At 62.3% G+C, this 56809-nt stretch carries 49 protein-coding genes and 1 pseudogene (2 of these 50 running past the window's edge); 30 read left to right on the forward strand and 20 right to left on the reverse strand.

Features of this window, described 5'->3' with window-relative positions:
• From glcF to ACQZ2L_RS11415, 3 genes are all read left to right on the forward strand, one after another.
• On the forward strand, positions 1–96 hold the 3' portion of the coding sequence (gene glcF / locus ACQZ2L_RS11405) for a glycolate oxidase subunit GlcF (RefSeq protein ID WP_430326114.1). The gene continues 1131 nt to the left of window position 1, outside the view; the window shows 96 of its 1227 coding nt (coding positions 1132–1227); its start codon lies beyond the left edge, outside the window; the stop codon is at positions 94–96.
• A gap of 241 nt (positions 97–337) precedes the next feature.
• Complete coding sequence (locus ACQZ2L_RS11410) at positions 338–1120, forward strand: EAL domain-containing protein (protein ID WP_430326115.1); 783 nt, start codon at positions 338–340, stop codon at positions 1118–1120.
• A gap of 41 nt (positions 1121–1161) precedes the next feature.
• Positions 1162–2595 (forward strand): PLP-dependent aminotransferase family protein, encoded by a 1434-nt coding sequence (locus ACQZ2L_RS11415; RefSeq protein ID WP_430326116.1) that lies wholly within the window; start codon positions 1162–1164, stop codon positions 2593–2595.
• Here ACQZ2L_RS11415 and ACQZ2L_RS11420 read toward each other — a convergent pair.
• Positions 2588–3783 (reverse strand): annotated as a pseudogene (locus tag ACQZ2L_RS11420) (CynX/NimT family MFS transporter). The gene ACQZ2L_RS11415 and the pseudogene ACQZ2L_RS11420 sit on opposite strands and share 8 nt — an antisense overlap.
• Positions 3780–4238 (reverse strand): nucleoside deaminase, encoded by a 459-nt coding sequence (locus tag ACQZ2L_RS11425; protein ID WP_430326117.1) that lies wholly within the window; start codon positions 4236–4238, stop codon positions 3780–3782. Before ACQZ2L_RS11425 ends, ACQZ2L_RS11420 begins: the two are co-directional and overlap by 4 nt.
• Positions 4239–4451: 213 nt before the next feature.
• Here ACQZ2L_RS11425 and ACQZ2L_RS11430 point away from each other — a divergent pair, with 213 nt between their 5' ends.
• A complete protein-coding gene (locus ACQZ2L_RS11430) occupies positions 4452–4889 on the forward strand; it encodes a carboxymuconolactone decarboxylase family protein (protein WP_430326118.1) in 438 nt (145 codons plus the stop codon).
• Here the strand turns inward: ACQZ2L_RS11430 and ACQZ2L_RS11435 are convergent.
• Entirely contained in the window at positions 4886–5896 is a 1011-nt protein-coding gene (locus ACQZ2L_RS11435) for an AraC family transcriptional regulator ligand-binding domain-containing protein (protein WP_430326119.1), read from the reverse strand. The two genes, ACQZ2L_RS11430 and ACQZ2L_RS11435, sit on opposite strands and share 4 nt — an antisense overlap.
• A gap of 169 nt (positions 5897–6065) precedes the next feature.
• Here ACQZ2L_RS11435 and ACQZ2L_RS11440 point away from each other — a divergent pair, with 169 nt between their 5' ends.
• From ACQZ2L_RS11440 to ACQZ2L_RS11465, 6 genes are all read left to right on the forward strand, one after another.
• On the forward strand, positions 6066–7250 hold the full coding sequence (locus ACQZ2L_RS11440; RefSeq protein ID WP_430326120.1) for an acetyl-CoA C-acyltransferase family protein: 1185 nt from the start codon (positions 6066–6068) through the stop codon (positions 7248–7250).
• An 11-nt stretch (positions 7251–7261) separates the two neighbouring features.
• Complete coding sequence (locus ACQZ2L_RS11445) at positions 7262–8110, forward strand: 3-hydroxybutyryl-CoA dehydrogenase (RefSeq protein ID WP_430326121.1); 849 nt, start codon at positions 7262–7264, stop codon at positions 8108–8110.
• Positions 8111–8122: 12 nt separating this feature from the next.
• Positions 8123–8719, forward strand: a complete 597-nt coding sequence (locus ACQZ2L_RS11450; protein WP_430326122.1) for a TetR/AcrR family transcriptional regulator — start codon at positions 8123–8125, stop codon at positions 8717–8719.
• Between the two features lie 92 nt (positions 8720–8811).
• A complete protein-coding gene (locus ACQZ2L_RS11455; protein ID WP_430326123.1) occupies positions 8812–10206 on the forward strand; it encodes an LLM class flavin-dependent oxidoreductase in 1395 nt (464 codons plus the stop codon).
• A 400-nt stretch (positions 10207–10606) separates the two neighbouring features.
• The gene (locus ACQZ2L_RS11460; protein ID WP_430326124.1) at positions 10607–10786 is read left to right on the forward strand and encodes a hypothetical protein; all 180 of its coding nucleotides are present in this window, start codon (positions 10607–10609) and stop codon (positions 10784–10786) included.
• A gap of 75 nt (positions 10787–10861) precedes the next feature.
• Positions 10862–11656 carry an OBAP family protein gene (locus ACQZ2L_RS11465; RefSeq protein WP_430326125.1) on the forward strand — a complete coding sequence of 265 codons (795 nt, stop codon included), beginning with the start codon at positions 10862–10864 and terminating at the stop codon, positions 11654–11656.
• Between the two features lie 51 nt (positions 11657–11707).
• On the opposite strand, the gene ACQZ2L_RS11470 is transcribed toward ACQZ2L_RS11465, so the two are convergent.
• Entirely contained in the window at positions 11708–12100 is a 393-nt protein-coding gene (locus tag ACQZ2L_RS11470; RefSeq protein WP_430326126.1) for a response regulator, read from the reverse strand.
• Positions 12097–12384, reverse strand: coding sequence for a DUF6555 family protein (locus ACQZ2L_RS11475; protein WP_430326127.1), 288 nt, complete (start codon positions 12382–12384; stop codon positions 12097–12099). Before ACQZ2L_RS11475 ends, ACQZ2L_RS11470 begins: the two co-directional genes overlap by 4 nt.
• Before the next feature lie 229 nt (positions 12385–12613).
• On the opposite strand from ACQZ2L_RS11475, the gene ACQZ2L_RS11480 reads away from it, so the two are divergent.
• Positions 12614–13306 (forward strand): DUF421 domain-containing protein, encoded by a 693-nt coding sequence (locus tag ACQZ2L_RS11480; RefSeq protein ID WP_430326128.1) that lies wholly within the window; start codon positions 12614–12616, stop codon positions 13304–13306.
• Here ACQZ2L_RS11480 and ACQZ2L_RS11485 read toward each other — a convergent pair.
• Entirely contained in the window at positions 13287–14723 is a 1437-nt protein-coding gene (locus ACQZ2L_RS11485) for an ATP-binding protein (protein WP_430326129.1), read from the reverse strand. The genes ACQZ2L_RS11480 and ACQZ2L_RS11485 overlap by 20 nt on opposite strands.
• Positions 14710–15480 (reverse strand): response regulator, encoded by a 771-nt coding sequence (locus ACQZ2L_RS11490; RefSeq protein WP_430326130.1) that lies wholly within the window; start codon positions 15478–15480, stop codon positions 14710–14712. The genes ACQZ2L_RS11485 and ACQZ2L_RS11490 overlap by 14 nt, the downstream gene beginning before the upstream one ends.
• Before the next feature lie 106 nt (positions 15481–15586).
• Here ACQZ2L_RS11490 and ACQZ2L_RS11495 point away from each other — a divergent pair, with 106 nt between their 5' ends.
• Positions 15587–17893, forward strand: a complete 2307-nt coding sequence (locus ACQZ2L_RS11495; protein WP_430326131.1) for a TonB-dependent siderophore receptor — start codon at positions 15587–15589, stop codon at positions 17891–17893.
• A gap of 70 nt (positions 17894–17963) precedes the next feature.
• Here ACQZ2L_RS11495 and ACQZ2L_RS11500 read toward each other — a convergent pair whose 3' ends face one another.
• Both ACQZ2L_RS11500 and ACQZ2L_RS11505 read right to left on the reverse strand, forming a co-directional pair.
• Positions 17964–18284, reverse strand: a complete 321-nt coding sequence (locus ACQZ2L_RS11500; RefSeq protein ID WP_430326132.1) for a hypothetical protein — start codon at positions 18282–18284, stop codon at positions 17964–17966.
• Positions 18285–18441: 157 nt separating this feature from the next.
• Entirely contained in the window at positions 18442–18858 is a 417-nt protein-coding gene (locus ACQZ2L_RS11505) for a DNA methylase (RefSeq protein WP_430326133.1), read from the reverse strand.
• A 304-nt stretch (positions 18859–19162) separates the two neighbouring features.
• On the opposite strand from ACQZ2L_RS11505, the gene ACQZ2L_RS11510 reads away from it, so the two are divergent.
• Positions 19163–21163: a PAS domain-containing protein gene (locus ACQZ2L_RS11510; protein WP_430326134.1), complete on the forward strand. Its 2001-nt coding sequence runs from the start codon at positions 19163–19165 to the stop codon at positions 21161–21163.
• Between the two features lie 282 nt (positions 21164–21445).
• Positions 21446–25282: a molybdopterin-dependent oxidoreductase gene (locus tag ACQZ2L_RS11515; RefSeq protein WP_430326135.1), complete on the forward strand. Its 3837-nt coding sequence runs from the start codon at positions 21446–21448 to the stop codon at positions 25280–25282.
• Here the strand turns inward: ACQZ2L_RS11515 and ACQZ2L_RS11520 are convergent.
• Positions 25276–26193 (reverse strand): LysR substrate-binding domain-containing protein, encoded by a 918-nt coding sequence (locus tag ACQZ2L_RS11520; protein WP_430326136.1) that lies wholly within the window; start codon positions 26191–26193, stop codon positions 25276–25278. The genes ACQZ2L_RS11515 and ACQZ2L_RS11520 overlap by 7 nt on opposite strands.
• Before the next feature lie 115 nt (positions 26194–26308).
• On the opposite strand from ACQZ2L_RS11520, the gene ACQZ2L_RS11525 reads away from it, so the two are divergent.
• The 3 genes from ACQZ2L_RS11525 (at position 26309) to ACQZ2L_RS11535 (ending at position 29718) form a co-directional block, all read left to right on the forward strand.
• On the forward strand, positions 26309–27370 hold the full coding sequence (locus ACQZ2L_RS11525) for a YeiH family protein (RefSeq protein ID WP_430326181.1): 1062 nt from the start codon (positions 26309–26311) through the stop codon (positions 27368–27370).
• A 100-nt stretch (positions 27371–27470) separates the two neighbouring features.
• Positions 27471–28844, forward strand: a complete 1374-nt coding sequence (ppnN, locus tag ACQZ2L_RS11530) for a nucleotide 5'-monophosphate nucleosidase PpnN (protein ID WP_430326137.1) — start codon at positions 27471–27473, stop codon at positions 28842–28844.
• A gap of 223 nt (positions 28845–29067) precedes the next feature.
• Positions 29068–29718 carry a TIGR04211 family SH3 domain-containing protein gene (locus tag ACQZ2L_RS11535; protein ID WP_103437129.1) on the forward strand — a complete coding sequence of 217 codons (651 nt, stop codon included), beginning with the start codon at positions 29068–29070 and terminating at the stop codon, positions 29716–29718.
• A 3-nt stretch (positions 29719–29721) separates the two neighbouring features.
• Here the strand turns inward: ACQZ2L_RS11535 and ACQZ2L_RS11540 are convergent, their stop codons facing one another.
• Positions 29722–30657 (reverse strand): 5'-nucleotidase, encoded by a 936-nt coding sequence (locus tag ACQZ2L_RS11540; protein ID WP_150569433.1) that lies wholly within the window; start codon positions 30655–30657, stop codon positions 29722–29724.
• 177 nt (positions 30658–30834) lie between these two features.
• On the opposite strand from ACQZ2L_RS11540, the gene ACQZ2L_RS11545 reads away from it, so the two are divergent.
• From ACQZ2L_RS11545 to ACQZ2L_RS11555, 3 genes are read left to right on the forward strand one after another with little or no spacing between them, the layout of a single operon-like run.
• On the forward strand, positions 30835–31521 hold the full coding sequence (locus tag ACQZ2L_RS11545) for a histidine phosphatase family protein (protein WP_430326138.1): 687 nt from the start codon (positions 30835–30837) through the stop codon (positions 31519–31521).
• A gap of 3 nt (positions 31522–31524) precedes the next feature.
• Positions 31525–32406, forward strand: coding sequence for a phosphatase PAP2 family protein (locus tag ACQZ2L_RS11550; RefSeq protein ID WP_430326139.1), 882 nt, complete (start codon positions 31525–31527; stop codon positions 32404–32406).
• Entirely contained in the window at positions 32403–33077 is a 675-nt protein-coding gene (locus ACQZ2L_RS11555; protein WP_430326140.1) for a response regulator transcription factor, read from the forward strand. Before ACQZ2L_RS11550 ends, ACQZ2L_RS11555 begins: the two co-directional genes overlap by 4 nt.
• A gap of 226 nt (positions 33078–33303) precedes the next feature.
• On the opposite strand, the gene ACQZ2L_RS11560 is transcribed toward ACQZ2L_RS11555, so the two are convergent.
• The 4 genes from ACQZ2L_RS11560 to ACQZ2L_RS11575 all read right to left on the reverse strand — a co-directional run bounded on the left by ACQZ2L_RS11560 (position 33304) and on the right by ACQZ2L_RS11575 (position 37151).
• Positions 33304–33717, reverse strand: coding sequence for a hypothetical protein (locus tag ACQZ2L_RS11560; protein ID WP_430326141.1), 414 nt, complete (start codon positions 33715–33717; stop codon positions 33304–33306).
• Positions 33702–35069, reverse strand: a complete 1368-nt coding sequence (locus ACQZ2L_RS11565; protein WP_430326142.1) for a PAAR domain-containing protein — start codon at positions 35067–35069, stop codon at positions 33702–33704. The genes ACQZ2L_RS11560 and ACQZ2L_RS11565 overlap by 16 nt, the downstream gene beginning before the upstream one ends.
• Positions 35070–35332: 263 nt before the next feature.
• Positions 35333–36484: an acetylornithine deacetylase gene (argE, locus tag ACQZ2L_RS11570; RefSeq protein ID WP_430326143.1), complete on the reverse strand. Its 1152-nt coding sequence runs from the start codon at positions 36482–36484 to the stop codon at positions 35333–35335.
• Positions 36477–37151 carry a DUF1028 domain-containing protein gene (locus ACQZ2L_RS11575; protein WP_430326144.1) on the reverse strand — a complete coding sequence of 225 codons (675 nt, stop codon included), beginning with the start codon at positions 37149–37151 and terminating at the stop codon, positions 36477–36479. Before ACQZ2L_RS11575 ends, argE begins: the two co-directional genes overlap by 8 nt.
• 322 nt (positions 37152–37473) lie before the next feature.
• Between ACQZ2L_RS11575 and ACQZ2L_RS11580 the strand changes: the two genes are divergently transcribed.
• Together ACQZ2L_RS11580 and ACQZ2L_RS11585 are read left to right on the forward strand one after the other, a co-directional pair.
• On the forward strand, positions 37474–38784 hold the full coding sequence (locus tag ACQZ2L_RS11580) for a flavin-containing monooxygenase (protein WP_430326145.1): 1311 nt from the start codon (positions 37474–37476) through the stop codon (positions 38782–38784).
• Positions 38784–39194, forward strand: a complete 411-nt coding sequence (locus ACQZ2L_RS11585) for a RidA family protein (protein ID WP_101318737.1) — start codon at positions 38784–38786, stop codon at positions 39192–39194. Before ACQZ2L_RS11580 ends, ACQZ2L_RS11585 begins: the two co-directional genes overlap by 1 nt.
• Positions 39195–39460: 266 nt before the next feature.
• Here ACQZ2L_RS11585 and ACQZ2L_RS11590 read toward each other — a convergent pair whose 3' ends face one another.
• Positions 39461–40366 carry a LysR family transcriptional regulator gene (locus ACQZ2L_RS11590; protein ID WP_101318735.1) on the reverse strand — a complete coding sequence of 302 codons (906 nt, stop codon included), beginning with the start codon at positions 40364–40366 and terminating at the stop codon, positions 39461–39463.
• A gap of 281 nt (positions 40367–40647) precedes the next feature.
• Between ACQZ2L_RS11590 and mexE the strand changes: the two genes are divergently transcribed.
• Genes mexE through ACQZ2L_RS11605 form a run of 3 tightly spaced genes read left to right on the forward strand, consistent with a single transcriptional unit; the run spans position 40648 to position 46493 of the window.
• Positions 40648–41889: a multidrug efflux RND transporter periplasmic adaptor subunit MexE gene (gene mexE / locus ACQZ2L_RS11595; protein ID WP_430326146.1), complete on the forward strand. Its 1242-nt coding sequence runs from the start codon at positions 40648–40650 to the stop codon at positions 41887–41889.
• Positions 41890–41901: 12 nt separating this feature from the next.
• Positions 41902–45081, forward strand: a complete 3180-nt coding sequence (locus ACQZ2L_RS11600) for an efflux RND transporter permease subunit (RefSeq protein ID WP_430326147.1) — start codon at positions 41902–41904, stop codon at positions 45079–45081.
• Complete coding sequence (locus ACQZ2L_RS11605; RefSeq protein WP_430326148.1) at positions 45078–46493, forward strand: efflux transporter outer membrane subunit; 1416 nt, start codon at positions 45078–45080, stop codon at positions 46491–46493. The genes ACQZ2L_RS11600 and ACQZ2L_RS11605 overlap by 4 nt, the downstream gene beginning before the upstream one ends.
• Before the next feature lie 260 nt (positions 46494–46753).
• Here ACQZ2L_RS11605 and ACQZ2L_RS11610 read toward each other — a convergent pair whose 3' ends face one another.
• The gene (locus ACQZ2L_RS11610; RefSeq protein ID WP_430326149.1) at positions 46754–48730 is read right to left on the reverse strand and encodes a BCCT family transporter; all 1977 of its coding nucleotides are present in this window, start codon (positions 48728–48730) and stop codon (positions 46754–46756) included.
• A 232-nt stretch (positions 48731–48962) separates the two neighbouring features.
• On the opposite strand from ACQZ2L_RS11610, the gene ACQZ2L_RS11615 reads away from it, so the two are divergent.
• The 3 genes from ACQZ2L_RS11615 to ACQZ2L_RS11625 all read left to right on the forward strand — a co-directional run bounded on the left by ACQZ2L_RS11615 (position 48963) and on the right by ACQZ2L_RS11625 (position 52370).
• Positions 48963–50666 (forward strand): amidase, encoded by a 1704-nt coding sequence (locus ACQZ2L_RS11615; protein WP_430326150.1) that lies wholly within the window; start codon positions 48963–48965, stop codon positions 50664–50666.
• Between the two features lie 74 nt (positions 50667–50740).
• Positions 50741–51445 carry a helix-turn-helix transcriptional regulator gene (locus ACQZ2L_RS11620; RefSeq protein ID WP_430326151.1) on the forward strand — a complete coding sequence of 235 codons (705 nt, stop codon included), beginning with the start codon at positions 50741–50743 and terminating at the stop codon, positions 51443–51445.
• A gap of 16 nt (positions 51446–51461) precedes the next feature.
• The gene (locus ACQZ2L_RS11625) at positions 51462–52370 is read left to right on the forward strand and encodes a pyridoxal-phosphate dependent enzyme (protein ID WP_430326152.1); all 909 of its coding nucleotides are present in this window, start codon (positions 51462–51464) and stop codon (positions 52368–52370) included.
• Between the two features lie 208 nt (positions 52371–52578).
• Here the strand turns inward: ACQZ2L_RS11625 and ACQZ2L_RS11630 are convergent, their stop codons facing one another.
• Together ACQZ2L_RS11630 and ACQZ2L_RS11635 are read right to left on the reverse strand one after the other, a co-directional pair.
• Positions 52579–52851, reverse strand: a complete 273-nt coding sequence (locus tag ACQZ2L_RS11630; RefSeq protein ID WP_430326153.1) for a PepSY domain-containing protein — start codon at positions 52849–52851, stop codon at positions 52579–52581.
• A gap of 58 nt (positions 52852–52909) precedes the next feature.
• Positions 52910–53119 (reverse strand): DUF2945 domain-containing protein, encoded by a 210-nt coding sequence (locus tag ACQZ2L_RS11635; protein ID WP_314872482.1) that lies wholly within the window; start codon positions 53117–53119, stop codon positions 52910–52912.
• A gap of 207 nt (positions 53120–53326) precedes the next feature.
• On the opposite strand from ACQZ2L_RS11635, the gene ACQZ2L_RS11640 reads away from it, so the two are divergent.
• Entirely contained in the window at positions 53327–54424 is a 1098-nt protein-coding gene (locus tag ACQZ2L_RS11640) for a carboxynorspermidine decarboxylase (protein ID WP_101318716.1), read from the forward strand.
• Positions 54425–54455: 31 nt separating this feature from the next.
• Positions 54456–55700 (forward strand): saccharopine dehydrogenase family protein, encoded by a 1245-nt coding sequence (locus ACQZ2L_RS11645; protein WP_314872479.1) that lies wholly within the window; start codon positions 54456–54458, stop codon positions 55698–55700.
• 56 nt (positions 55701–55756) lie between these two features.
• Here ACQZ2L_RS11645 and mqo read toward each other — a convergent pair whose 3' ends face one another.
• Positions 55757–56809, reverse strand: partial view of a malate dehydrogenase (quinone) gene (mqo, locus tag ACQZ2L_RS11650; RefSeq protein ID WP_430326154.1) — the 3' portion only. 600 nt of this gene lie beyond the right edge of the window; the window shows 1053 of its 1653 coding nt (coding positions 601–1653); its start codon lies off the right edge, out of view; its stop codon occupies positions 55757–55759.

Below are 56809 nucleotides of genomic sequence, written 5' to 3' on the forward strand. Positions count from 1 at the left end.
AACATTGGCTGTCAGACCCATCTCGATGGCGCAGGCCGCACCCCTGTGCGGCACTGGATCGAAATCGTCGAGCAGGCGTTGATCACGCAGGGTTGATCAGCTCGCTTGATCGATTTTCAATGGTGGCGTGAAAACGCTCTGAAACGTACCCTGCAGGCGTAGTACCAAAATGCCACACGTCGGTATTCGCCCCGCTCCCGCTGTTTTTGCATACCATGCGCACATTAATGCAGTCATACCGTATACCGGAGTTGTCTACCTCAGGAAGAGGCCCGCACGTTCAAGCCATTTCCGCCTCTGGCGAGATGTTGATATCAGCCATCAAGAGGCACCCGCAATGAACATTTCCAGCACCGGCGAAACCCCTCCCCCGGGGTGCCGCCACTGTCGTGACAGTGAGCCGCTGCCGTTTGCAATCAGCATGGCCTTCCAGCCGATCATCGACGCATCGACTTCGACCGTGTTCGCCTACGAGTCGTTGGTGCGCGGCACCGACGGCAGCGGTGCCAAGAGCGTCCTCGATCAGGTCACCCAGGCCAACCGCTACAAGTTCGACCAGACCTGCCGGGTCAAGGCTGTTGAGTTGGCTGCCAAGCTTGCGCTGCCGACCTACCTGAGCATCAACTTCCTGCCCAACGCGGTGTATCAGCCAGCCGCGTGTATCCGCGCCACCCTCGACGCCGCTCAGCGCTTCAACTTCCCGACCAATCGGATCATCTTCGAATTCACTGAAAACGAAAGCATGGTCGACAAGCAGCACCTGCGCGGCATCGTGCTCGAGTACCAGAAGCTTGGTTTCAAGACCGCGATCGATGACTTCGGTGCAGGTTATTCGGGGCTGGGTCTACTGGCAGAGTTTCAGCCAGACATCATCAAGATCGACATGGAGCTGGTCCGCGATATTCACCAGAGCCGCGCACGCTGCGCAATTGTCGAAGGCATCGTCGGCATCTGCCGCAAGCTTGACATCACGGTGATCGCCGAAGGTATCGAGCGCGTCGAGGAGTACCTGACACTGCGCAGCCTGGGCGTCAATCTGTTCCAGGGTTATCTGTTCGCCCGCCCTGGCTTCGAGACGCTGCCGGACGTGCACTGGCCTGTACGCGAAACTGTCTGCTAGAGCAGGTATCCTGAGCATTCAGACGCGCTTGAGAATGCTCCATGGAACTGCACATTCGCCTCGAAGGCGGCAAAGGCCTTGCCGATCAGCTCTATCAGCAGCTGCGCACCGGTATCGACAGCGGTCACCTCGCGGCGGGTAGCCAGTTGCCGCCAACGCGCCTGCTGGCCGAGCAATTGGGCGTGTCGCGCAAGACCGTTGCCGAGGCGTATTCGCGCCTGACCTACGACAACCTGCTCAGCGCCGTGGTCGGCCGCGGTACGTTCATCAGCCAGCGGCGCGCGCCTCAGTCAACCCCCACGGCGGTAGTTGAACTGGCGGCAAGTGCCTCGCTGCAGCGCTGGCAGCAACGGGCGACCGTGCTCGCCCGGCCCGGTTTGGACAGCCCGTCACGCTATGACTTCATCGGCGGGGCTTCGACCAAGACGCAGTTCCCGTTCGACCAATGGCGCAGTTGCATGCAGTACGCTCTGCGCCGCAGCCAGCGCCACCCCGAACGGCAATTCCATGCTCAGGGCCTGGCGGAGCTGCGCGAAGCCATTGCCCATCACATTGCCTACGCCCGCGGCGTGCATTGCAGCGCGGCGGACATCCTGGTCTGCAACGGCGCCCAGCAAGCGCTGGACCTGATCGCCCGGGTGCTGATCGAGCCCGGCAGTCGAGTAGCCATGGAAGACCCCGGCTACTCACCGGCGCGCCAGCTGTTTCTCGCCCTTGGCGCACAACTGCAATCGGTGCCGGTGGATGAGCAAGGCCTGTGCGTCGAGCAGATCGAGGCCGGCACGCGGCTGATCTACGTGACGCCGTCGCATCAATTTCCACTGGGCATGCCGATGAGCGAAGCACGCCGCCAGGCCCTGCTGGACAAGGCCGCAGAGCTGGGCGCACTGATCATCGAAGACGACTATGACTGTGAGTTCCGCTATCAGGGACCAACCAGCGACGCCCTGCAGCGGCTCGACCGCCACGGCCTGGTGGCGTATGTCGGGACTTTTTCCAAGACCTTGCTGCCGGAATTGCGACTCGGCTATGCGGTGCTGCCGCCCGCGGTACTGCGCGCTGCCTGCGTGGCCAAGCACCTGAGCGATCTGCACAGCCCGGCCTTGCAGCAATGGGCGTTGGCGCGGTTTATCAGCGAGGGCTACCTGAGCAAGCACATCCGCCGTTGCCACGAGATCTACAGCGCCCGCCGCGGGCGCATCCTGCAGCGTTTGCAGGGGGACCTGGCGCCATGGTTCAGCGCGGTGCCAGCCAATGCTGGCTTCCACATGAGCGCGCTGGCCAGCCCCACTGTCGATGTCGAGCTGCTGATCAAGCTGGTGCGCAAGGTCGAGGTCGGCCTGTATTCGCTGGCGCCGTTTTTCAGCGAGGTGCCCGTACGCCCGGGCCTGCTGCTGGGCTTTGGCGCCATCGAGCTACTGGATATCGACCCGGCGCTGGACCGGGTCGCCGATACCCTGCGCCAGATCAGCTGAGCGGCTGCACTTCGCCGCCACGCGCTGGCCTGGCCATCGCGCCAGCGTAGCCCTGCGGCACGAACCGAGCGGTGACCAGCAACATGGCTACTACCGTCAGCGTGAGCAAGGTCCAGGAAGCCTGGAAGTCGCCGCTGACATCACGCAGCCAGCCGGTGATGTAGGGCACGATGCCGGTAATGATAAAGCCGATACCTTGCACGAAGGCCGCCAGGCTACCCGCCTCTGCCGGGGTTTTAAGATGTTCCAGCGTCAAGGTCAGGCTCAGGCTGAAACATGAGCCCAGACCAAAACCGATCAAGCCGACCCACAACCCCATCGCGCTGTTGGGTGCCAGCAGGAGCCCGCTGAAGCCGCACAGTTGCACCAGCAACGCCAGCCACAGGCCCGGCCGGCGATCAACCAGATGGCGCAACAACCACGGCATCCCCAGCGCGCCGATGACCTGGAACACGGTCATCAGACCGACCAGATCACCTCCGCCTTGAGCAGTGCCGCCGTGTTCCAGGTGGTAGGCCGGCAGCCACGCCACCATGCTCGTGTAACCGCCGTTGATCAGGCCAAAATAAAGCGCCAACAGCCAGGCCCGGCGATTGCCGAACCAGTGCCCGCGCGCGGCGCCTGGTGCATGTGCAGGCGCCTGCCGTGGGCGCAACACAACCCAGGCAAGCATCGCCAGCAGCGCCGGCACTGCCCAGATGCCAAGGCCGACCTGCCAGCGCTGAAAGTACTCGCTGATATGCGGGCCAAGCACCGCCGCCAGGCCGCCGCCGGTCATCAACGCCGCTGAATAAAGGCCCATGCTGTTGCCAGCCGCTGCGGGAACCAGCGGTTGACCAACCCCGGCATCATGCCTTGCACCAGCGCCACGCCGATACCGGCAAGCAAGGCACTGACGATCAGCGCCCAGGCGCTGGCCACCTGCAAACGCCACAGGCATGCCGCAGCAATGGCGCCCAAGCCGAACAGCATGCCGCCATGCTCGCTCAACCAGCGCCGCAGCCAGGGCTGGGTCAAGGGCACCAGGCCCATGCACAGCACCGGCAATGCGGTCAGCAACGCTGCTTGCTGATAGCCAAGCCCGGTGCTGGCGCGCATCGCTTCCAGCAACGGTCCGATGCTGGTCAGGATCGGCCGCAGATTGAGCGCCAGGAGCATGATCAGCAGCAGGTTCAATGCGCCTCTCATGCTTGCTGGGCCTGCTGCCATTGCTCATACAGGCCAGCCTCGCCCTGGGGTTTGAGTGGCCGCAAAGGCAGGCTTTGCTGTTGAGCCGGCTTGGCCATTTCGGCGTATATGGCAGCGGTCGACAGGCCGTAGGCAGCACCCTCGTCGTTGTCGTAGGCAAACCATGCGCGCTCGATGCCGCACAGGTGCATGGCCGCCAGACACATCGGGCACGGGTGACCGCTGGCGTAGATCTCGGCGCCGTCCAGGCGCGCCGTGCCGAGCACCTGCGACGCCTGGCGGATGGCCTGCATTTCGGCATGGGCAGTTGGGTCCTGGCTGCTGTGGATCTCATTGACGGCACGCGCCACTACCCGACCTTGATAGACCAGCACAGCCCCGAACGGACGGCCGCCGGCCTGAATATTCTCTCGGGCCAGACCCAGCGCTGCGCGCATATGGCTTGAGTTGGACATGAATGAATCTCCGATAAGCGATGCGCTGATTATCCCGACTCCAGGGTCAAGGCTGAAATGAAGAGATTGGATGCCTGTCAGTGGCCACCTGAATAGCGCCATTGGCCTCCTGGCAAAGCCGAGGATTGGCTATCGGGCGCCACGCGGCCTGGCGCTAAGCTTTGCGCAACAGCCCGCCAGCCGGCGGCCTCTAGCAACCTACCGGAGCCAACCATGCACAGTCGCCTTGAATGGGCCAAACACGCGCCCGAAGCCTACAAAGCCATGCTCAGCCTGGAGCAGGCGCTGGCCAACAGCGGCCTGGAAACCTCGCTGCTCGAGCTGATTCGCCTGCGCGCCTCGCAGATCAACGGCTGCGCCTACTGCGTCAACCTGCACAGCAATGATGCGCGCAAGGCCGGCGAAACCGAGGCCCGCCTGCAAACCTTGCTGGTCTGGCAGGAAACCAACTACTTCACCCCTCGCGAGCGGGCGGCGTTGGCCTGGGTCGAGAGCCTGACCAAGTTGCCTGAACACGGTGCGCCGCAAGACCAGTATCAAGCGCTGCAGGAGTATTTCGAGCCCGCCGAAGTGGTCAACCTGACGCTGGCGATTGCCACCATCAACGCCTGGAACCGTTTCGGCGTTGGGTTCGCAATGATCCCGGCCTAACGTTCGATCAGCCGCGAGCGGTAGCTGCCAGGACTGTGCCCGGTCCATTTCTTGAACGCCCGGTGAAACGCGCTGGGCTCCTGGAAACCGGTCTGCTCGGCGATTTCGGCAATGCTCAAGCGGCCTTCGCGCAGGCGTTCGAAGGCCATCGCTCGACGTACTTCGTCCTTGATCTGCTGGTATGAGCGCCCTTCGCGCTGCAACTGCCGGCGAAAGCTGCTGGCGCTCAAGCCCTGCTGCTCTGCCAGGCCGACCAGCGTCGGCCACTCGCCATAACCGCGGGCCTTGAGGTGGCGATAAACCTTTGCCACAAGGCCGTTCTGATTGCGAAAGCGAATGACCAGCCCTTGCGGCGCAGTGCGCAAAAAAGTCTTCAGGGCGGCCAGATCCTGCACTACGGGCAGGCGCAGGTCGGCACTGTTGAACTCCACCTCGGTATGGCCACTGCCCAGGCGCAGGTCAGCGCCCCACAGCAGCGTATCGTCTTCCAGTGGCAGGCGTGCAATGGCCAGCTCGGTGCGTTCGATCTGCAACCGGCGCCCGCCCAGCCAGCACAGCAGACCGACCACCAGCACCAGATAGGTTTCCTCGGCATACCCCCGGGTCAGCGGATCGGCAATGCTCGACTGCACACTGATCACTGTGCGCGAGCCACGCACGCTGATCGAGCCACGCAGGTCGCGCAGAAACAGGCCGAAATTGCCCAGGCACTGACGCAGCGCCTTGTCCAGGCTGGGCTCCTGGATCAATCCGCGGCAGATCAAGGCAAAGCTGCCCAGCGGCATGCCATGGCTGTCGAGGCGGAAAAATTCGTCGTCCAGCACCTGAATCAAGCTTAACCAGAGCTGGGCAAAGGCCTTGGCCGGCACCCGTGCCTCTGGGTCTTGCAGCAGCTCAGGGGCAATGCCGACGGCGCGCAACTGTGCATCACGCAACTGCGGCTGATCAGCCAGGGCATGCAGCATGGCCTGGAGAAAATACACCGCGACCGAATCGCTATCGCGCATGGCTGGGGTTCGCTTGTCTATGCTGAGTGGCAAAAAACGCCAGATTGAATGAGCAGATCCGACATAGGCCGCGAGGCAGGCATTGCCTAGACTCGGGCCATCCACAGATGGCGGCCATTCTCGCAGAGCCTGGCCCTGTCCCGCTACGCCTTCGCCATTGGAGCCCGCCATGAGCAGTACAGAAATCTACGTCGTCAGTGCCGTCCGTTCCGCCATTGGCGGCTTTGGCGGTGCCCTCAAGGACCTGCCGCTGGCCGACCTCGCCACGGCGCTGGCGCGTGCCGCCATCGAGCGTTCCGGCGTGGCTGCCGAGCAGATTGGTCATGTAGTGATGGGCAACGTCATCCCTACCGAAGCCCGCGATGCCTACCTGGGCCGGGTGGCAGCGATGAATGCCGGCGTCCCCAAGGAAACCCCAGCCTTCAACGTCAATCGCCTGTGCGGCTCGGGCCTGCAGGCGATCGTCTCGGCTGCGCAAAGCTTGCTGCTGGGCGACACCGATATTGCCCTGGCGGCCGGCGCCGAGTCGATGAGCCGCGCGCCGTACCTGCTGCCACAGGCGCGCTGGGGCGCACGCATGGGTGATCTGCAAGGCATCGATTATCTGGTCGGTGTACTGCAGGACCCTTTCGAGCACTTTCACATGGGCATCACCGCCGAGAACGTCGCGGCCAAGCACGGCATTACCCGGCAGATGCAGGACGAACTGGCGCTGACCAGCCAGCAACGCGCCGCCCGCGCCATCGCCGAAGGCCGTTTTGACAGTCAGATCGTGCCGCTGGAACTGAAAACCCGCAAAGGCCCGGTGCAGTTCGCCGTCGACGAGCATGTACGCAGCGATGTCAGCGCCGAGCAACTGGCTGCGATGAAAACCGTGTTCAAGAAGGACGGTACGGTCACCGCGGGCAATGCCAGCGGTATCAACGACGGCGCCGCTGGCCTGGTACTGGCCACCGGTGAAGCAGTCCGCCGACTGGGCCTGAAGCCGCTGGCGCGGTTGGTAGCCTACGCACATGTCGGCGTCGAGCCGGCACTGATGGGTCTGGGGCCGATTCCGGCCACGCAGAAGGCGCTGCAAAAGGCCGGTCTGACCGTCAACGACCTGGATGTGATCGAATCCAACGAGGCGTTTGCCGCGCAAGCCTGCGCAGTTGCCCGCGCACTGGACTTCGACCCGGAGAAGGTCAACCCGAACGGCTCGGGCATCTCGCTCGGTCACCCGGTCGGCGCCACCGGCGCAATCATTGCTACCAAGGCCATCCATGAATTGCAGCGGGTGCAGGGCCGCTATGCCCTGGCGACCATGTGCATCGGTGGCGGCCAAGGCATCGCTGTCGTCTTTGAACGCGTATAAGGAGCGGCCTTGTGAGCATTGAAAAGATTGCAGTGATTGGCGCCGGGACCATGGGTAACGGCATTGCCCAGGTGTGCGCAGTGGCGGGCTATCAGGTGCTGCTGATCGACGTCAGTGATGCTGCACTGGAGCGCGGTGTGGCGACCTTGAGCAAAAACCTCGAACGCCAGGTCAGCAAGGGCACGCTGGAGGCTGACAAGGCTGCTGCGGCGAGAGGCCGGATTCGCACCAGCACCGATTATGCAGACTTGCGCGAGGTGCAGCTGTTGATCGAGGCAGCGACCGAAAACCTCGAGTTGAAGCAGCGCATCCTGCAGCAGGCCGCGGCCAACGTCAGCAGCGATTGCCTGATCGCGACCAACACCTCATCGCTGTCGGTAACCCAGCTGGCCTCCAGCATCGAGCACCCCGAGCGCTTTATCGGCGTGCACTTCTTCAACCCAGTGCCAATGATGGCGCTGGTGGAAATCATCCGCGGCTTGCAGACCAGCGACAGCACGTACGCCCAGGCGCTGGTGGTGACCGAGAAACTCGGCAAGACGCCGATCACGGCTGGCAACCGTCCGGGCTTTGTGGTCAACCGTATCCTGGTACCGATGATCAACGAAGCCATCTTCGTGCGCCAGGAAGGCCTGGCCAGCGCTGAAGACATCGACACCGGCATGCGCCTGGGCTGCAACCAGCCGATCGGCCCGCTGGCGCTGGCGGACCTGATCGGCCTGGACACGCTGTTGGCGATCATGGAGGCGTTCGTTGACGGCTACAACGACAGCAAGTACCGCCCTGCTCCGCTGCTGCGGGAAATGGTCGCGGCCGGTTACCTTGGCCGCAAAAGCGGTCGCGGCTTCTTCACCTACTGAGGAGCGCCTGCCATGTCGGCCAATGCCGCCCTGCGCTGCAGCAATTTTGACGAGCGTCGCGACAAGGCCATGGCACTGTTCGCAGCCAAGGGCTTTGGCCAGGTCAGCATGCGTGAGCTGGCAGCGCATGTCGGCCTGACGGCAGGCTCGCTGTATCACCATTTTTCGAGCAAGCAGGATTTGCTCTATGACCTGATCGAAGAATTGTACGAGGAGTTGCAGGCGACCCTCGACCAAGGCCGCAAGGCCCTGGCCAGAGGTAAGCCGGCGCTGCCTGCGGTGATCGTAGCGCACTGGCAACTGCACGCCGAGCGAGCCTTGCAGTTTCGCCTGGCCGAACGCGACCTGTGCTGCCTGAGCGATGAGCAGCAGGCGCGGCTGGCGCAGATTCGCCTGCGGTACCAGGCGGGCCTGCTGAAACTTGTGGCGCCGCAGACGCGCCTTAGCGGCCCGGCTTTGGCAGCCACCGGGCAAGCGCTCGCTACCCTGCTCAACCAGCTGCCTGGCTGGCTACAGGGCCGCGGGTTGGCCGAGGATGAGGGCATGCGCCTGATGCAAAGCCTGCTGCTGGGCGGTATCGAGCGCACCCTCAAAGATGCGGTCATATAGCCGCAACCAAGTCTCATATATCTAATAAGTCGTTTATTTAGATTTTTTAGTGCGCTTCAATCTAACGAATTCTGTTCGACTGGAGCCGCAACTTGAGCACATCGCCGCACCCGGGAGCTGATCCCAAACCTTTGCTGTTTGCCCTGTATGAACAAGCCAGTGTCGGCTGTGGCGGTGCGCCGAGCCTGTGGACTCACCCGGCCGACGAACGCCTGAGCATCAACTCCCTGAGCTACTGGTCGAACCTGGCGCGGATCGCCGATCAGGCCAACCTCGACATGCTGTTCTTTGCCGATGTGCTGGGCTTCTACGATGGCTATGGCGGCACCGCCGACGCTGCCCTCAAGTGGGCCGTCGAAGCGCCCGCCAATGATCCGCTAATGATCATCCCAGCGTTGGCTGCGGTGACTGAAAACCTCGCCTTCGGCGTCACCGTCAGCACCAGCTACGAACATCCTTTCACCCATGCGCGGCGCTTCAGCACGCTGGATCACCTGAGCAATGGCCGGGTCGGCTGGAACATCGTCACCTCCTACCTGAACAGCGCCGCGCGCAACTTCGGCCTGGAACAGATGATCAAGCACAATGATCGGTACGAGCGTGCCGAAGAATTCCTCGATGTGGTCTACAAGCTCTGGGAAGGCAGCTGGGCGCAGGACGCCGTGGTTGCCGACAAGTCCCGCCAACTCTATGCCCAGGGTGAACGCGTGCGGCCGATCAACCACGTCGGTGAACACTACCGCGTCGCCGGCCCGCACCTGAGCTCACCGTCACCGCAGCGCACGCCGCTGCTGATTCAGGCGGGCTGGTCCGGGCGCGGGCGCGAGTTTGCCGCCAAACACGCCGAGCTGATCTTCATCGCCAAGTCCAACCCGCTGGAGATCCGTCAGGGTCTGGATGAAATATGGGCGCAGGCGCAGGCCCGTGGTCGTCAGGCCGAGGATGTAAAGTCGCTGACAGTGCTGCGCATCGTCACCGCCAAAACCGAAATCGAGGCGCAGCACAAATACGAGCAACTGCAGAGCAACTACCACCTGCAGGCGCAACTGGTCAGCTATGCCGGCGACACCGGCATCGACATCAGCCGCTATGCCGACAACGAACCCCTGGCGACCCACACCGAAGGGCTGACCTCGTACATGATGCGCCCTGACGGCAGCGGCAAGCCGCTGACCGCTGGCGATGTCAAACAGCGCTTTGCCAGCGTCACCCGCGGCACCGATTTGATCCTGGTCGGCACGCCTGAGCAAGTAGCGCAGCGCATCGAGGAGCACGCAGCAATCTCCGGCACCAGTGGCTACATGATCAACCCACTGATCAGCCCGGGCAGCCTGGAAGACTTCGTCGAACTGGTGATCCCGGCCTTGCAGAAACGTGGCCTGTACCGCACCCAGCCTCAAAGCGGCACCTTGCGATCACGCCTGCGCAATGACGGCTCCAGCTACCTGCCGGCTTCGGCCCATGGTGCATCGTTCCGTTTTGCCTGAAGACGCAGCGATCTCCAGCCGGTACACGGTCGATGTAGGAGCGGCCTCGCCGGAGCGCCGGACCGGTCGGAAAGGGCTGCGTAGCGGCCCCAGGATTTTCGCAGGGCCGCAGTTCGTCGGGCCCGCTGCGCGCGCCTTTCGCGACACAAGGCCGCTCCTACATCGACCGCGTATATCCCGGGCTATTGATTCAACGACCCGCCATCTCACGGCTATGCGCACGCCACCAACGGCTTGCACAGTTCCTGTAGGAGCGGCCTTGTGTCGCGAAAGGCGCGCGCAGCGGGCCCGACGATCTGCGGCGTTGTGAAAATCCTGGGGCCGCTCCTACAGCCGTGGGTGCCGTGGCGGGCACATCGCTGTAGGATGGCGGCTCGTTGAATCATCTGTGGTCTTTGCAATGAACAAATTGATCCTGCCTGTCGCCATCTTTCTCAGCGTCATTCTCGCCGGCAAAGTGGCCGAACACTACGCCGTCGAGGGCAGCTGGCGCATCGGCTTGCTGTGCCTGGTGGCCGCAGTCGTGCAAATCGTGGTCAGCCGCATACAGCGGGCCCGTCGCGAGAACGCCGAGTCGTAATGCCATTGGTCAGTGGCACTGTCGCATTGAAGGCTTTGGGCTGTCCCTTGAGGACATTCTGCACAGGGCTTTAACATGCGCCAGCCACTCCAACTGATATCGCTCTCCATCGCCTGCGGCGCCCTTTGGGCCTGCTCGGCAGCCGACACCCATTCGCCGGTGGACGCGCCAGGCCGGCCTGAGTCGGCGAAAACCCAGCTGCTCGAAGCAGGTGCGGCGACGCTGCAGGCCAAGCCGCCAATCGAAGCCATCAACGCCTACCTGGATGGCTTTCACTTCTACAACGGCCACCCCGATGTGCAAATGGAGGCCCACCATTACTGCTCCATCCTCAACGAGGACGTGATCCAGTGCGTGATCTTCGACGGCAATACCAAGCAGGCGAAGATCATGGGCGTCGAGTACATCATCGATGAAAAGCTGTTCGCCGGTTTGCCAGCCAAAGAGAAAGCCATGTGGCACAGCCACGGCTTTGAGGTTTCATCCGGCCAGTTGCTTGCCCCGGGCGTACCGCAGGTAGCAGAACATGCGCTGATGCAGCGGCTCGCTCATACCTACGGGAAGACCTGGCACACCTGGCATACCGACCAGGACAAGGCCCTGCCGGTTGGCGTGCCGCAACTGATGATGGGCTTTACCGCAGACGGCCAGGCTGACCCGAAGATGGTCGAACAGCGCAATCAACGCCTGGGAGTCGACAGCGCGAAGACCCGTGCGCAGCGCGCCGACATCAAGATACCGCCGGCTGATCCAGCAGCGGATGGCTGGCAGCATGGCAAGGTGATTCAGCTCGAAGACCCAACCGGGGCGCATCTGCATCACCCCGCCAAAGCGACGCCGCCCGCCAGCAACAGCCGCTCGTCACAGTAGCGCCTCAAGCGCTTGCATGGGCGGGCCGAGGTCCGCCTGCCTGAGGCCTGGCTAATCGCCGTCGAGCGCGGCGAACACCGCTGCGGTCAACTGTTGGACTGACCACGGTTTCATCAGAAAACGCTGATCGGCGCCCAGATCGCTACTCCGAAGGGCATGCCCTGAGGTAACCAGAACAGGCGTAGCGGGCCAGCGCTGGCGCACCATCGCCGCCAGTTCCAGGCCCTTGATGTCGCCCGGCAAGGAGTGATCGACAATCACCAGCGAGTATTGCTCCTGGCGCTTGAGCAACGCCATCAGGCCATCCTCGGCGTTGGCGAACGCCAAACACTGCGCTCCCAGTTCGCTGAGGATTGCGCACATCAACTCCTGCAACAGAGGCTCATCCTCGATCACCAGTATCGACTTGCCGGCCAGCACCGCACCTTCGGACGTGAATTTCACTGGGGTTCCTCGACCTCGCTGCTCGCTGCCGGTTGTTCGACAGCAGTTGCCGGGCCTGCCCCTGCGAGGCGCCAGCGCACGTTCTCCAGCCCGTAGCGTTCAGCCATGGGCCGGCTGACGTGTTTTATATTGTGCTGACCGAAGCGCGGGATGACCGCAATACCGGCATCACAGCCCGCCCAGTGCCACGCCAGGGCATTGTCCATCCGCTCCAGTCGGATAACGAAGTTGCGCTCGGCGCCGCGAAGTGTGTATTCAATAATGTATAACTTTTGACCCAACATTGTGCAGTCCTCCCCTAAGTATTTAGGACTGCCGAGCAATTCTGAAAATTCACTAATTTACAGTTTCATTTACATTCTCCAGCGCGCGCGGAGTTTTCTTGTACACAACAAATATATTGTACAAATAACGAGCTCAATTCGTTTCATAAGGGCAGCCCTGGCGCTTGATGAACTGCGCCAGGCCAGTCGCGGTCAATCCTAGCGAAGCCAATCGAAATCGAGGTCATGGATGGAGTCGTTCGAGTTGCAACGCATGCTGCTGGGCGACCTGCCCTGGACGTTTCTGCTGGAGGTCGCCTGCCGCGTACTGGCCGCGTTTCTAGCGGTGTTCTTCTTCCTCAAGTTCAGCGGCCGACGTGGAATAAAGCAGCTCTCGCGTTTTGAGTTGGTGGTGATTCTGACCTTGGGTTCCGCTGCCGGTGATGTCACTTTTTATGAAGATGTGCCACTACTGCCGGTTGCGCTGGTATTTGTGACACTGTTACTGCTCTATCGCGTAACCATCTACATCATGACGCGCAGTAAGACCTGTGAAGCCTGGATCGACGGTGTGCCCATTACCGTGGTGAAAGACGGCATCTATGAAATCCACTCACTGCGCAGCTTGAATATTTCGTCCAAAGAATTGTTCATGGAGTTGCGCCAGCAAGGCGTCGAACATCTGGGCCAGGTCAGGCTTGGACTTCTGGAAACCGACGGCGATGTCAGCCTGTATTACTACACCGCTGAAGACACGCGGCCCGGCCTGTCGGTACTGCCTGATGAGCATCGCCCGGAGTACAGGGTACCACCCGGCCCTGGGTTGTACTGCTGTGTAAGCTGTGGCCTGGGCGTCTTCCACGACAGCGCCGAGCAGCGCACATGTGCGCGCTGCGGGCATGGCGTGTGGTCACCCGCCCTGACTACCGTGCGCAGCCGTTGATGGGCGCGGTGTCGGCCTTGCGCTGGGCGATGAAAATACGCACGCAAAGCCCGCCGCCCTGGCGGTTGCTCAACAGCAGGCTGCCCTGATGATTTTCTGCAATGCGCTTGGCGATGCTCAGCCCCAGCCCGTAACCGCCGGACTGCGAATTACGCGAGTGATCGCCGCGCACGAAGGGCTGGGTGATGGCCTGTAGCTGGCTGTCGGCAATGCCCGGGCCGCGGTCGTCGACCTGGATCAGCACGCCCTGCTCGGTCCGTTGCAGGCGTACCTCGACCTGCTGCGCATAACGGAGGGCATTGACCAGCACGTTCTGGATACAGCGCAGCAACAGCACTTCATTGGCATACACCGCGCCGGCATGGCCGCTGATGGGCAGACGCTCTTCTGCGCTGCACAGCTCGGCGCACGCGCTGCGTACCAGCCGATCGACGTCGATGATCTGGCAAGCGTGCTGCTTGGCGCTTTCCAGGTAGTCCAGCACCTGGGCGATCATCTGGTCCATCTGCTGGATGTTGAGTTTGAGGCGCTGGCTGTCCGGGCTGTCGCCCATACGTTCGACGCGCAGGCGCATACGGGTCAACGGCGTGCGCAAGTCGTGGGAAACCGCCGCCAGGAAAAAGCTCTGGTCATCGACCATGGCGGTGATCCGCTGCTGCATGGCGTTGAACGTGTAGGCCGCCTGGCGCACCTCTGCCGGCCCCTCAACCCGAAGTGGCGGCTGCTCCAGGCTCTCGCCCAGCGCTCGCGCAGCGTCGCTCATCCTGCGCAGCGGTTGCAGACACAGCCGCACCGCCAGCCAACAGACAGCGAGTACAGCAAGGATGCGCAGGACATACACCCTGAGCACGTAATCGGCTATCAGCGCCCAGGCTGACTCACCACTCCAGCCCTGCAACTCCTTGCCGCTGACCTGCAGCCAGTGGCCGTCAGCCAAGGCCACGGCGAAGCGCACATGGGCCATCGCCGTCTGCAAACCGAACAGGCTCGGCCAGGTGACCGGCTGCCCTTGCGGGTCGGTGAGCTCGACACCCAGCACCCGCACCCTCTGCTCGCGGCCAAGCTCGTAAGCCAGGGCCTGCTCGAGCAGCAGACCGGTTCGGCGCAGGCCTTTGTGCCGCTCAGGTGTGCTGGGGGACTGCACACAGCTGGCCTGATAGTGCGCCGGTGCCTGAATGGTCACCACCGGGTCACAGCCGGCCGTGTCCAGCAGCGGCGCAGTGCGGCTGGCGATCAGCCGCACTGGCGCCTCGAGCACTTGGGCAAAGCGCACGTCAAACCAGATGCTGCTCGACAGCAGCTGAATCGCCACCGTGCCGCTGACCATGATCAGCGTCAGCTGGCCAAACAGCGATTTCGGCCAAAGCCGCTGAAGTGATCTGCGCAGGCGTGTGCGCGGATGCTCAGTGCCGCGCATCGACCGCGCCGAGGCTCAACAGATAGCCCTCGTTACGTACAGTCAGTATCTGCACTTCGCCCTGGGGTGCGGCTTTGAGCAGTTGGCGAAGACGGCTGATGCACATGTCGATGGAGCGATCGTCTGCGGTGTAATCGCGGCCCATCGCGCTGCGCGTCAGATGCTCGCGGGTCAGTACCTGGTCGGGCGCAGCCAGCAGTTCGCGCAGGACCCTGAAGTCCGAGCGCGGCAAGGTGCACGCCGTGCCATCGGCAGCCGTGAGCATCCGTTTGACCGGATCGAGGCGATAGCCGGCGAAGGTCTGCGGCAGTTTCGGTCGCGGTTCGGCTACGGCGTCGGCGCGCGCTGAACGGCGCAACACGGCCTTGATCCGGGCGAGCAATTCACGCGGTTCGAACGGCTTGGCCAGGTAATCGTCAGCGCCTACCTCAAGGCCAATGATGCGGTCGAACGCCGTGCCCTTGGCCGACAGCATGATCACGCTCAAGCCAGGTTTGGCCTGGAGTTGCCGGCACAGGCTCAAGCCATCTTCGCCAGGCAGCATGACGTCGAGCACCACCAGGTCCACTGGTTCCCGTGCCAACTGCTGCCACATCTCGCTGCCACTGGCGGCGGCCAGTACCCGGTCGCCGTTTTCGCTCAAATAATCGCAGAGCAGTTCGCGGATCTCGTCATCGTCATCGACCACCAGAAACGTTCTCGCCGACGCAAGCCCGGCGACCTCGGCGCGGTCGATAAAACCTTCATTACATTCCATTACATACCCATACAAGCCGCTGATAGAGCGCGCAGAAGCGATGCATAGAATGCTAGCAAAAATCATCTGCGAATACGATGAATTACCAATTGCACAGCAGGGCATCATGACCAGTCATTCCGCGCATACACCGCTTGCGATCGCCACCAAACATCCACGTCTGAACTGCCGCCGCTCGGCATTGCCCTTGGCCATCGGCCTGGCGCTGGGCAGCATCAGCCTGCACGCCAGCGCCGAGAAGGTCGTCGAACTGGATGCGGTCAACGTCGATGGCCAGATGCCAGTTGAGAACACCACCGAACAGCTGGGCTATACCGTCAACAGCACCACCAGCTCAACCGGGTTGAAGCTCAAACCCCGCGAGACGCCGCAGTCAGTCACGACAATCACCCAGGCACAAATGGCGGATCGACAGATCACCAACATCGAGCAGGCGCTGGATACCACGCCCGGCGTCAGCATGAGCAAAATGGAAGTTGGCGGCCGTACCGAGTATCGCGCGCGTGGTTACCCGATCACCAACTGGAAGGCAGACGGCTTGCAGTTCCCCGGCGGCTCGGACTTCAGCGGGGCAGGTACGGCGCTGAACATGGACATGTATGAGCGCATCGATATCGTCCGTGGCGCTAACGGCCTGCTGGGCGGCACCGGCGACCCATCGGCCACCGTCAACCTGATTCGCAAGCGTCCCGGCAAGGAATTCGGCGGCAGTGCCTATATCACTTACGGCAGCTGGGACAAACGCCGCTTGGGCGCCGACCTGAACCTGCCGCTGGCCGACGACGGCAGGCTGCGTTCGCGGCTGGTAATGACCCAGCAGGATGCCAACTCGTTCCGCGACAACCAGTCCGAGCGTTCGCGCGCGGCGCTGGCCAGCTTCGAGTTCGACCTGAGTGATGCCACCACCCTGGGCGCCGGTTACCAGTACGAGTACAGCAAGATCGTTGGCGGCGGCTGGGGCGCGAACATCCCGATCTGGTACGGCGACGGCAGCAAGACCAGACTGCCGCGCAGCAGCAACCTGGTGCCCAGCTGGAGCTTTGGCGAGTACGAAACGCGCACCACCTTCGGCTCGCTGGAGCATCACTTTGACAACGATTGGAGCCTGAACCTCAAGGCGGCGCAGAGCACCACCGACGCGCTCAATCACCGCGGCCTGGCCAAGGTCAACTCGGTGGGCCGCGGCGTGTATGGCGGCTACTGGAACCAGGACGGCAGCGGCGCGGTGCTCAACGGCCTGCACAGCTCGACCGACACCACCCAGCAATCGGCGCAGATCGACCTCAGCGGCCCGTTCGAAATGCTCGGCCGCAGCCATCAAGCCATGTTCGGCTACAGCGACAGCCGCACGGTGGCCTGGTCGCCGCAGTACACCTGCAACATGGTCAGCGCCGACCGCACCAGCGCCAACACGCTCGGCTGCCAGTTCCGCGCCAACAATGGCTTCCCGATCAGCAACTGGCATAATGGCGTGGACGACGATTACGCGATCAATGCCTACAAGACCGGCCTGCACAGCAAGACCACCACCCGCCTGCAGGGCATGTACGCCGCGACCCGCCTGAGCATTACCGACCCGCTGTCGGTGATCGTCGGCGCCCGCGTCAGCAACTACAGCAGCACCACCCGCAGTACCGCAGGCGTGCGCAGCAACCAGGAAGAAAACGGCATCGTCACGCCGTACCTGGGCGCGGTATATGACCTCAACGACAATTACTCGCTGTACGCCAGCTACACCGATATCTTCACCCCGCAGAGCGAAGAAAGCGTCAGCGGCAGCAAGATCGAACCGATTCGCGGCCAAAGCTATGAAAGCGGCATCAAGGGCGAATGGCTGGGCGGCCTGGTCAACGCCCAGGCGGCGTACTTCCTGACCCGTCAGGAGAACAAGGCCGTCACCGACAGCGACAACCTGACGCCAACCGGCGGCCAGGCCTACAAGGCCGGTTCAGGGGTGGAAACCGACGGTATCGATCTGGAAGTGTCGGGTGCCCTGACCTCGGACTGGAACGTGTATGCCGGCTACACCTACCTGCATTTTCGCAGGCTCGATGCGGACGGTCGCAGCGACCCATCGCACCTGTTCAAGGCCTCGACCACCTATCGCCTGTCTGGCCCGCTCGAACGTTTGACCGTCGGCACCGGCGTTACCGCGCAGACCAACATCCGCGCCAACTCGACCCCCGCTGGCCAGCCCAGCAATGGCGTAAGCCGCGCTGCCACTGACGTCAATTGGTCGGGTTATGCAATCTGGAGTGCGATGGCCAAGTACGACATCAATGACGATGTTTCACTGACGCTCAATGCCAACAACCTGTTCGACAAGCATTACTACACCCGCTATGGGTTCTATGCCGGGGCTATCTATGGTGATCCGCGCAGCCTGTCGTTGACATTGAAGACCGCGTTCTGACGCGCCTATAGAGGCGCTCTGGAGGGCCATTGGCAAGTCTCGGGCAGCGACAGCAGCCAGAGGCGACATTTCACGAAACAGTACTGGTGCGCCCCAAGCGCTTAGGCCATTCGCCTGTGCCTGGGCGCATCTCCTTGGCCAGATGCCGCGCGCGCCCTACCCCCCAGGCCAATGCGCGCGTCATCGATTCACCAGGTCGCGAATCGTAAGCTTCCTCAAGCAGCGCCATTCCACTCGCGGCATAGATCCCAATGAACAATTGCGTCTGGCCAGTGCGTGCCAGGCGCACCTGAACGTCGAGCATGACGCCACTCTCGAGCTTCTCGTCATGACTTCGATGGTGCAGCGCAGGGTCGGCCCAACTCCAGAACACATCACCGCGAATTCGCATGGCATCCTCCTGCGACTTTGGTCTTATCGTTAGCCCAACATAGCCCCTCAGGGTTTCGAATCAACTACATCAGTGCAAACAGGATGAAGTTCTGATAAACGGCAAAAAACTTATACAAAACGAAGAGTTATGTATAACGCCGGAATATGTAATTGATTCACCGTTGCGCGCAATGCAACTCCCGCATGAATATTTCCAGCGTTTTGGGACCGATACCGTCGAAGCCAAGTAACCAGTGACTCAGGCGAGCTGTATCTACGTTGACGTCAGGGTTCAAATAGTCAGCCATTTCACTTTGCAGACGGCAGCCAAGTGCATGCAGGCGCCTGGCGGTGGATTCATCGTAGCGAGCGTAACCAGCACTGCCGAGCTGCCTCACCAAAGTACGGTGAGGGCAACTCGCCAGTTTTGCCGGAGTGTCCAGACCAATGCCGATGACCAGCGCGTGATACGCCGCAAGTGCCACCGACGAACGAATCCGTTTACCTACGAGAAAGCTCGCCAGCAGCCACTTGTACCAGCCGGCAGGGTCGTGGTTCACATCGATGCCCAGGCTTTCGGCGCTGACTTCCATCACTCCTCGCTGCGCCGCGGATCGGCTGAACGCAGGTAGGTGCGCTCTTCTGCCACCCGTGTGCCGGGCAATCCGCTGACAGCCCTTTGAACCGGCCGAATTTGCCATCGTTCAGTTCCGTTGCCCGGCTGGCTCAGCGACACAACAATCGCGGTACAGGGCGCGAATCCCTCAGCCTAGGTGCGTGCCGCATATCGCACCATGGCCATTCGCACTGAACTCCACGAGCAAGCAAGCCCTCTCCTGCGTAATTACGCGTGATCCGACCGGGTCTGCATGGCAACTTTCAGCTCAGGGACAGCTCATGGAACATCGACCAACACTTCGAACTGAACGCGCCGGGCCGCCGCTGTCCGCAACAGGTAGCAGCAGCGTGCATGACAGCGAGTTGCGCTTCCGCGCACTGGTCAGGGCCACCAGTACCACCATCTACCGCATGAGCCCCGACTGGACTCAGATGCATGAGTTGACCGGCCAGGGCTTTCTCGAAGAGACCGCTGAGCCATGCCGGAGCTGGATCGAGAAATACATTCCAGACGGAGACCGCACCCAGGTGTTGGCGGCGGTCGAGCAAGCGATCCGCACTCAATCCGTGTTTGAACTGGAGCATCGAGTGTTACTCGCCGACGGCAGTTTTGGCTGGACCCATTCCAGAGCGGTGCCTATTTTTGACCAGTCCGGCGAGCTCATCGAGTGGTTTGGTGCAGCCAGCGACCTGACCGAGCGCCACCGCACCCAGGCACGGCTCGATGAGAGCGAAGCGGCCTTCGAGATTCTCGCCAACACCATGCCGCAGCTGGCGTGGGTATGCGATGCACAAGGCAGCGTGGTGTTCGTCAACAACCGCTGGCGGGAATATTTCGGCGAGGTTGTCGACGTGGCGGGTAGCGGGCTGATGACGCATGCGGGTGTTCACCCTGAAGATGTTGGCAAAACAGTGCAAGATTTCGCACTGGCCCGGGCGAGCGGGCAGGACTTCAGGAGCGAACATCGCCTCTGCGGGCAAAACGGTACCTACCGCTGGTTCATGGTCCGCGCTACGCCCTATCGAGAGCCGCATTCAGGGCAGATCCTGCGCTGGTACGGCACTTCCATCGACGTGAATGACCGGCATGACGCAGAAGACCAGCTGCGTAACTTCAACGAACAGCTGGAAGTTGAGGTGCAAGCGCGCTCACGCGACCTGCTCGCCGCCGAGGCGCAACTGCGGCAGATGCAGAAGCTCGAAGCCATCGGCCAGCTCACCGGCGGCGTGGCCCATGACTTCAACAACATTCTCACCATCATCCGCAACGCGGCAGAGTTGCTGCGGCGCAATCCCGGCGCGGGCGACAAGCAGCACCGTTTCATCGACCTGATCCTGGAAACCGCAGACCGAGCCACCAAACTCACCGGGCAATTGCTGGCCTTCGCCCGCCGCCAGACCTTGAAGCCCGAGACTTTTCTGGCTGCGCAGCGCGTGCAGCAAATCGCTGAAATGCTGCGCAGCATGGTCGGGGCCAACATCCGTATCGAGCTGTCACTTCCAGAGCAAGACCATTACGTCAACACCGACCCAAATCAATTCGAAACCGCTCTGGTCAATCTGGTGATCAACGCCCGCGATGCAATGCAGGGCGCGGGCGACATAACCCTGGCAGTGAGTACCGCACCTGCACTTTCTTCGCCAGCCAGTGCGCCGAATGTGATCATCAGCGTTACCGACCAAGGGCATGGCATCGATGCGGCCAACCTTGAACGGGTGTTCGAACCCTTCTTCACCACCAAAGCCGTCGGCAAAGGCACTGGCCTGGGGCTGTCCCAGGTGTATGGTTTCGTCAATCAGTCCGGTGGCCAGGTCAGCGTCGAGAGCCAGCTGGGGGTGGGCACGACGATGAGGATCGCACTGCCCGCTGCAACCCCGCCTCCCCCTTCGCAACAAGAGGTCGCGGTGCCATTGGCGGTAAACAGCGCCCAGGTATTGTTGGTGGAAGACAACGCACAGGTTGGCGAAATTACCGACAGCCTGCTGCAGGAACTGGGCTACAAGACCCAGTTGGTGACCAGTGCAGCCGCCGCTATCGAGCTGCTGCAAGAGCGGCGCCCGTCAATTGACGTGGTGCTCTCTGACGTAGTGATGCCGGGCATGACCGGCCTGGAGCTGGCTGATGTCATCAGCGAGCAATGGCCTGGGCTGCCGGTGGTGCTTGCCAGTGGTTACAGCAGCGCCCTATCCCAAGTTTCCCGCCGCCACCCTCAGCTACTGAAAAAACCCTACGCGATCGACGACCTGCTCAAGGCCCTGAACCGCGCGATGCAACGCTGAACGAGCCCTGCCAGCGCCGCGCACTGAACTGGTGCACCCTGGCCTCCCGTGCAAATTCTGAGTGCAACGTAAGTGAACAGCGTCCAATAGAGTAACTCGCCAGCGCGAGTCGGGCGGGTGCTGGGCGAGTTATGGCCCGCTGCTTGCTAGTTCACCTGGGCAATCAACGAAGATTGCACCTAATACGACAAAGGCGCCGTGTAGACCCCGTTTCGACGGAAGGTCTCATGGCGCCTTTTTTGTTTCTGGGCCGCTGCGGCGGGCAGAGATCAAGGGGCGAAGATGGCAAACAAAACTGTACGCAGCGTGTGTCCCTACTGTGGCGTTGGCTGCGGCATCGTCATGCAGGTCGAGCACAACCGGGTGGTCAAGGTCAGTGGCGACAAGGCGCACCCTAGCAACTTCGGCAGGCTCTGCACCAAGGGCACCACCTGTGGCCAGGCCATCGCTGATTCTGGCCGGATGGAAAACGCCTACCTGCGCCAGCAGCGCAATCAGGACCCGGTGCGGATCGCCATGGACACCGCCATCAGCGAGACCGCTCGGCGCTTGCGCGCCATCCTTGAACAGCACGGCCCCGATGCACTGGCGTTCTACGTCTCCGGGCAAATGTCGCTGGAGGCGCAGTATCTGGTCAACAAACTGGCCAAGGGCTTTGTCCGCACCAGCAACCTGGAGTCCAACTCGCGGCTGTGCATGGCCAGCGCCGGCAGCGGCTACAAGTTGTCGCTGGGCGCGGACGGGCCGCCGGGCTCGTATCAGGACTTCGACAAGGCCGAGCTGTTTTTCGTGATCGGCGCCAACATGGCTGACTGCCATCCGATTTTGTTCCTGCGCATGATGGATCGGGTCAAGGCCGGAGCCAGGCTGATCGTCGTCGACCCGCGGCGCACTGCCACGGCAGACAAAGCCGGGTTGTTTTTACAGATCAAGCCCGGCACCGACCTGGCCCTGCTCAACGGCCTGCTGCACCTGCTGGTGAAGAACGGCCACACCGACCCTGCGTTCATCGCCGCTTACACTCAGGGCTGGGAGGCCATGCCGGCGTTCCTTGAAGAGTACCCGCCGGACGAGGTCGCACGCATCACGGGCATCCCCGAGGCCGACCTGCGTCAGGCAGCAGCCTGGATCGGTGAGGCCGGCGAATGGATGAGCTGCTGGACCATGGGCCTGAACCAGAGCACCCACGGCACCTGGAACACCAACGCGCTGTGCAACCTGCACCTGGCCACCGGCGCCATCTGCCGCTCGGGCAGCGGGCCGTTCTCCCTGACCGGGCAACCGAATGCCATGGGGGGACGCGAGATGGGCTACATGGGCCCCGGCCTGCCCGGCCAACGCTCGGTACTGGTCGAGGCCGATCGGCAGTTCATCGAAGACCTGTGGGCGATCCCGCGCGGCAGCCTGCGGCAGAACGTGGGCGGCGGCACTGTGGCGATGTTCGAGCAGATGCGCAGCGGCCAGATCAAGGCTTGCTGGATCATCTGCACCAACCCGGTGGCATCGGCGCCCAATCGCCAGCAGGTCATCGACGGCTTGCAACAGGCTGAGCTGGTAATCACTCAGGACGCCTTCCTCGACACCGAGACCAATCGCTACGCCGATATCCTTCTTCCCGGCGCGCTATGGGCCGAGGCTGAAGGGGTAATGATCAACTCCGAACGCAACCTGACCTTGATGCAGCAAGCCGTGCAGGCACCCGGTGAAACCCTGCCCGACTGGCAGATCATTGCCAGGGTGGCTTGTGAGATGGGTTTTGCCGACGCCTTCAGCTACAGCAACGCAGCCGAGGTGTTTGACGAGATCAAGCTCGCCTGGAATCCCAAAACCGGCTATGACATTCGCGGAGCGAGCTACCCCCGCCTACGCGAACAGCCGCTGCAGTGGCCGTGCGCTCCGGACGAAGGCGAGACGCGCAACCCAATCCGCTACCTCAACAATGGCATCAGCCAGACGCTTGCGCAGGCCGAGGACGGCAGCCAACCTGCCCTCGTCTTCCCGACCGAGCATGGCAAGGGCGTATTTCTGCCGCGCCCGCACCTGCCACCCGCTGAAATGCCCGACCAGCACTTCCCATTGCTGCTCAACACCGGACGCGTCCAGCACCAATGGCACACCCTGACCAAGACCGGCAAGGTGGCCACGTTGAACAAGCTCAATCCTGGGCCGTTTATCGAGATCCACCCACAAGATGCAGCCATGCTTGGCATCAAGGCCAAAGACGCCGTAGAAGTACGCTCGCGACGCGGTCGCGCGGTATTGCCAGCGGTGATCACCGAACGGGTCCTGCCGGGCAACTGCTTTGCGCCCTTTCACTGGAACGATGTGTTTGGCGAAAGCCTGGCGATCAATGCCGTGACCAACGACGCCGTCGACCCGATTTCGCTGCAACCCGAATTCAAGTGCTGTGCGGTTGCGCTGCAACGGGTCGAGCTGATCGACCACCAATGGCTGGATACGGCGAGCGCTCCTGCACTCATCGCCAGCCCTGCTCACGACGACCTCGCGATGTGGGCCGAGGAAGACGCGGCCTCGTCAGGCCGCGTGACGCTGCTGTGGGCTTCGCAGACCGGCAACGCCGAAGCCCTGGCCGAGCGCTGTGCCAAGCGTTTGCGCGACGCTGGTGCCAACGTGCAGCTGTGTGCGATGGCGGACTTTCCCGCGAGCAAGCTGGCCAGCACGCAGACCCTGGCCGTGATCAGCAGCACCTTTGGTGACGGCGACCCGCCCGACAACGGCGAGCGCTTCTGGAGCGCATTGAATGCGCAGCAGATGCAGCTTGAGTCACTGCGCTATGCCGTGCTGGCGCTGGGTGACGCCAGTTACGACCAATTCTGCAATCACGGCAAGCAGCTCGATCATCGCCTGCATGCCTTGGGTGCGACCCGCCTGATTGAGCGAGTCGACTGCGATAGCGACTACGAAGCCCTGGCCGAGAACTGGTTGTCGCAGTTGCAGCAGGCACTCGATCTTGCGCCGACAGCGCTGATTGAGGACCCAGCCGCCAGCACGACGCCGAGCAAGACCAAGCCTTATGCCTCACGCCTGCTGAGCAATGTTCGCTTGAATCAATCCGGTGCGAGCAAGGACACCCGCTTGTTTTCCTTCGCCCTGGAAGATTCAGGTCTGGCCTATGAAGCGGGAGACGCATTGGGCGTGTGGCCACGCAATTGCCCGGCGCTTGTCAGCGAAGTGCTCGAGCTGACCGGGCTGGCTGCGGATACGCCGGTCACCCTCGAAAAGCTTGGTGACGTTCCTTTAGGACAGGCACTGAGCGAACACTTCGAAATCGCCCGCCCCAGCCGAGAGGCGCTGGCATTGATCGCCGAACGCAGCAGTAACCCGGAACTCAAGCAGTTGCTCAGCAGCGAGCGCAAAGCGGAGCTGAATGAGTGGCTGTGGGGCCGCCAGCTGGCAGACGTGCTCCATGCCTATCCGATCGACTGCAGCGCAAACGAGTTGCTCGGCACCTTCAAACGCCTGCAACCGCGCCTGTACTCGATCGCGTCCAGCCCCAAGGTCAATCCCCATGCAGTCGATCTCACGGTTGCAGCCGTGCGCTACGGCAAGCGCAAGGGCGTGTCCTCGACCTTTCTTGCCGACCGCGCAGAACACGCCGAGGTGCCGGTGTTCCTCCAGCAATCGAAGCATTTTCGCCCACCTGTCGAGGGCTCGGTGCCGATGATCATGATTGGCCCCGGCACTGGCGTGGCGCCATTCCGGGGCTTTTTGCAGGAGCGTCAGGCGCGGGGTGACACAGGCCGCAACTGGTTGTTCTTCGGCGAGCAGCATGCCGCCAGCGACTTCTATTACCGAGAAGAGCTGCAAGCCCTGCAGCGCGATGGCCTGCTCACCCATTTGAGCCTGGCATTCTCCCGCGACCAGGCGCAGAAAATCTATGTTCAGGACCGCATTCTGGAACAAGGTGCCGAGCTCTGGCGCTGGCTGCAAGAAGGCGCGCAGCTGTATATCTGTGGCGATGCCAGCCGCATGGCCAAAGACGTCGATTACGCCCTGCGTCAGGTTGCGCAATGTCATGGTGGCCTGGAATCCGATGCTGCCGCTGATTACTGGCGCCAGTTGAGCGAGCAGAAACGCTACCTGCGCGATGTCTACTGATTCGACGGGCCAACGCCCTGCCCCGCCTCGCAAGCGGGCGCCGTGCACAGCTCAAGAAACCGCGCCGCCACCCGCGAAGGCGTGTCGGCATGCGGCATCAGGATCGAGAAGCGCCGCGTCAGCGCCTCTGGGGTAACCCGCAGGCGGCGCAGCGCTGCGTCTTCGTGGCGCATCGACATGGACGAGACAAAGCCGATGCCCATCCCTGCCCGCACTGCTTCCTTGACCCCTTCCACACCGGCAATCTCCAGGCCCACCCGCATAGCCACGCCGCTGCGGGCAAACGCGCGCTCGACCAACTGGCGTACGCCCGAACCGCTTTCCCGCAGCACCAGTGGATAGGCGCCCAACGCTTGCAGGGTATGCCCGTGTTCAACTGCGGCGAGCGGGTGTTGGCTGGGCACGACGGCGACGATTTCGTCCTCGCGCCATGGTGTAACCCCTGTGCCTGCCGGTAAGTCGGGACCGGGTGGGCCTTCGATCAGGGCGATATCCAACGAACCCAAGGCGGCGACAATGTCGGCCGTATTGCCGTTGATAGTGGTCACCAGCACCTGGGGATAGCGCTGGCGAAATTCGGCAATCAGGTACGGCAGCAGGTAACTGGCTGGCGTCGTGCTGGCGCCGATCCGCAGGGTGCCGCGCTCCAGCCCGCGCAGTGCGTCTTTCAACGCCTTGGCCTGGATGAAGGTATCGCGCAGGCGTTTCGCGTGGCCGAGCAATTGCTCACCCGCTGCAGTCAGGCGCACGCCACGGCCAGCACGCAGATAGAGCGGCTCACCGAATTCTTCCTGCAGCAACTTCAACTGCCCGGATACCGCAGGCTGCGATAGATGCAGGGCCAGCGCCGCGTGGCTGATGTTGCCGTGTTCGGCAACGGCAGCGAAGGTTATAAGCTGTTCTGGGGTCATACCCCCAAAATATCAGCTCGGCGGATATTTGCCATCCTGAATCACGATTTTTTATAAGCTTATAACTGAATTAACGTAGACCTATCGAAACGCTACCTCGACCGGAGGATGCATGATGGCTACGGCTCCCGTTACACACCCGCATACGCCTACCCACGACACCCGTGGGCGGCTCAACGGTATCTTATTTGTCGCCCTGTTCGCCCTGGCAGTGACACAACTGGCAGCACTGCCTGCTTTTGCCAGCCTGGGCATCAGCCCGCTGATTGTCGGCATCCTTGCTGGCGCGCTGTACGGCAACCTGCTGCGCCAAGGCATACCCGCCGGCTGGGCCAGCGGCGTCAACTTCAGCGCGCGCAATCTGCTGCGCATCGCCGTGGCCTTGTTCGGCTTGCGGGTCAGCCTGCAGGAAATCGCTCAGGTCGGTTGGTCTGGCTTGACGGTGTCGCTGGCAATCGTGGTGAGCACCTTGCTGCTAGGGCTGTGGGTCGGCATCAAGCTATTCAAGCTGGACCGCGACACCGCCCTGCTGACCGCCGCCGGCAGCGCCATCTGTGGTGCAGCCGCAGTGCTGGCGTTTGAATCGGCCTTGCGTTCGCAGCCGCACAAGAGCGCCATGGCGGTTGGCAGCGTGGTGCTGTTCGGCACGCTGTCGATGCTGCTCTACCCAGTGCTGGTCAACAGCGGCTGGCTGGGCCTGGACACGCTCGGCGTTGGCCTGTTTTTCGGCGGCACCCTGCATGAGGTCGCCCAGGTGGTCGGCGCGGCGAGCAACGTCAGCCCTGAGGCCACGCATATCGCCACCATCGTCAAGATGACCCGGGTCATGTTGCTGGTGCCGGTGTTGCTGGTGGTGGGCCTGTGGATCAACCGCTCGCGCCAGGCTGGCCAGGCGCAGGGCAACGGCAAGATCAACGTGCCATGGTTCGCCTTTGGCTTCCTCGCACTGGTGCTGGTCAACTCGTTGCAGGTGCTGCCCGCCAGCGTGGTGAGCGCAGTCAATCAGTTCGATACCTTCGCCTTGACCATGGCCATGACCGCGTTGGGCATGGAGACCAAATTCAGCCAGATTCGCCAGGCCGGTCCGCGGGCACTGGCGACTGGGGCAATGCTCAATCTGTGGCTGGTATTCGGCGGGCTGGGCATCACCTTGGCCGTGCAACGGCTGTTCGGCTGAGCAGCGAGCGAGGGATTTTCACCAGCCCTCTCGTTGCGGCGCACATTTGTCGGTATGGTGGTGTCCAAGTAGGAGTTTTACATGCACAGGAAAGACTTAGATGCCCCAACGCAATGTAATCAATGCATCCGTCAGCCCCAAAGGCAGCCTCGAAACGCTGTCGCAACGTGAAGTTCAGCAACTGAGCGAAGCCGGTAGCGGCAGCCTTTACACCCTGTTCCGTCAATGCGCGCTGGCGATCCTCAACACCGGCGCCCATGTCGACAACGCCAAGACCATTCTCGAAGCCTACAAGGACTTCGAAGTACGCATCCATCAGCAGGACCGCGGCGTACGCCTCGAACTGCTGAACGCCCCGGCTGATGCCTTCGTCGATGGCGAGATGATCGCCAGCACCCGCGAGATGCTGTTCAGCGCCCTGCGTGACATCGTCTACACCGAGAGCGAACTGGCCAGCCAGCGCATCGACCTGGAAAGCTCCCAGGGCATCACCGACTACGTCTTCCACCTGCTGCGCAACGCGCGCACCCTGCGCCCGGGCGTCGAGCCGAAGATGGTCGTGTGCTGGGGTGGTCACTCGATCAGCAGCGAGGAATACCAGTACACCAAAAAGGTCGGCCACGAGCTGGGCCTGCGCAAACTGGATATCTGCACCGGCTGCGGCCCGGGCGTGATGAAGGGGCCGATGAAAGGCGCCACCATCGCCCACGCCAAGCAGCGCATGCACGGCAGCCGTTACCTGGGCCTGACCGAACCGGGCATCATCGCCGCCGAGGCGCCCAACCCGATCGTCAACGAGCTGGTGATCCTGCCCGACATCGAGAAGCGCCTGGAAGCCTTTGTCCGGGTTGGTCACGGCATCATCATCTTCCCAGGTGGCGCTGGCACGGCCGAAGAGTTCCTGTACCTGCTGGGCATCCTGATGCATCCGGACAACGAAGGCCTGCCGTTCCCGGTGGTGCTGACCGGTCCGCGCAGCGCCGAAGCCTACCTGCAGCAGCTGCATGCGTTTGTCGGCGCCACCCTGGGTGACGCGGCGCAAGCGCATTACCAGATCATCATCGATGATCCGGCTGAGGTTGCCCGGCAGATGGTCGAAGGGCTCAAGGCGGTCAAGCAGTTCCGCCGCGAACGCAACGACGCCTTCCACTTCAACTGGCTGCTGAAGATTGAAGAGGGCTTCCAGCGTCCGTTCGACCCGACCCATGCCAACATGGCCAACCTTGAACTGCGCCGCGATCTGCCGCCGCACGAACTGGCGGCCAACCTGCGCCGGGCGTTTTCCGGGATTGTCGCGGGCAACGTCAAGGACAATGGCATCCGCCTGATCGAGCAACACGGGCCGTATCAGATTCGCGGTGACAGCGCCGTGCTCGACCCGCTGGGGCGCCTGCTACAGGCCTTCGTCGACCAGCACCGGATGAAACTGCCGGGCGGCGCAGCCTATGTGCCGTGCTATCAGGTAGTGACCTGACAGCGCGATAAAACGGGCTGGCCTGATGGCATTTTTATGCAATCAGGCCAGTACGTTTGCCATCATCTTCGCTGAACAATTCCGCAACACTTCGCTGACATTTCCCACGCCAGGTGGTGAACCTGCTGACAAAAAAACGGTCTTTGGCTGACGGTCAAGTCACCGACCCGTTCATCGGCCCAGTCACCGGGCCTACTTTTGTCCAGTAGCAGCGAAGATCATCATGCCCGATTCCCGCCCCGCCCTACCCGTCCGCCCTGCCCTGCGTGGCAGCCTGCTCGCTTGCCTGATCGCCCTCGCCGCGCCGGTTCAGGCCGAACAGCCGAGTAGCGATGCGCGCTGGGTCAGTGACAGTTTGAGCACCTACGTGCGCAGCGGCCCGACCAATGGCCACCGCATCGTCGGCAGCCTCAAGGCTGGCGAGAAGGTCAGCCTGGTCGACACCCAGGGCAACTACAGCCAGATCCGCGGCCAGAACGGCGACCTGGTGTGGATCCTCAACAGCGACCTGCAGGCAGTGCCGGGTCAGGCCGAGCGCTTGCCAGAGCTGGACGGTAAGGTCACGCAACTGTCCGAGCAGCTGAAAACCATCGACGACAGCTGGAAGGCCCGCGTACAGGGCATGCAGGAGACCCTCGACTCGCGCAAGACCCTGGCTGACGAACTGGAAGTGCGCAACAAAGACCTGACCCAGCAACTCGACCAGGCCCAGTCCGCCCTTCGCGATGCCCAGGCGCAACTGGGGGACGAGAACAAGCAGGTGATGATGCGCTACATGGTTTACGGCGGCAGCATTGCCGGCGCCGGCCTGCTATTGGGGCTGATCCTGCCGGCACTGACCCGCGGTCGCAAACGCAACGACCGCTGGTTCTGAGGTTCACAGCGGCTGGTTGGTAATGCCAAACGGTACGTGCACTGACGGCGCGACAGTGCGCGTACTGTTGAGGTGGCCAGACTGGTCATCGAAGAAGATGTGCGGCTTGAGCACCTGCAACACCCGGCGCTTCTCGATACCGCCAAGAAAGAACGCGTCGTTGGCCATCACGCCCCAGCTCTTCAGGGTATTCAGCGCGCGCTCATGGGAAGGCGCATTGCGCGCCGTGACAATCGACACGCGCAGGCGGTTTTCGTAACCGGGATGGGCCAGTTTGTAGCGCTCTTCGGCGGCCTGGATGCTGGCAATACGCACGAAGAACTCCTTCAACGGCCCAGGGTTGTGCGGCTGGGTCACGTTGCTCACCTCGTGGGCATGAAAGCCGGTCAAGCCATCGCGCTGCATCACCGTCTCCGATTCGTCGCCTGCCAGCACCCCATCGAAGTCGAACGCTATGCGCAGGCCATCATCGTCCTCGTCATCGTCGAACTGGGAGTCGAGCACCTGCCCGGCCGGATAACCCGCCTTGATCGCCGCATCAACATGGGCCTTGTCGGCCGACAGAAACAGGGCGATGTTCAGCGCCGGGATGTACTCATAGGGCGAGCGCCCCTGCATGAAGATCGCCCGGGTCATGTTCAGGCCGTAGTGCTCGATGGTCTTCATCACGCGCAGGCCGGTATCCGGATCGTTCTGTGACAGCAAGACTACTTCGACCAACGGATCCTGCGGGTCATCACACAGGTCATTGAGTGCCAGCAAGCGCTTGATGAACGGGTAGGCAATCCCCCGCGCCAGCGGCACGTGCAGGTGCTGCTGCTGATATTCGCGGTACTGCGCCTCGCCTTCGCGGCGAAATACCGCGTCTGATTCACTCAGGTCAAACACCGCGCTCGATGCCACGCCAATGACCAGGCGGTCGTCCACTTCATAAGCCATTGCCGATCTTTTCCCCGCTCTACGCCTAGTGAAAGCCTGACGGTGGCGTTGCCCACGCTGCTTTGCAAGAGATTTCGGCAGCGCCGCCAGTTGAAGGTATTTTTCACATTTGCTTCACCCGACCCCAACAGCCCGACACCTAAATTGCCACCATTGAAAATGTCGGGAGCATCGAACGTGCAACAAGCGGTCTTCAAACAGTACTCCGGTTCAGCCGGTTTCACCCGGCGCCTGCCGCGCCTTGCCTCGGTTGTCGGCGTTGTCGCAGGCATTGGCCTGGCCTTCGGTGCGCTCGGTTGGTTTGCGCTGAGCAATCACGTACCCACTATCAGCAGCGAGCAGCAGATGCGCAGCAGCGGCTTGTCTGCGGCCTGGGCCGAGGGCTCGGTGCTGGTCCTTATCCGCCACGCCGAGCGCTGTGACCGCTCCAGCAATGTCTGTTTGAACGACCCCACAGGCATCACCGTTGCCGGCAGCCAGGCAGCTGGCGGCGTTGGTGAAGGCCTGCAGAGGCTGGGCTTGGTCAACACCGCGTTGCTCAGCAGCCCGGAGCTGCGCACGCGGCAAACAGCGCAGTTCATCTTCGACAAGCCGCTTGCCACGCAGCAGTGGCTCAATGACTGTGATAGCCACTTCGCCGATGTGGCGCTGAGCCACAAGCAGCCAGGGCAGAATCTGGCCCTGGTTACCCACAGTGGCTGCATCGATCAGCTCGAGCGGCAACTGCATGTACCTGGCGGGCAGCGTTCCAGTGCTTATGCCAGCGCGCTGTTCGTGGCTGTCGACGGCCACGGCAAACCCCACATTCTCGGCCAGACCAACGCCGAGCAATGGCCCAGGTTGATTGCCAAGAGAGGTAGTTGAGCCATGCAGCCGTCACCACGCGCCCGTTTCTATCTGATCAATCTGGGCTTGCCACTGTTGCTGGCGTCGCTGGTCTTTGTGTTGTTCGACCTCACCAGCCTCGATCAGGCGATCAGCAACCTGTTGCTTGATCCCATCAGCGGCCAGTTCCCGTTGCTGCACGATCAGTGGTTCGAGAAGGTCACCCACAAGTGGCCGCGAATCCTCCCGGACTGGACTGGCGAAGCGGCGATTATCGGCTTGCTGCTGTCGTTCATCTGGCCACGCCTCACGGCCAGGCCCAAGCGTCTGCTGGAAGCCACCGGCGCGGCGCCGCTGCTGCGCTTTACCCGCGACCACCGGCAGGACTTGCTGTTCGTGGTCGTCGCGTTCGCACTGAGCACGGCCGTCATCCATTACCTCAAGAGTCACACCGGTGTGTATTGCCCGGTGGAAACTACCCTGTACGGAGGTACGCACCTGCGCCAGGAGTGGTTCAACAACTTCTACTGGACCGAGAAAAACGCCGGCGGCCGCTGCTGGCCTGGCGGCCATGCCTCAAGCGGCTTTACCCTGCTGGCGCTGTACTTTGTCGCACTGCGCCATCAGTGGCGCCACGCGCGGCGGCTGTTGCTGGGGATTGTGTTACTAGGCTTGATTTACGGCACCACGCGAGTACTGCAAGGTTGGCACTTCATGTCCCATACCTTCTGGGCCGGGATCTTTGTCTGGTTGACGACCTGGCTGACGGCGCTGTTCTGCTATGGCCGGCCAGCCTTGCAGGGCTTGCCCGCACTGACTCCGACGCCGAGGCTTGCACGTTTGCCAGCCTTGAGCGGTTGGCATAAGGCTTCAAGAGTTATCGACACGCGGTTGATGCGCTTCAAACACAAGGGACAGCAATGAGAATTCTGGTTATCGAGGACCACCGCGACATTCACGACAATCTGGTCGAGTTTCTCCAGCTCAGGGGCCATGAGGTCACCGGAGCGCTGGACGGCCTGACCGGCCTGCACCTCGCGGCGTCTAACAACTTTGACGCGATCATCCTCGACATCATGTTGCCAGGCATCGACGGCAATCAGATCTGCCACAGCCTGCGCGAGCATTCGCGCTCGCAGGTGGCGATTGTCATGCTCAGTGCACGCGATGAGCTGAGCGATCGCCTGACCGGGTTCAAGGTCGGTGCCGACGATTACATCGTCAAGCCGTTCGCCATGTCTGAAGTGCTGGCCAGGGTCCACGCAGTGGTCGCCCGGCGCCAGCAGCGCACCAGTCGCAAGCTGGTGGTGGCCGACCTGCAGTTCGACCTGGACACCCTCGAGGTAACCCGAGCCGGCACGGTGCTCAAGCTCAAACCAACCAGCCGCAAACTGCTCGAGGTGCTCATGCAAAAGAGCCCCAACCTGGTCCGGCGCAGCGAGCTCGAAGAAACCATCTGGGGACGCGACGCACCACAGGGCGACAACCTGCGCAGCAACATCCATATCCTGCGCAGCATCATCGACAAACAATTCGACAGCCCGCTACTGCATACGGTGCATGGGCTGGGGTATCAGCTCTGCGAGAAGTATTGAGAAGGGCCGGCAAAGCAGCCAGTACGATTCAACGCCCAACCGCCATCCCGGCGCTCGGCCTTCTGATTCGCCGGTGGATCAAGATCAAAACCTGGTCCGCTGTGCGGCCCTTCGCGGCGGTCCGGCGTCCCGGTGGACCCGCTCCCGTAGGGCTCTGAGGTACTCTGCGGTCAGCATTGGTTTCTTTAGTCCTGCGCTCCAGCAACTGCCAGGACAAGCCCCCAGATTACTGCTTATGTAAGTTGTACAGGCCGGCTACACAAAGCAAAATCAGCGCGGCGGCATACATCATTGCATTCGCTATAAGAACCCGCTGCCTCAGTGATCTTGGAAAACTATCCAGCTCTTGCTCGTCCAGCTCACCTCGCTTTATATGAATTCCCGGCATGGCGAGAATTCCGCTAATAGTGCCAAATAACAGCCAGCGAGAAAAAAGTCTTTCTTTACCCCACATCCGCTTCTGCGTATCGAGCCAGACACTACTCTGCAAAGCGCCTAGCATACGCTCAAGGTCGCGCCCCCAAGCAATCAAAATGCTCATGAACATGCCCACGATCATGATCGCGAGAGGACCAAGCACGACGACCACTTGCCACGCTATTTTCCAGGATCTGGGGTTAGGAATCAGGGAGTAATCCATTCGTACATGACCTCGCCAAATGTCTCGCCCGCTCCACTCCCGGCTGCGCCCCCTACGGCGGAGCCGCCAACTGCTAATGCGATGCCGCAAGCGAGCCGCCCATAGACACCGAAGCTACATATATATGGAGCCGCTTGAGTGACCAAAAGAGACCCAAGACTTCCGCCCCCTAAGCCACCTGAAAAACTACCTGCCTCTACAAACCGAATACGCTTGCACTCTTCGGTCTCGCCGGCCCGGCATACTTCCTCCACCTTCAGATAAGACGAAGTACCTCCCAAGGCTGTGCCGATGTGCCCACCATACTTGACATACTTGGCCGCCTTCGCCACCTCATCCAAATGCGTGGCGTACCCTGGAATCTGCTGCGGCCCACCGGCCTTTGACCAATGATGAACTAGGCTTTTGGTAGATATCTTCAGAGCACGGCGAAGATGCTCGTACGGGCCGAGGTTCAGACGCTTGTTCAAGAACGCCGCTTTTAATTGTCCATCCAGCTGCCTGAGCAACTTCTGTCGAGTAGCAAAAAACTCCGGGCTGTTCAGGTGGCCGAACTTGGCGAACTGCTGCTTGTGCAACTGATCGACCTCCAGCAAGGTCGTCCGAACCTGCCTAAGGCCTTGCTCCAGCACGTCCTTACCTACACCCATGGACTGGCTCGCGCCTGTCAGCAGCCCTGCAATTTCGGCCTGATGCTCCATCATGAACTCGGCTTCGTCGTAGTCGAGCAGCGCCAGCGAGTCGCGGGCCTGCTGTGCGGCGGCCATCAGGTGAGCTTCTTCGCGGGTGCAGGCATCGCCGTTGTCGGGGTCTCCGATGACGAAAATCTCGCCGGCCTTGAAGCCGTCCTTGAAGGTCGGGTTGAGCATCTGCAGGCGCGAGATCGGCAAGGTGCTGTCCTGCTCGGCCAAGTGCAGCAGCACCTGCGGGAAGGACATGTTGCGCTGGACAATATGAAAGCCTGGCTCATTGATATACGGCCGGCTATCAACGAAGTGCACAGGCTGACCAAAGCTCTGCGCGCCTGGGCCGACCACGCGCGAAGACCTTGTCTCCCGCCAGGGTGGGACAAAATCAGGTGGCGCTACAACTCGGTTGGTACCGGGCGGGCAAGCACACAGCACCAGCGAGCCATCGACCGCCACTTCGCTGCCATCGGAGATGAAGCACGGCGCGCCCTCAGCGACGGTGCCTGGTTCGGCGCACCGCGGACACGCTGTGGTCTTGTCGCCGACACGCAGGACCATGCGCCCATCACAGATGTAGCCATCACCCGTGGCGATGCACACCGCACCTGTTGTCGTATCATCGCCATCAACAGCTTGACCTTTACCGTCAATTATTACGCGCATCTGCAAACTCCCTGTGCTTGTCGAGCCAGGGAAACTAGCAGCTTCTGACCGGTATTTTTCCCCGCCAGAAGCGAACAGGATGTGTCCTACAGCAGCGAGAGAAACGCCTTACGTTTGAGCGGACTATCTAATGGTTTACAGACCTGACATATGGCCTCGGGCTGTCAAACAGTGAGCCACCGGGACAGCAGAAGAGCCCAGCACGGCCAACCACCAGACGGATATGCCAAAGCTAGCTGGCCCCACGTAAAGCCGCGCAATCATCAACCCCGCAGATAATCCACCAAACGCAGCAACATCGCATCACACCCAAGCAACTGCGCCACACTGACAAACTCATCCGGCCGATGCCCCTGTTCCATGCTCCCCGGCCCACACACCACCGTCGCTATCCCCGCCTGATCGAACAACCCACCCTCAGTCCCAAACGCCACCGTGCCGAACTCACTCGACCCACTCAGCAATGCCACTAATTGCGCCGCCTCGCTGTCAGCAGCCGTAGCCAACCCCGGGTACGCACTCAACGGCCACAGCCGAATATCACTTGCCGCACTCACCGCCCGCATCCGCGGCAACAACTCAGCCTCGGCATAGGCCTGCAACTGATCCGCCACAGCCTCTGCAGCAAACCCCGGCAACGCCCGCACTTCAAAGTCGAACTCACATTCCTCGGGCACGATATTCAATGCCCGGCCACCTTTGATCACCCCCGTCTGCACTGTCGAAAACGGCGGATCGAAACGTGCATCCTGATCCTCAGCCAACGCCTGGCCAATTTCCCCCAACTTGTCGATCATCCGCGCCGCATATTCGATGGCATTTACCCCGTAAGGTGCATAGGCCGAATGACACGCCGCGCCCTGCACCTGGCAACGCATCGCCAGCTTGCCCTTGTGGCCCAGCACCGGTTTCAGCTCGGTCGGCTCACCAATCAGGCACAAACGCGGTTTGTGCGGCCGCTGGGCCAAGGCCTCGAGCATCGAGCGCACGCCCAGGCAGCCGACTTCCTCGTCATAGGAAAATGCCAGATGCACCGGCGTGTGCAACGGCTGTGCGAGAAACGCCGGCACCGCCGCCAGTACCGAGGCGATAAACCCCTTCATGTCCGCCGTGCCGCGGCCATACAAGCGGCCATCTCGTTCGGTCATGACAAACGGGTCGACGCTCCACGCCTGGCCATCGACCGGCACCACGTCGGTATGCCCCGACAACACCACGCCGCCGCGATCGGTCGGGCCGATGCTGGCGAACAGATTGGCCTTGGTGCCCTCGGCATTGAAGAACAGCTCGCTCACTACACCCAGCTCAGCCAGGTAGTCACGAATGAAGCTGATCAGTTGTAGGTTCGAATCCCGGCTGACCGTGGCAAAGCCGATCAACCGCGCCAGCAGTTGCTGGCTGCTCAGCTCACTCATCGCCTGCCACTCCGTAGCTCGGTGCACTGGTCGGATCGAGTGCGCGGGTCACGTAGTCGTTCATCTGCGGCCGGTAGGCTTGCCAGAGACCATCGAGCTGGCCAATCGGGTCGTGCTCGGCCCAGTCCACCCGCAGATCAACCAGCGGCCAGGTCAGCTCACCGGCAATCGTCAGCGCTGCCGAATGGATCGGCCCGGCCTCGCCACCTGCCGCGACAGCCGCGTGCATGGCGGCCAGCAAGCGATCGGCCAGGTGCCCACCGGCCTGCTCGAAGGCGTCGACCATGGCCTGAATCACCTGCTGCGAAGTGAGCAGATTGCCCGCCGCCGCGCACTGCTCGCCGGCCACGGCGTTGTGTACACCCAAGGCTTGTTTGCCAGAGAACAGCGCAACCTGGCCATGACTGTCGATCACCGTGACCTGGCGGTATTCGCTCCAGCCGTTGGCCGTCAACACCTGGTCCAGTGCGGCTGGTGGTAACTGGCCCCGCTCCAGCGCATCGAGGATCTGCGGGCCGAGGGCAGGCAGGGTGATGTTCTGGCTGGCAACTGCACCGACCCCAGCGCGCACCCACGGGCAGCGGGCGCCTACAGCGATGCTGGAAGAACTGATGGCGATACCAAGCTGGCCGGTTTCGGCGCAGCGGCCAATGATGGAAAAGGTCATGGTGCAGCTCCTGTATCAGGCGAAAAACAGGCGGAAGACAACTACCCGCCACTCAATACCGAGCATTCTGGACAGCCCATCCAGCCCACGAAACGACCTTTTTTGTTGCCCCTGCACAGGAAAAAACTCAGGCCCGGAAAAACAACCCTCGCTGCGCCGCAAACCCGCGCTGCAGCCCTTGCTGCACCTGGCCTTCGCCAATTTATCGGCAAGCCCCAGCTAAATAGTATTTTCGCCACTATTGAGCAGTCCCTAGTCTGGCCCCAGGCAAAGGCGGTCTCCCACCGACCTGATCAAATCGCCTTCCAAGAAGGGCTCGAACATGACATTGAACAACATCGAAATCGACACGCTGATCGTCGGCGCCGGCCAGGCCGGGGTCGCCATGAGCGAACACTTGAGCAAGCTCGGCGTGCCGCATCTGGTGCTGGAGCGCAACCGCATTGCCGAGGCCTGGCGCAGCGGCCGCTGGGACTCGCTGGTGGCCAACGGCCCGGTCTGGCACGACCGCTTCCCCGGCCTGGAATTCGACCTGGATGCCGACGCCTTCGCCGGCAAAGAGCAGGTGGCCGATTACTTCGAGCGCTATGTACGCAAATTCAACCTGCCGGTGCGCACTGGCGTTGAAGTGAAAAAGGTAGTGCGCAATGCCGACCGCCCAGGCTTCGTCATCGAGACCAACCAGGGCACCCTCCGCGCCAACCGCATTGTGGCTGCCACCGGCCCGTTCCAGCGCCCGGTCATCCCGGCCATTGCCCCGCAGGACCCACGTCTGCAGCAGATCCACTCTGCGGCGTATTTCAACCCTGAGCAGCTTCCAGAAGGCGCGGTACTGGTCGTTGGCGCCGGTTCATCCGGCGTGCAGATCGCCGAAGAGTTGATGCGTGCCGGGCGCAAGGTGTACCTCTCGGTCGGCGCCCACGACCGCCCGCCACGCGCCTACCGCAACCGCGACTTCTGCTGGTGGCTGGGGGTACTGGGCGAGTGGGATGCTGAAATCGCCAAGCCGGGCCGTGAGCATGTGACCATCGCCGTCAGCGGCGCCCGTGGCGGCCACACGGTGGACTTCCGCGCCCTCGCCCACCAAGGCATGACCCTGGTCGGCCTGACCGAGTCGTTCGACAACGGTGTCGCCACCTTCCAGAACAACCTGGCCGACAACATCCGCCGCGGCGACGAAAACTACCTGGCCCTGCTCGACGCCGCCGATGCCTACATCGAGCGCAACGGCCTGGACCTGCCGGAAGAACCCGAAGCCCGCAAACGCCTGCCCGACCCGGCCTGCATCAGCGAACCAATCCTGCAGCTGGACCTGATCGCGGCCGGCGTCACCAGCGTTATCTGGGCCACCGGCTACGGCGTCGATTTCAGCTGGCTGCAGGTCGATGCATTCGACAGCAACGGCAAGCCAGTACATCAACGCGGCGTGTCGCAGGAGCCTGGGGTGTACTTCCTCGGCCTGCCGTGGCTGTCACGGCGCGGCTCGTCGTTCATCTGGGGCGTGTGGCACGACGCCAAGCACGTCGCCGGCCATATCGCCACGCAACGCACTTACCTGGCCTACCGCGACCGTGATCAGCGCGACGCCGACGCCGCCCAACCTCACAACGTCAGCACCCTCGGAGCCCACTGATGCCTACTCATACCCGCGTACGGATGTTCAACACCAAGGTCACCTACCCTAACCAGTCGCTCGACAACGACCTGTGCCAGGCGGTGCGCGCCGGCAACACCGTGTATGTGCGCGGCCAGGTCGGTACTGACTTCGAAGGCCGCCTGGTTGGCTTGGGCGACCCGCGTGCCCAGGCAGAGCAGGCCATGAAGAACGTCAAGCAGCTGCTTGAAGAAGCCGGCTCGGACATGTCGCACATCGTCAAGACCACCACCTACATCACCGATCCGCGTTTCCGCGAGCCGGTGTATCAGGAGGTCGGCAAATGGCTCAAGGGCGTGTTCCCGATTTCCACCGGGCTGGTGGTCGCCGGGTTGGCGCAGGCTGAGTGGCTGATGGAGATCGATGTGATTGCGGTGGTGCCGGACTGAGCGGCATGGCTGACATTGCCGGGGCTGCGTTGCAGCCCTTTCGCGACACAAGGCCGCTCCTACAAGGACCGCGTCCGGCCTACCTGGCGCGGCTGTGTTTCGCAATTGGGCCATGGGGCGCGGATAAACCGCGTCCGACCTGACTGGCGCGGTTGTGTTTCGCAATTGGGCCATGGGGCGCAGGTCAACCGCGTCCGACCTGACTGGCGCGGTCCCCTGTAGGAGCGGCCTTGTGTCGCGAAAGGGCCGCAACGCGGCCCCACACCCTAAAGGCTAGCCAACTGCTCCCGGCAAAACTCAACAAACAACTGCGCCGGCTTGGTCAATTGCACCCGCTTCAAATGCGCAGCGGCCAACCCGGACAGCTCGACCGGCTCGGCAATATCAACCGTGACCAGTCGCTGACCATCGTAAGTACATTCAGAATGCGGTCGAGTCACCAGCAGCGAAAAACCAAACCCCTGCCCGACCATCCCCCGCACCATCTCGATCGACGGCGAGCTGAAGACGATATTCGGCGTCAACCCCAGCTCATTGAACAAGCTGACGAAATAGGTCCTGCTCGGCGCGACGTCGAGCAGGATCATCGGTTCTGGGCACAAATCGCGTAATGACACCTGCGCCTGACCCGCAAAACGGTGCTTCTCCGGCAACAGTACATAGGGTTTCTGCGGCGCCATCAACGGCTCGGCCTCGATGGTGCCATCCAGGTCATGGTCGTAGAGAAACGCCAGGTCAAAGGTGCCGGCAGTCAGCCCCTGGATCAGCTCCTGCTGTTCACCGTCCCGCAGGCGAATGTCGACCCCCGGATAACGCTCGCGAAACCCCGCGATCAAACGCGGCAGATACAGCGGCGCCACCGTTTCAAAACAACCAATGTCGATCTGCCCGGCCACCGTATCGTTGTCGGCCAAGGCGTTCTGCTCGAACTCGTGAGCCATCTGCAGCAGCGATTTGGTCTTGGCATAGAAGCGCTTGCCGCTGGGCGTCAACGACACGCCCTGGGCGTGATGGCGGATGAACAGTTGCACGCCAAAGCTCTCTTCCAGGTTCTTGATCGCGGTAGAGATCGACGGCTGGGCGATATACAACTGGCGCGAAGCCTCGGCAACGCTGCCGGCCTCCACCGTGGTGACGAAATACTTCAACTGACGCAAGGTATAGGAAGCCACAGGCACCTCTGGGCGCCGTCGGCGGCGCGCTCTGATTTATCCCTGCTACCTTACCTCAGCCCCTTGCTGCAGCGCCGCTGGCCGGGCAAGCATTTGCCTAAGTCTTGAGCTTACTTTGCCTATGCCGCGCCCACTGCAGCCCGCTGACCATGCGCAATATCGATGGCGGTAGTGCGTTTATCATTCTGGATGATAATAACCTTCGGCCCATTCGATTCGTTCCCCACCCGCGCGCCGCGCAGAATCCGCCCCACTATCCATATACATTGGCGGATTTCTCCATGGAACAATCACTCAAACCCTTGCGTTATCCCCTCGCTGCCCTGGCAGTGCTGGTGATCAGCGCCTGCGGCCGTACCCCAGACGCCGTGCAGGCTCCGACCGCGCCGAAGGTCACCGTGGCCAAGGTGATCGAGCAACCGATCAACGAGTGGGACGAGTTCACCGGCCGCCTCGAAGCACCGGAAACCGTCGAAGTCCGCCCACGGGTATCCGGCCAGATCGACCAGGTAGCCTTCACCGAAGGCGCCCAGGTGAAAAAGGGCGACCTGTTGTTCCAGATCGACCCGCGCCCGTTCCAGGCCGAAGTCCGCCGCCTCGAAGCACAATTGCAACAAGCCCGTGCCAGCGCCCAGCGCAGCGAAAACGAAGCCCGCCGCGGCGAGCGTCTGCGTGACAGCAACGCCATCTCTGCCGAGCTGGCCGAGTCGCGCAGCAGCGCCGCCGCCGAAGCCCGCGCCGGGGTTGCCGCGATCCAGGCACAACTGGACCTGGCCCGCCTCAACCTGAGCTTTACCCGGGTCACCGCACCGATCAGCGGCCGCGTCAGCCGCGCCGAATTCACCGCCGGCAACATCGTCAGCGCCGATGTCACCCCGCTGACCTCGGTGGTGTCCACCGACAAGGTCTATGCCTATTTCGACGCCGACGAGCGCGTGTACCTCAAGTACACCCAGCTGGCGCGCGAAGGCCAACGTGGCCAGAGCACCCCGGTGTACCTGGGCCTGACCAACGAAACCGGCAACCCGCACCTGGGCCAGATGAACTTCGTCGACAACCAGGTCAACCCGCGCACCGGCACCATCCGCGGCCGCGCCGTGTTCGACAACAGTGACGGCCAGTTCACCCCGGGCCTGTACGCCCGCCTGAAGCTGGTCGGCAGCGCCAAGTACGACGCAGTGCTGATCAACGATGAAGCGGTCGGCACCGACCTTGGCAAGAAGTTCGTGCTGGTCATGGACCAGGACAACAAGGCCGCCTACCGCGCCGTGGAACTGGGGCCCAAGCTCGAAGGCCTGCGCATCGTGCGCAGCGGCCTGAACAAGGACGAGCGCATCGTCGTCAAGGGCCTGCAGCGGGTTCGCCCAGGCTCGCAGGTAACTCCAGAAGAGAGCGCCATGGCCAGTGAGCAGACCCTGACCAACCTCGCCCAGCAGCGTCAGGCGCTGGAAGCCAGCAACCCGGCGCCGCGCGTGGCCGGCCCCAGTGTGAAAGTCGCCAGTGCCCAGGCACCGCGCGGTTAAGGGACGACACCGATGAACTTCTCCAGATTCTTTATTACCCGGCCGATCTTCGCCGCCGTGCTGTCGCTGATCCTGCTGATCGCGGGCTCGATTGCGCTGTTCCAGCTGCCGATCAGCGAATACCCCGAAGTGGTCCCGCCTACCGTAGTGGTGCGCGCCAACTTCCCCGGAGCCAACCCCAAGGTCATCGGCGACACCGTTGCCGCACCGCTGGAACAGGCCATTACCGGTGTCGAGAACATGCTCTACATGTCCTCGCAGTCGACCGCCGACGGCAAGTTGACCCTGACCATCACCTTCGCCCTGGGCACTGACCTGGACAACGCCCAGGTACAGGTGCAGAACCGCGTCACCCGCACCCAGCCCAAGCTGCCCGAAGAAGTCACGCGCATTGGTATCACCGTCGACAAGGCTTCGCCCGACCTGACCATGGTCGTGCACTTGACCTCGCCGGATCAGCGCTATGACATGCTCTACCTGTCCAACTACGCCATCCTCAACATCAAGGATGAGCTGGCGCGCCTGGGCGGTGTCGGTGACGTGCAACTGTTCGGCATGGGCGACTATTCGCTGCGGGTCTGGCTCGACCCGAACAAGACCGCCTCGCGCAACCTGACCGCCACCGACGTGGTCACCGCGATTCGCGAGCAGAACCGTCAGGTCGCTGCCGGCCAGCTCGGTGCGCCACCTGCGCCGGGCTCGACCAGCTTCCAGCTGTCGGTCAACACCCAGGGCCGTCTGGTCAATGAGGAAGAGTTCGAGAACATCATCGTGCGCGCTGGTGCCGATGGCGAAATCACTCGGCTCAAGGACATCGCCCGGGTTGAACTCGGTTCCAGCCAGTACGCCCTGCGTTCGCTGCTGAACAACCAGCCGGCGGTGGCGATCCCGATCTTCCAGCGCCCTGGCTCCAACGCCATCGAAATCTCCGACGAAGTCCGGGCGAAGATGACCGAGCTGAAAAAGGACTTCCCAGAAGGGATGGACTTCAGCATCGTCTATGACCCGACCGTGTTCGTCCGCGGCTCGATCGAAGCTGTGGTGCACACCCTGTTCGAAGCGCTGATTCTGGTCGTGCTGGTGGTGATTCTGTTCCTGCAGACCTGGCGCGCCTCGATCATCCCGTTGCTGGCCGTGCCGGTCTCGCTGATCGGTACCTTTGCCGTGATGCACTTGTTCGGCTTCTCGCTAAACGCATTGTCGCTGTTCGGCCTGGTACTGGCGATCGGCATCGTGGTCGACGATGCCATCGTGGTGGTGGAAAACGTCGAGCGTAATATCGGCCTGGGCCTGAAACCGCTCGAGGCCACGCAAAAGGCCATGAGTGAAGTGACCGGGCCGATCATCGCTACGGCGCTGGTGCTGTGCGCGGTGTTTATCCCGGCCGCGTTCATCTCCGGGCTGACCGGGCAGTTCTACAAGCAGTTCGCCTTGACCATCGCCATCTCGACAGTGATCTCGGCCTTCAACTCGCTGACCCTGTCGCCCGCACTGGCGGCGGTATTGCTGCAAGAACACGGCGCACCCAAGGACCGCTTCTCGCGTGCCCTGGACCGGATCTTCGGGCGCTGGTTGTTCAACCCGTTCAACCGCTTCTTCGAGCGTGCCAGTCTGCGTTACGTGGCTGGCGTGGGCCGGGTCATCCGCTCCAGCGGCATCGCCCTGTTCGTCTATGCCGGGCTGATGGTGCTGACCTACATGGGCTTTGCCTCGACACCGACCGGCTTCGTCCCGGCGCAGGACAAACAGTACCTGGTGGCCTTCGCCCAGTTACCGGACGCGGCCAGCCTCGACCGCACCGAAGCGGTCATCAAGCGCATGAGCGAAATTGCCCTGAAGCAGCCCGGTGTGGCCGACTCGGTAGCCTTCCCGGGCCTGTCGATCAACGGCTTCACCAACAGCCCCAACAGCGGCATCGTCTTCACCCCGCTCAAGCCATTCGAAGAGCGTACCGACCCGAGCCAGTCGGCGGCGGCCATCGCGGCTGCGTTGAACGCCCAGTTTGCCGATATTCAGGATGCCTACATCGCGATCTTCCCACCGCCGCCGGTACAGGGCCTGGGCACCATTGGCGGCTTCCGCCTGCAGATCGAAGACCGCGGCAACCTCGGCTACGAAGCGCTCTACCAAGAAACCCAGAACATCATTGCCAAGAGCCACAACGTGCCGGAACTGGCGGGCCTGTTCACCAGCTACCAGGTCAACGTGCCGCAGGTCGATGCCGACATCGACCGGGAGAAGGCCAAGACCCACGGCGTGGCGATCAGCGATATCTTCGACACCCTGCAGGTTTATCTGGGCTCGTTGTACACCAACGACTTCAACCGCTTCGGCCGCACCTATCAGGTCAACGTCCAGGCTGAACAGCAGTTCCGCCTCGACGCCGAGCAGATCGGTCAGCTGAAGGTACGCAACAACCTGGGCGAAATGATCCCGCTGGCGACCTTCCTCAAGGTCAGCGACACCTCGGGGCCGGACCGGGTCATGCACTACAACGGCTATATCACTGCAGAAATCAACGGCGGCGCCGCCCCAGGCTACAGCTCCGGCCAGGCCGAGGCGGCTATCGAGAAACTGCTCAAGGCCGAGCTGCCCAACGGCATGACCTACGAGTGGACCGACCTGACCTATCAGCAGATCCTGTCGGGCAACACCGCACTGCTGGTGTTCCCGCTCTGCGTGTTGCTGGCGTTCCTGGTGCTGGCGGCGCAGTACGAAAGCTGGAGCCTGCCGCTGGCGGTGATCCTGATCGTACCGATGACGCTGCTGTCGGCGATTACCGGGGTGATCATGTCCGGTGGCGACAACAACATCTTTACCCAGATCGGCCTGATCGTGCTGGTGGGTCTGGCGTGCAAGAACGCCATCCTCATCGTCGAGTTCGCCAAGGACAAACAGGCCGAAGGGCTCAACCCCCTGGCCGCGGTACTGGAAGCCTGCCGCCTGCGTCTGCGGCCGATCCTGATGACCTCGATCGCGTTCATCATGGGCGTGGTGCCGCTGGTGTTCTCCTCCGGTGCCGGTGCCGAAATGCGCCATGCAATGGGTGTGGCGGTGTTCTCGGGGATGATCGGGGTGACCGTGTTCGGCCTGTTCCTGACTCCGGTGTTCTTCGTCCTGATCCGCCGTTATGTCGAGCGTCGCGAGGCCCGCAAGGCCGCGCAAGCCAAGCCGCTGGAGACCCACGCATGAAGCTGCTCAAAGCACTGACCCCGAGCCTGTTGGCGCTGGCCCTGGCGGCCTGCGCGGTAGGCCCGGATTACCAGACGCCAAACACCGAGCCGGCGCAACTGGGCAACCCGTTGCAGGCCAAGGCCTTTGACCGTAGCCGTTTTGAAAGCGTGTGGTGGCAGCAGTTCGACGACCCGACCCTGAACCAGCTGGTGCAGGCTTCGCTGCAAGGCAACCGCGACTTGCGCGTGGCTTTCGCCCGGCTCAAGGCGGCGCGCTCTATCCGTGAGGATGTCGACAACGACAACCTGCCGGTGGTCAGCAGCCGTGCCAGCAGCGAGCTGGGCAAAGGCCAGATCCCGGGCCAGACCGAGCGCCGGGTCAACAGCGAACGCTATGACCTGGGCCTGGACATGGCCTGGGAGCTGGACCTGTTCGGCCGGATTCAGCGGCAACTGGAAGCCAGCGAAGCGCAGGAGGCCGCCGCCGCGGCCGACCTGCAGCAGCTACAGGTGAGCATGATCGCCGAGCTGGTCGATGCCTATGGCCAGCTGCGCGGCGCGCAGTTGCGCGAGAAGATCGCTCTGGCCAACCTCAAGACACAGCAGGACTCGCGCAGCATCACCGAAACCCTGCGCGATGCCGGTGTCGGCAACGAGCTCGACGTGGTCCGCGCCGATGCCCGTCTGGCCGCAGTCGAGGCCACCGTGCCGCAACTGCAGGCACAGCAGGTGCGCGCGCAAAACCGCATCGCCACCCTGCTCGGCCAGCGCCCGGATCAGCTCAGCGTTGATCTGTCGCCTAAACAGCTGCCCGCAATCGCCAAGGCACTGCCGATCGGTGATCCTGCCGAACTGCTGCGCCGGCGCCCGGATGTTCGCAGCGCCGAGCGCCAGTTGGCAGCGGCTACCGCCAACGTTGGTGTAGCGACTGCCGACCTGTTCCCGCGGGTCAGCCTCAGTGGCTTCCTTGGCTTCACCGCAGCGCGTGGCTCGCAGATCGGTTCGTCTGCCGCCAATGCCTGGGGGCTTGGCCCAAGCATCACCTGGGCAGCGTTTGACCTGGGCAGCGTGCGTGCACGCATCCGGGGTGCCAAGGCTGATGCCGAAGGCGCACTGGCTACCTACGAACAGCAGGTCTTGCTGGCATTGGAAGAGTCATCGAACGCCTTCAGTGATTACGGTAAGACTCAGCAGCGCTTGCAGGCTTTGATGCGCCAGAGCGATGCCAGCCGCAAGGCGGCGGATCTGGCTTCGATCCGCTATCGCGAAGGCACCGTGGATTATCTGGTGCTGCTGGATGCCGAGCGCGAGCGACTCAGCGCGGAGGATGCCCAGGCTCAGGGCGAGGTCGAGTTGTATCGCGGGATTGTTGCGATCTACAAGGCTTTGGGCGGTGGTTGGCAGCCTGAGGCGGTAGCCAGTCTGCGTTGATGCTGGGGGCTGCTTTGCAGCCCTTTCGCGACACAAGGCCGCTCCTACAGGGGACCGAGTAAGTCGTTGGTGCGCGGTCCCCTGTAGGAGCGGCCTTGTGTCGCGAAAGGCCAGCAAAGCTGGCCCCGACGTCCTCAAGCCAAACGCAAGAAAGCGAATGGCCGAGCAACAGCTCCTTTGGTTGGCTCCTCCCCCAACCGTTTGCCCCGCAGGCCTGGCCTGCGGGGCTTTTTTACGCTTGGTTTAGAGCAAACCCTGCCTCAGCCAACCAAGTGCAGATAGTGCATGTGCCGCTCAAAGTGATCGAGAATGTCGCCGATCACCTCATCCTTGGACCAACCCATCACATCATGGTCCTGGCCACCTTCACGCAGGTGCACCTCAGCGCGGAAGTACTTGCGCTCCTCGCCCGGCGGCGCATCGCTGGCGGTGACAAAGCTTGGTGTGGCATACGCCTGCGGCCTGATCTCGTAGACAAAGGTGCCCTCGCTCGGGCCGACCTTGAGCATCACGCTGCCCTCGCTGCCTTGCTCGACGCTGCAGTCATAACCCTGCCGGCGCCACTCATCAGCCACCGCCTCACACGCCGGCAAGCCGACGTCGGCGATAAACCGCGCCACGTGCGCACGCCGCGGGAACATCGCCAGGGTGCGCAGGCGCCGTTGCCAGTTGCCGGCAGCACGCGAGGCCGTTGGCGAAATCGCCAGTGCCTGATAGCGCAGATCACGTTTGGTCGCATCCAGCTTGAGCGCCTTGAGCAGCCCGCGAGTACTGAACAGCAACGCCAGGGTGAACGGCAAGGCACTGGCGATGGTTGCCGTCTGCAACGCCTTGAGGCCGTCGGCCAGCAACAGCGCAATCGCCACCAGGCCCATGCTCGCCGCCCAGAACACGCGCTGGCGCAGCGGGGTGTTTTCCTGCCCGCCGGACGCCAGCATGTCCACGACCATCGCCCCGGTATCCGCCGAAGTGACGAAGAACACCACCACCATGATCACCGCCAGGGTGCTGATCACGCTGGCGAACGGGAAGTGCTCAAGGAAGGCAAACAGTGCCAGCGAGGTGTCCTTGTCGACCGCCATGGCCAGGTCGGTCAGGCCCTCGTCAAGGATCATGTGGATTGCGGTGTTGCCGAACACGGTCATCCACAGCAGGGTGAATGCGGTCGGTACCAGCAGCACGCCGGTGACGAACTCACGAATGGTCCGGCCACGGGAAATTCGCGCAATGAACAGGCCGACAAAGGGCGACCAGGCCAGCCACCAGCCCCAGTAGAACAAGGTCCAGCCGCCGATCCAGTCGGTTGGCTGGTAGGCGTACAGGTTAAGCGTGCGGCTGACGATCTCGCTCAGGTAACCGCCAGTGTTCTGCACGAAGGTCTGCAGGATCAACACAGTCGGCCCCAGCAGCATGACCATCAGCAACAGCAGCACGGCCAGGCCCAGGTTAAGCTCGGACAAACGACGAATGCCTTTGTCCAGGCCAGACATCACCGACAAGGTGGCGAGGAAGGTGGTGCCGATGATCAAGGCGATCTGCACCCCGGTCGACACCGGCACACCGAACAGCGCATTGAGCCCGGTATTGATCTGCGCCACGCCAAAGCCCAGCGAAGTGGCAACGCCGAACACCGTGCCGATGATGGCGAAGATATCCACGGCATGCCCGAGCGGGCCATAGATACGCTCGCCAATCAGCGGATAAAGCGCCGAGCGCAAGGTCAAAGGCAGGCCCTGACGGTAGCTGAAGTACGCCAGGATCAGCGCGACGATGGCATAGATCGCCCAGGCATGCAGGCCCCAGTGGAAGAAGGTGATACGCATCGCCTCCCCCGCCGCCTGGACCGTGCCGCCGTCACCAATGGGCGGCTTGAGAAAATGCATGACCGGCTCGGCCACGCCGAAGAACATCAGGCCGATGCCCATGCCGGCCGAGAACAACATGGCAAACCAGGTGGTGCTGCTGTAGTCGGGGGTGCTGTGGTCAGGCCCGAGCTTGATGTCGCCATAACGGCTGACGCCGAGGAACACCACGGTGCCGAGGATGATTGCCACGGCCAGGATGTAGAACCAGCTGACGTTGCCGATGATCCAGCCCTGGATGTGCGCAAACAGGCTTTGCGCATGGGCCTGGAACACGCTCGCGTAGAGCACGATCAGCAACAGCAGAACAGAAGAAATCCAGAATACAGGGGGGTTGATAGTAGCTTTTGGTGTTTTGTCAGGCGGTGTCGACATCAGACAGTTGGCTCCAGCGTGGCGCGTCATGCGCACTCTATTTCAAGGTCAAGCGTAGACCGTGCAAGTTTTGTCCGACAATGTCTGCACGAAAACGATCAATGCTCCCGTTAAAAACAGCCAATAACTGCCACCTTGCAACAATGCTTTTCCCCGCTGCAAGCCTGCTTCCCCCCAATGCTTCTTGTACACTCGCGCCACTAGCCCCCACCTGTATACGTTTGGTGACAGCATGATCGAGGTAACCGAGGTTTCCATTGCCGAGCTGCGCGCCGCGCTCGAAGCTGGCCGCACCACAGCGGTCGAACTGGTCAAGGCCTATCTGGCACGCATCGATGCCTATGACACGGCTGACAGCGCCAGCGCGCTGAACGCGGTCGTGGTACGCAACCCAGAGGCGATTGCCGAAGCCCAGGCGTCCGATGCTCGCCGTGCTCGTGGTGAAAGCCGCGGCCCGCTGGAAGGCATCCCCTACACCGCCAAGGACAGCTACCTGGTCAAAGGCATGACCGCCGCCTCCGGCAGCCCGGCATTCGCCAAGCTGGTGGCGCAACGCGACGCCTTCACCATCGAGCGCCTGCGCGCAGCCGGTGCGGTCTGCCTGGGCAAGACCAACATGCCGCCGATGGCCAACGGCGGCATGCAGCGCGGCGTGTATGGCCGCGCCGAAAGCCCGTACAACGCTGCCTACCTGACCGCACCATTCGCCTCCGGCTCGTCCAACGGCGCCGGCACCGCCACTGCGGCGAGCTTCTGCGCGTTTGGCCTGGCTGAAGAAACCTGGTCCAGCGGCCGCGGCCCGGCCTCGAACAACGGCCTGTGCGCCTACACGCCGTCGCGCGGGGTGATCTCGGTACGCGGCAACTGGCCGCTGACGCCGACCATGGATGTGGTGGTGCCGTTTGCGCGGACCATGCACGACCTGCTGGAAATCCTCGACGTGGTGGTGGCCGACGACGCCGACACCCGTGGCGATCTGTGGCGCCTGCAGCCGTGGGTGCCGATCCCCAAGGCATCGGCGGTGCGCCCGGCGTCCTACCTTGATCTGGCGCAGGATGCCAGCTCGTTGCAAGGCAAGCGCTTCGGCGTGCCACGCATGTATATCAATGCCGACGAACTCGCCGGCACCTCGGAAAAACCCGGCATCGGCGGCCCGACCGGCCAACGTATCCACACTCGCCCAAGCGTCATCGCGCTGTGGCAGCAGGCGCGCCAGTCGCTGGAAGCCGCTGGCGCCGAGGTGATCGAAGTAGACTTCCCGCTGGTGTCCAACTGCGAAGGCGATCGCCCGGGCGCGCCGACCGTGTACAACCGTGGCATCGTCAGCAAGGAATTTCTCCACGACGAGCTGTGGGAATTGTCCGGCTGGGCCTTCGACGACTTCCTGCGCGCCAACAACGACCCCAACCTTAACTGCCTGGCCGACGTCGATGGCCCGCAGATCTTCCCGCACGACCCAGGCACCCTGCCCAACCGTGAGGACGACCTCGCTGCCGGCATGGACGAATACGTCAACATGGCCAAGCGTGGCCTGAACAGCTGGGATCAGATCGCCACCGTGCCCGATGGCCTGCGTGGCTTGGAGCAGACGCGCAAGCTCGACCTGGAAGACTGGATGGACCAGCTTGGCCTGCACGCCGTGCTGTTCCCGACGGTGGCCGATGTTGGCCCGGCCGATGCCGACGTCAACCCGGCCTCGGCTGACATCGCCTGGAGCAACGGCGTCTGGGTGGCCAACGGCAACCTCGCGATCCGCCACCTGGGCGTGCCGACCGTGACCGTGCCAATGGGGGTGATGGCCGATATCGGTATGCCGGTCGGGCTGACCTTTGCCGGACGTGCCTACGATGACTCGGCCCTGCTGAGCTTCGCCGCCGCATTCGAGTCGACCGGCTCGCGCCGCATTGTGCCGCCACGCACACCGGCACTGGGCTGATCCAGGCATCAGAGATTGACGCCCCCGCGATAATTCAACAGAATGTTAAAAATTGACATTTTGTTGAATTATCCATGCCCGCCGCACATATTATTCGCGAACGCCAGATCGTCCTCTCCACGCTAAAAGCCGCCATCGCGGCGATCGGCAGCGTGGCCGGGCGCAATATGGAAATCCTCCTGCACGACCTCGATCAGCCCGAGCAATCGGTGGTCGCCATCGCCAATGGCCAGCTATCTGGGCGCGTGGTCGGCAGCCCGATCCTTGCCGCGCCGGAGCAGGACCAGGGCTTCAAGGCCCTGATGCAGGCGGCCAATCAGCCTGGCTGCGAGCCGGTGATCCTGCCCGACTACCCCACCGTGATCAAAGGCCGCACCCTGCGCAGCGCCACGGCGATCCTGCGCGACAGCGAGGGGCAGCCGTTCGCCAGCCTGTGCATCAACGTCGACAACAGTGGGCTGGATGACGCCCTCGCCTTTCTCACCCAGCTGCAACCACTGACTGCCCCGCCACCTGCAGCGGCGGTGGTTGAGGATGCGGCCGACATGGCGCTGCTGATGACCCAGATCATCGACAGCGCCCTGGCGTCATCTGGTCAGGGCCGGCTCAACAAGCAGGCCAAGGTCGAGGCCGTGCGCCTGATGCAGGAGCGCGGCCTGTTCATCGTCAAGGGTGGGGTCGAGAAGGCCGCAGCGGCGCTCGGCGTGACTCGCTACACCGTTTACAACTATCTGGAGCAGTTGCGTGGCGAGTCCACTGCAGCGGCCCGCCAGCCATAATCCAGCGGAGATCAGCATGCCCTTGCACATCCACACCCCCTTGATCGAATCGCGGCCGCTGTCGCTCGCCGCTGGCCGTTCGATCTGGCTCAAGCTCGACGCCCTGCAGCCGTGCGGTTCGTTCAAGCTGCGCGGGGTTGGCCACGCCTGTGAGCAGCACCATGCTCGCGGTGCGCGTCACTTTGTATCTTCGTCGGGCGGCAACGCCGGGCTGGCGGTGGCCTATGCCGGTCGCAGCCTGGGCGTGCCGGTAACCGTGGTCGTGCCGGAGACCACCAGCGAGCGCGCCAGGGAGCTGCTGCGCCTGGAGGATGCCAAGGTCATCGTCCACGGCGGCTCCTGGCAGGAAGCCAACCAGCTGGCACAAACCCTGGTCGGCGCCAACGATGCCTTTATTCATCCATTCGACGACTCTCTGCTGTGGGCCGGCCACGCCAGCCTGATCGACGAGGTCGCCGCGGCTGGCTGCAAGCCTGATGCGCTGATCCTGTCGGTCGGTGGCGGCGGCTTGCTCAGCGGCGTGGTCGAAGGGCTCAAGCGCAATGGCTGGGACGATGTGCCGGTGCTGGCAGTGGAAACCACAGGCGCAGCGTCGTTTCACGCTGCAGTCGAGGCTGGTCACACGGTCGAGCTGCCAGCACTGAGTTCTGTCGCCACCTCGCTGGGCGCCAAGCGGGTTGCCGAGCAGGCGCTGGAATGTGCGCGCAGCCATCCGGTTGAAAGCCATTTGGTCACTGATCAGGAGGCGCTGCAGGCGTGTGAGCGCTTCCTTGCCGATCACCGTCTGCTGGTCGAGCCGGCCTGCGGCGCGGCCTTGGCGCTGGCTTATAAGGCAGAGGCGCTGGGCAACTATCGCAAGGTGCTGGTGGTGGTTTGTGGTGGGGCTACGGCTACGCTTGAGCAGATTCGGTTGTGGTTGACTTGAGTATGTTGGGGCCGCTTTGCGGCCCTTTCGCGACACAAGGCCGCTCCTACACGGGACCGCGTACACCCAGGCTGACGCGGTCCATGTAGGAGCGGCCTTGTGTCGCGAAAGGGGTGCGAAGCGCCCCCGGCACCCTTAAGCCCTACAAAAAAGCCCGTGACAAGCACGGGCCAAGAGCACCACCGCAGAAACCGTCAGTTACTGCCCATCAATGATCCATCTCGTCCTTGGTAACCGCGCCGCTGTACGGGTCAACATGGAATTCGTACTTCATGCCATCAGCCTTGACGCCCTCGCCTTCCCAATGGCCGTCATCGGCCTCGATCTTGGTGATCTGCGTGTAACCGGCGGCCTTGAGGCTGGCTTCGGCCTGATCCTTGGTGACTTTCCAGTCGGCGCCAGGCTGGTCAGCCCAGGCTGCGCTGGCGCCCAGTGCACCTACCAGAGCCAAACCTGTGAACAGTCGAGTCATCGATTTCATCGTTAACGTCCTTTTTGCATGAAGGTATTTGCTGCGACCGGCCAATTGCGACGAAGGTTCACTCCTTGTGCAGCGCGTCTTCACGGTGCATCGCCAGGTGCCCGGTCTTGGCACTTTTGACCTCGTATTGCGGCTCGTCCTTGGAGCAGTGGCGCTGCCTGCCCATGAATTCGACATCGCGCAAATGCACCTTGGTCACCGTGCCGTGAATGACCCCGGCCTCGGAATTCCAGCGCACCGTATCGCCCACTTTGTATTTTGTGCTCATCGGCTGATGCCTCCTCACGACCGTCATATGAGTCTGTTTTACTAGGCCTCAGCTGCCGGAAATAATTCCGCGTCGTTCGCCCTGTGCCGACAACAGGCGCAGGGCGATACACAACTCTGACGAAATGCGTCTACGACCCTTTCGATATGCGGCCAGTGAAGGCACAATGCGTGTCCTTTTTTTGGCCGGCCTGGCCGGGGGCCTAAAATGATCAAGACGCCGTACTACCTCATCGACAAACAGAAGCTGCTGGGCAACCTCGAAAAGATTGCCTACGTGCGCGAACACTCCGGCGCCAAGGCGCTGCTGGCACTCAAGTGCTTCGCCACCTGGTCGGTATTCGACCTGATGCAGCAATACATGGACGGCACCACTTCGTCCTCGCTCTACGAGCTCAAACTGGGCCGGGAGAAGTTCGTCGGCGAAACCCACGCCTACAGCGTGGCCTGGGCCGATGACGAAATCGAAGACATGCTCGCCAACTGCGACAAGATCATCTTCAACTCGATAGGCCAGCTGCAACGCTTTGCCGAACAGTCCGAAGGCAAGGTCCGCGGCCTGCGCGTCAACCCGCAGGTAAGCAGCTCTGATTACCTGCTGGCCGACCCGGCGCGCCCGTTCAGCCGCCTCGGCGAGTGGGACCCGGAGAAGATCGAGCAGGTCATCGGCCAGATCTCCGGCTTCATGTTCCACAACAACTGCGAAAACGGCGACTTCAGCCTGTTCGACAAGATGCTGGCGCACATCGAAGAGCGCTTTGGCCATCTGCTGCACAAGGTCGAGTGGGTCAGCCTCGGTGGCGGCATTCACTTCACCGGTGCCGACTATGCGCTGGACGAGTTCTGCGCGCGCCTGAAGGGCTTCTCCGAGAAGTACGGCGTACAGGTCTACCTGGAGCCGGGCGAAGCCGCCATCACCCAGAGCGCCTCGCTGGAAGTGACCGTGCTCGACACCCTGTACAACGGCAAGAACCTGGCCGTGGTCGACAGCTCGATCGAAGCGCACATGCTCGACCTGCTGATCTACCGCCTCGACGCCAAGATGGCCCCCAACGATGGCGCGCACAGCTACATGGTGTGCGGCAAGTCGTGCCTGGCCGGTGACATCTTCGGCGAGTACCAATTCGATCGTCCGCTGGCCATTGGTGATCGCCTGTCGTTCATCGACGCAGCCGGTTACACCATGGTCAAGAAAAACTGGTTCAACGGTTTGAAAATGCCGTCCATCGTTGTCAAGCAACTCGACGGCAGCGTCGAAGTGGTCCGCGAGTTCGGTTTTGAAGACTACGTTTCCAGCCTGTCGTAAGTCAGGCCTTCAGTAAGGAGCAAGGGATAAATTGAAGAAGAACGTTCTTATCATTGGTGCAGGAGGTGTCGCCAAGGTGGTGGCCCACAAGTGCGCACAGCATAACGACGAACTCGGTCGTATTGCCATTGCGTCACGGAACATCTCCAAATGCCAGGCCATCATCGATAGCGTCAAGGCCAAGGGCAGCCTCAAGGTTCCCGCCGATATCCAGGCCTTCTCGCTCAATGCACTCGATATCGAGGCGACCAAGGCACTGATCCGCGAAACCGAATCGCAGATCGTGATCAACGTCGGCTCTGCATTCCTCAACATGTCGGTGCTGCGCGCCTGCATCGATACCGGCGTTGCCTACCTGGACACCGCCATCCACGAAGAGCCGGGCAAGATCTGCGAGACCCCGCCGTGGTACGGCAACTACGAGTGGAAACACCTCGAAGAATGCCAGGACAAGAACATCACAGCCATTCTCGGCGTCGGTTTCGACCCGGGTGTGGTCAACAGCTATGCCGCACTGGCACAGCAGCAATACTTCGACCAGATTGACTCGATCGACATTCTCGACGTCAACGCTGGCTCGCATGGCAAGTACTTCGCCACCAACTTCGACCCGGAAATCAACTTCCGCGAGTTCACCGGGCAAGTGTGGAGCTGGCAGAACAGCCAGTGGACCAGCAACACCATGTTCGAGGTCAAGCGCACCGACGACCTGCCGGTGGTCGGTTCGCAGAACCTGTACCTGACCGGTCACGACGAAGTGCACTCGCTGTCGAAAAACCTCGGAGTGCCCAACGTGCGCTTCTGGATGAGCTTCGGCGAGCACTACATCAATGTCTTCACCGTGCTGAAAAACCTTGGCCTGCTCTCCGAGCAACCGGTCAAGACCGCTGAAGGCCTTGAAGTGGTGCCGTTGAAAGTGGTCAAGGCAGTGCTGCCTGACCCGTCCTCGCTGGCGCCAGGCTACACCGGCAAGACCTGCATTGGTGACCTGGTCAAGGGCAGCAAGAACGGCCAGCCGCGCGAAGTGTTCATCTACAACGTGGCTGATCACGAAGAAGCCTACGCCGAGACCGACAGCCAGGGCATCTCCTACACCGCAGGCGTGCCGCCAGTGGCGGCGGCGTTGCTGGTTGCTCGTGGCGAGTGGGACGTCAAGCGCATGGCCAACGTCGAGGAGCTGCCAGCCGAGCCGTTTCTCAAGGCGCTGGACGTGATGGGCCTGCCGACCCGCATCAAGGATGAAAATGGCGATCGTCCCTGGGACGCTGAAGCCTAAGCAGTAACACGAAGGGGCGCCATGATGGCGCCCCTTCTGCATTGCGGGTTTGCTGGTCAGGGCTTGAGGTCAGGGTCAGTGGTCTGGTGGTCCTGGCTGACCGGGTCGATATCATCCGGGTTGGCCGGGTCCTGGCGCTTGTCGATGGCCGGCGGCGGGGTCAGTTGGAGAATCTCGCTGGTATAAGCCCACTCCTCCTCGACCCGCTCAGGGCTGTCGTTCAGATGCGTGCCGTACGAAGGAATGATCTGCTTGATCTTGTCCTGCCATGGCGCGGTCGCGAGTTTGTCCTTGAACACCTTGTTGAGCAGATCGAGCATGATCGGCGGCGCCGTCGAGGCGCCCGGCGATGCACCGAGCAGGCCGGCGATACTGCCGTCCTTGGACGCCACTACTTCAGTGCCAAGCTTGAGCACCCCGCCCTGGTTTTCGTCTTTCTTGATGATCTGCACGCGCTGACCGGCCTGCCACAGACGCCAGTCTTCTTTCTTCGCCTCGGGAAAGTAGGTCTGTAACGCTTCGAAGCGGTCGTCATCGGACTGCAGCACCTGGCCAACCAGGTACTGCACCAGGTCGAACTCACGCACGCCAACACGCACCATCGGCCAGGTGTTGTGCAAGCTCATGCTGGCCATCAGGTCGAACAACGAGCCCTGCTTGAGGAACTTGGTCGAGAAGGTCGCAAACGGGCCGAACAGGATCATCCGCTTGCCATCCAGCACACGGGTATCAAGATGCGGCACCGACATCGGCGGCGCACCGGTTGCAGCGATGCCGTAGGCCTTGGCCATGTGGCGCTCGGCGATGGCTGGGTTGTCGGTCACCAGGAATGAGCCACCCACGGGGAAGCCGGCGTAATCCTTGGCCTCTTCGATGCCGGACTTCTGCAGCAACGGCAGCGCTGCGCCGCCGGCACCGATGAACAGGAACTTGGCGTCGGTGGCCGACTTACTGCCATCCTTGAGGTTCTTGTACTCGACATGCCAGGAGCCATCGTCGTTGCGGCTGATGTCCTGCACCTCACTGGAGAGCTTGAGGCTGAAGTTATCGCGAGACTGCAAATAGCCCACATACTGGCGGGTAATCTCACCAAAGTTGACGTCGGTGCC

Source organism: Pseudomonas shirazensis, assembly GCF_050496565.1.
Taxonomy (GTDB): Bacteria; Pseudomonadota; Gammaproteobacteria; order Pseudomonadales; family Pseudomonadaceae; genus Aquipseudomonas; species Aquipseudomonas shirazensis_A.

What these genes read in the sequence shown, in the direction of transcription:
- ACQZ2L_RS11410 (WP_430326115.1), top strand. Translation starts at nt 338, where the DNA reads ATGAACATTTCCAGCACCGGCGAAACCCCTCCCCCGGGGTGCCGCCAC.
- ACQZ2L_RS11415 (WP_430326116.1), top strand. Translation starts at nt 1,162, where the DNA reads ATGGAACTGCACATTCGCCTCGAAGGCGGCAAAGGCCTTGCCGATCAG.
- ACQZ2L_RS11425 (WP_430326117.1), bottom strand. Translation starts at nt 4,238, where the DNA reads ATGTCCAACTCAAGCCATATGCGCGCAGCGCTGGGTCTGGCCCGAGAG.
- ACQZ2L_RS11430 (WP_430326118.1), top strand. Translation starts at nt 4,452, where the DNA reads ATGCACAGTCGCCTTGAATGGGCCAAACACGCGCCCGAAGCCTACAAA.
- ACQZ2L_RS11435 (WP_430326119.1), bottom strand. Translation starts at nt 5,896, where the DNA reads ATGCGCGATAGCGATTCGGTCGCGGTGTATTTTCTCCAGGCCATGCTG.
- ACQZ2L_RS11440 (WP_430326120.1), top strand. Translation starts at nt 6,066, where the DNA reads ATGAGCAGTACAGAAATCTACGTCGTCAGTGCCGTCCGTTCCGCCATT.
- ACQZ2L_RS11450 (WP_430326122.1), top strand. Translation starts at nt 8,123, where the DNA reads ATGTCGGCCAATGCCGCCCTGCGCTGCAGCAATTTTGACGAGCGTCGC.
- ACQZ2L_RS11460 (WP_430326124.1), top strand. Translation starts at nt 10,607, where the DNA reads ATGAACAAATTGATCCTGCCTGTCGCCATCTTTCTCAGCGTCATTCTC.
- ACQZ2L_RS11465 (WP_430326125.1), top strand. Translation starts at nt 10,862, where the DNA reads ATGCGCCAGCCACTCCAACTGATATCGCTCTCCATCGCCTGCGGCGCC.
- ACQZ2L_RS11475 (WP_430326127.1), bottom strand. Translation starts at nt 12,384, where the DNA reads ATGTTGGGTCAAAAGTTATACATTATTGAATACACACTTCGCGGCGCC.
- ACQZ2L_RS11480 (WP_430326128.1), top strand. Translation starts at nt 12,614, where the DNA reads ATGGAGTCGTTCGAGTTGCAACGCATGCTGCTGGGCGACCTGCCCTGG.
- ACQZ2L_RS11485 (WP_430326129.1), bottom strand. Translation starts at nt 14,723, where the DNA reads ATGCGCGGCACTGAGCATCCGCGCACACGCCTGCGCAGATCACTTCAG.
- ACQZ2L_RS11490 (WP_430326130.1), bottom strand. Translation starts at nt 15,480, where the DNA reads ATGGAATGTAATGAAGGTTTTATCGACCGCGCCGAGGTCGCCGGGCTT.
- ACQZ2L_RS11495 (WP_430326131.1), top strand. Translation starts at nt 15,587, where the DNA reads ATGACCAGTCATTCCGCGCATACACCGCTTGCGATCGCCACCAAACAT.
- ACQZ2L_RS11500 (WP_430326132.1), bottom strand. Translation starts at nt 18,284, where the DNA reads ATGCGAATTCGCGGTGATGTGTTCTGGAGTTGGGCCGACCCTGCGCTG.
- ACQZ2L_RS11505 (WP_430326133.1), bottom strand. Translation starts at nt 18,858, where the DNA reads ATGGAAGTCAGCGCCGAAAGCCTGGGCATCGATGTGAACCACGACCCT.
- ACQZ2L_RS11510 (WP_430326134.1), top strand. Translation starts at nt 19,163, where the DNA reads ATGGAACATCGACCAACACTTCGAACTGAACGCGCCGGGCCGCCGCTG.
- ACQZ2L_RS11515 (WP_430326135.1), top strand. Translation starts at nt 21,446, where the DNA reads ATGGCAAACAAAACTGTACGCAGCGTGTGTCCCTACTGTGGCGTTGGC.
- ACQZ2L_RS11520 (WP_430326136.1), bottom strand. Translation starts at nt 26,193, where the DNA reads ATGACCCCAGAACAGCTTATAACCTTCGCTGCCGTTGCCGAACACGGC.
- ACQZ2L_RS11525 (WP_430326181.1), top strand. Translation starts at nt 26,309, where the DNA reads ATGGCTACGGCTCCCGTTACACACCCGCATACGCCTACCCACGACACC.
- ppnN (WP_430326137.1), top strand. Translation starts at nt 27,471, where the DNA reads ATGCCCCAACGCAATGTAATCAATGCATCCGTCAGCCCCAAAGGCAGC.
- ACQZ2L_RS11535 (WP_103437129.1), top strand. Translation starts at nt 29,068, where the DNA reads ATGCCCGATTCCCGCCCCGCCCTACCCGTCCGCCCTGCCCTGCGTGGC.
- ACQZ2L_RS11540 (WP_150569433.1), bottom strand. Translation starts at nt 30,657, where the DNA reads ATGGCTTATGAAGTGGACGACCGCCTGGTCATTGGCGTGGCATCGAGC.
- ACQZ2L_RS11550 (WP_430326139.1), top strand. Translation starts at nt 31,525, where the DNA reads ATGCAGCCGTCACCACGCGCCCGTTTCTATCTGATCAATCTGGGCTTG.
- ACQZ2L_RS11555 (WP_430326140.1), top strand. Translation starts at nt 32,403, where the DNA reads ATGAGAATTCTGGTTATCGAGGACCACCGCGACATTCACGACAATCTG.
- ACQZ2L_RS11560 (WP_430326141.1), bottom strand. Translation starts at nt 33,717, where the DNA reads ATGGATTACTCCCTGATTCCTAACCCCAGATCCTGGAAAATAGCGTGG.
- ACQZ2L_RS11565 (WP_430326142.1), bottom strand. Translation starts at nt 35,069, where the DNA reads ATGCGCGTAATAATTGACGGTAAAGGTCAAGCTGTTGATGGCGATGAT.
- argE (WP_430326143.1), bottom strand. Translation starts at nt 36,484, where the DNA reads ATGAGTGAGCTGAGCAGCCAGCAACTGCTGGCGCGGTTGATCGGCTTT.
- ACQZ2L_RS11575 (WP_430326144.1), bottom strand. Translation starts at nt 37,151, where the DNA reads ATGACCTTTTCCATCATTGGCCGCTGCGCCGAAACCGGCCAGCTTGGT.
- ACQZ2L_RS11580 (WP_430326145.1), top strand. Translation starts at nt 37,474, where the DNA reads ATGACATTGAACAACATCGAAATCGACACGCTGATCGTCGGCGCCGGC.
- ACQZ2L_RS11585 (WP_101318737.1), top strand. Translation starts at nt 38,784, where the DNA reads ATGCCTACTCATACCCGCGTACGGATGTTCAACACCAAGGTCACCTAC.
- mexE (WP_430326146.1), top strand. Translation starts at nt 40,648, where the DNA reads ATGGAACAATCACTCAAACCCTTGCGTTATCCCCTCGCTGCCCTGGCA.
- ACQZ2L_RS11600 (WP_430326147.1), top strand. Translation starts at nt 41,902, where the DNA reads ATGAACTTCTCCAGATTCTTTATTACCCGGCCGATCTTCGCCGCCGTG.
- ACQZ2L_RS11605 (WP_430326148.1), top strand. Translation starts at nt 45,078, where the DNA reads ATGAAGCTGCTCAAAGCACTGACCCCGAGCCTGTTGGCGCTGGCCCTG.
- ACQZ2L_RS11610 (WP_430326149.1), bottom strand. Translation starts at nt 48,730, where the DNA reads ATGTCGACACCGCCTGACAAAACACCAAAAGCTACTATCAACCCCCCT.
- ACQZ2L_RS11615 (WP_430326150.1), top strand. Translation starts at nt 48,963, where the DNA reads ATGATCGAGGTAACCGAGGTTTCCATTGCCGAGCTGCGCGCCGCGCTC.
- ACQZ2L_RS11620 (WP_430326151.1), top strand. Translation starts at nt 50,741, where the DNA reads ATGCCCGCCGCACATATTATTCGCGAACGCCAGATCGTCCTCTCCACG.
- ACQZ2L_RS11625 (WP_430326152.1), top strand. Translation starts at nt 51,462, where the DNA reads ATGCCCTTGCACATCCACACCCCCTTGATCGAATCGCGGCCGCTGTCG.
- ACQZ2L_RS11630 (WP_430326153.1), bottom strand. Translation starts at nt 52,851, where the DNA reads ATGAAATCGATGACTCGACTGTTCACAGGTTTGGCTCTGGTAGGTGCA.
- ACQZ2L_RS11635 (WP_314872482.1), bottom strand. Translation starts at nt 53,119, where the DNA reads ATGAGCACAAAATACAAAGTGGGCGATACGGTGCGCTGGAATTCCGAG.
- ACQZ2L_RS11640 (WP_101318716.1), top strand. Translation starts at nt 53,327, where the DNA reads ATGATCAAGACGCCGTACTACCTCATCGACAAACAGAAGCTGCTGGGC.